We start from the raw sequence: 57671 nt of genomic DNA on the forward strand, positions 1-57671 counted from the left end.
CATGTCGGGGTGAATGTCGGTGAGCGATCGGCTCACGGTGGTCATGTGCGGTGAGCAGGGACTTTGCGATCAGTGCCGAATCGAGCTGTGTCATGAGTTCGAATACCTTCGTGTGGCTGGATCGGATTGCGGAGTCGACCACGTGTTGAGTTGTACCGCGGCCGCCGGTGCCACGATCGTCGCCGGACTGAAGGACGAGGACTACGGCTCGCGCGGATTCACCTGCCGCGACCCCGAGGGCGTGTTCTGGAGTTTCGGCACCTACGCCGGCGCCTAGATCCGCCCGATCACACGCCGTGCCCGGCCGGGACCTCCTCGCCGGGCTTCGGCGGAGGCGGCGGGGTGCCGTCCCCGAACGKCCTGCCGCCCAACCCTTCACGGCCGTGCGGCGTGAGCCAGCCGGACAGGTCGGGGCCCTTCGGCACGATCTGCGTGGGATTGATGTCGGTGTGCACGATGTAGTAGTGCTGCTTGATCTGGGTGAAGTCGATGGTGTCGCCGAACCCGGGCGTCTGGAAGAGGTCGCGCGCATAGCTCCACAGGACGGGCATCTCGTCGAGTTTGTTCCGGTTGCACTTGAAGTGCCCGTGATAGACCGCGTCGAACCGTGCCAGGGTGGTGAACAGCCGCACGTCGGCCTCGGTGATGGTGTCCCCGACGAGGTACCGGCGGTCGGTCAGCCGCTCCTCGAGCCAGTCGAGGCGGGCGAACAGGCGGTCGTAGGCGGACTCGTACGCCTCCTGGGATCCGGCGAATCCGCACCGGTACACACCGTTGTTCACGTCGCGGAACACGAGGTCGGCGACCTCGTCGATCTCGTCGCGCAGCGGCCCGGGGTAGAGGTCGGGCGCGCCGTCGCGGTGGTACCGCGTCCATTCCGACGACAGGTCCAGGGTGATCCGGGGGTAGTCGTTGGTGACCACCTGCCCGGTGGGGACGTCGACGATCGCCGGTACGGTGATGCCCCGCGGGTAGTCGGGGAAGCGCGCGAAGTACGCGTCCTGCAAGCGCGGGATCTTCAGCACGGGGTCGAGTCCGCCCGGGTCGAGATCGAAGGTCCAGCTGCGCTTGTCGTGGGTGGGGCCGCACAGCCCCATCGACAACACGTCTTCGAGCCCGAGCAGCCGCCGGACGATGATGGCGCGGTTGGCCCACGGGCAGGCGCGGGCGGCCACGAGTCGGTAGCGGCCGGGCTCGACGGGATAGCCGTCGCGGCCGTCGGCCGTGATGCGGGTGGGGATGTAGTGCGTGTCGCGCGTGAACTCGGCGCCGGATTCGACGTACGCGCCTTCCGTGCCGTGCGGTTCTGACGTTCGGTCTGTCATGGTCGACTCGTTCCCCGTCTTTCGATGTCGTCTCAAAGCGTACTTCGCGAGATCGTGACCTCGGCGTACGTTCCCAGCTCCCGGTACCCGGCGCGGGCGGCGAGCGCGCGCGAGGCCGGATTGCCGCGGGGCGAACGGCATTGGGCGATCAGGCCGGCGTCGAGTGCGTCGTCGGTGGCGATCCCKGCGACCGTGGCGCCCAGTCCCCGGCGCCGGAACTCCGGTGCCGTGAGCACCCCGACATCGGCGAGGAATCCCTGGAACTCGGTGTAACCGGCACACCCGACCGGTTGCTGCGCGTCGTCGAGGATCGTGAACCACCGCTCGCGGTCTGCCACCCGGGCCTCGGCGACGTCATCCGGGGGACATGCCGCCTCGACCTGCCGGACGTGGTCGCGTTCGTGGGAGACGAGGGGTGGCGGGCCGGTCACCGGATCCTGGTAGTCGGTGCCGTACGCGAGCGCCACCGGGCCGGCGCACCGTCCGGACCGATCCTGGGTGAGGGCGAGCAGCGTCGCGGATTCCGTCAGTTCCTCCGCCGTGTGCCCGTCGGCGCGCTCGATCGCCCACCGCGGTCCGACGAGCGCGGACGTCTCGCCGAGGCGCAGGAATCGGATCGTGTCGGTGTCGTCGTCCACCCGGACGGCGCGGTCGTCGGCGTCCGGCCGGGCGGCCAGTGCGTCGTCGGGCAATCCCAGTTCGCGTGACCAGGCGAGTCGAATGATGTCGAGGTGATGGGAGTCCACGGGGCCCACGGTAGCCGCTTGTTCGCGCCGACCCCGGACGGTATATTCCACGTGGAGTATTCGACTCGGAGTAGTGGAAAGGTGGTGACCGTGGCACTCACGCCGCTCGGCGTCACCATCCTCGGCCTGCTGTGTGAGCGCACGATGCACCCGTACGAGATGTATCAACTCGCCGACGCCCGCCGTGGACGCGTGGTGAAGATCCGGCCGGGGTCGCTCTACCACACCGTGAGCAGGCTCGAAGGTGAAGGACTGGTGCGCACCACCGGCACCGACCGGGCGGGAAACCGGCCCGAACGCACCATGTACGAGGTCACCGACGCGGGCCGGGAAGCGCTCGTCCACCGGGTGAGCGACATGCTCGCCACCCCGGTGCCCGAGTACCCGCAGTTCCCGCTCGCACTGGCCGAGGCGCACAACGTCGACGCGCACACCGTGGTGGAACTGCTCCGGGAACGGCTCGATCACCTCACCCGCGAGATCGACGAACTCGACACCGCCGCCGCGCTCGCCTGCTCCACCGAGATCCCCAGGATCTTCCTCCTCGGCAACGAATTCCTCGTCACCGTCGCCCGCGCGGAGCACGAATGGCTCCGCGCCCTGGTGGCCGACATCGACTCCGGCGCCCTGCCGTGGCTCTCGCCGGAACTCGTCGAACGACTGACACACTCACGCCGGATCCCGTCCGGTTCAGCAAAGGATTGATGATGGACACCGAGCGCACCGCACCACCCGAGCACCGAAATCCCTGGCCCGCGCTGTGGGCCCTCGTCATCGGCTTCTTCATGATCCTCGTCGACAGCACCATCGTGGCGGTGGCGAATCCGGCGATCATGAACGACCTGCACACCGACATCAACAAGGTCGTCTGGGTCACCAGCGCCTACCTGCTGGCGTACGCGGTGCCGCTGCTGGTCACCGGGCGGCTCGGTGACCGCTTCGGTCCCAAGAACATCTACCTGATCGGGCTCGTCCTGTTCACCGGGGCGTCGCTGTGGTGCGGCCTGTCCGGCACCATCAGCATGCTCATCGTCGCCCGGGTCTTCCAGGGACTCGGCGCCGCACTGATGACGCCGCAGACGATGGCCGTCATCACCCGCACGTTCCCGCCGGACCGCCGCGGCACCGCGATGGGTCTGTGGGGCGCCGTCGCCGGTGTCGCCACCCTGGTGGGACCGCTCGCCGGCGGCGTGCTCGTGGACAACCTCGGCTGGCAGTGGATCTTCATCGTCAACGTCCCCGTCGGCGTGATCGCATTCGTGCTCGCCTGGCGACTCGTGCCTTCTCTCCAGACCCACGCGCACAAGTTCGACATCCCCGGGGTCGTCCTCAGCGCGCTCGGCATGTTCTTCCTCGTGTTCGGAATCCAGGAAGGCAGTTCCTACGACTGGTCGGCGACCGTGCTTGCCTCGATCGGCGCAGGCCTCGTCCTGCTCGGCGTCTTCGTCTGGTACCAGTCCTGGAACAAGAACGAGCCGCTGCTGCCGCTGGGCTTGTTCACGGACCGCAACTTCTCGCTCGCCAACGTGGCGATCACCTCGATGGGATTCGCGATCACCGCGATGGTCCTGCCGCTGATGTTCTACACGCAGGCGGTGCGCGGTCTGTCGCCCACCCGGTCGGCCCTGCTGCTCGTGCCCATGGCCGTCCTCACCGGTGTGTTCGCCCCGTTCATCGGCAAACTCGTCGACCGCACCCACCCGCGGTACATCGCGGGCGCCGGGTTCCTGCTGTTCTCGATCGCGCTCGGCTGGCTGTCCATGGTGATGTCGCCCGACGTGGCGATCTGGGAACTGCTGCTGCCGATCGGGCTGATCGGTCTGGCCAACGCGTGTATCTGGTCGCCGCTTGCGGCCACGGCCACCCACAACCTTCCGCCCCATCAGGCGGGCGCCGGGGCCGGCGTCTACAACACGACCCGCCAGGTCGGCGCGGTCCTCGGCAGCGCCGCGATCGGCGCGCTCATCACGGCCCGCCTGTCCGCGCAGGGGCTGAACGCCGACAGCCAGGAGGCCGGAGTCGGGGAGATGCCCGAGTTCGTGAAGGAACCGTTCGCCACGGCGATGTCGCAGTCGATCTGGCTGCCCGCCGCCGTCCTGCTGGTCGGTTTCGTCGCCTCCGTCTGTTTCGCCCGACCGTTGCGGGAGAAGAAGCCCGGGGTCAGTGCGGACGACGCAGCCAGTCGGGAAACATCACTGCGGGGTTGAGGTAGTCGTCGGGGTCGAACGCCCGCTTGATCGTCCACATCGCGCCGATGTCCTCGCGGCTGAGCGCGAGGTCCAGGTAGTTGCGTTTGTGTGCGCCGACGCCGTGTTCGGAGGCGATGTTGCCGCCGTGGTCGCGGATCAGTTCCGTCACCGGCCGGTACAGCACGGACTCGTCGGGGCAGCGCAGCACGTTGAGGTGGACGTTTCCGTCGGCGACGTGCCCGAACAGTATCGGGACCGCGTCGGGTGCCCGGCTCGCCACCAGCGCGACGGCGTCGGCGACGAACGCGGCGAGTGCGTCCAGCGGGAGGGCGGCGTCGAATTTCAGCGGTGGCCCGAACAGCCCGACCACGTCCGCGAACGCGTCGCGCGCCGCCCACACCCGGGCGCGGCCTGCGGGATCGATCCCGACGGCGGGTTCGTCGTCGGGATCGCACCGTTCCAGCGCGTCGGCGAGTTCGCCGGTGAGGTCGCGGTGGCCGGCCAGTTCCACCAGGAGATACCACGGCAGTCCCGTGGGAACCGCGAAACCGAGCCGCGCCGAGGCCAGGTCGAGCCCGCGGCCGTCGAGCATCTCCACGGCGTCGACGCCCCCCAGCCGCCGGACGACGTGCGCCGCGTCGATCAGCCCGGACAGGTGCGCGAACCCGGCGAGGGCGGTTACACGGAATTCCGGAACCGGGTGCAGCGCCAGATCGACGGCCGTGACCACACCGAGGGTGCCCTCGCTGCCCACCCACAGCGCGGGCAGGTCGTATCCGCAGTTCTCGGCGCCCACCCGCATGCTGCGCCGCACGATCGCCCCGTCGGGGAGCACGACTTCCAGGCCCAGCACCTGCGCGGACATGTGGCCGTACCGCACGGTGTGCAGCCCGCCGGCGTTGGTCGACACCATGCCGCCGATCGTCGCGGAGTCGCGGGAGGCGAGGTCGACGCCGAACAACAGTCCGGCGTCGGACGCGACACGGCGTACCGCCGCGAGGGTAACCCCGGCGCCGACGGTGACGCGCAGATTCTCGCGGTCGACGGCGCCCACCGCGGTCAGCCGTTCCGTCGACAGCAGCACGTCGTCGTGCTCGGGAACCGTGCCCGCCTCGAGTCCGGTGCGGCCGCCCTGCACCGTGACCTTCATACCGGCCCGGCGGCAGATGCCCAGCACGGCCGAGACTTCCGCGGCGTCCGCGGGCCGGACCAATGCGCTCGCCTGCCCGCTGTAGCGCCCCGTGTGGTCGGTCGCGCGGGCGGCGAGCACGTCCGCGTCCACGGTCACGAATCGTTCCCCGACGACCTCGGCCAGCGCCGCACGCAGCGAGTCCACACCCTGATCGTAGGCGGAACAGGTGTGGCAGTCTGGCCGCATGACTGAGCCTGCCGCCGCGCATCCCACCCGACTCGAGCGTGTCCGCACCGACGCCGGCGCCGAGATCGCGATCCTGACGTTCGCCCACGGCCCACTGAACCTCTTCGATCAGGCGATGTTCGACGCCGTGCAGGCCGACGTCGCGGCGCTCGCCGAGGATCCGCCCCGGGCGGTGCTGCTGCGCGCCGACGGCAAGGTGGTCTCGGCGGGGGTGGACGTCCACGTGTTCGACGGGCTCACCGCGGAGCAGGGCGCGGACCTGTGGCAGGAGTTGTTCGCCGAGATCTGCCATCCGCTGGAGGCGCTGCCGTGCCCCGTCGTGTACGCGGCGCACGGACTGACGCTGACCGCCGCCTTCGAGATCGCCCTCGCCTGCGACATCATCCTCGCCGCGCCCAAGGCGAAGTTCGGACTGGTCGAGACGGTCGTGGGGCTGACCCCGTCGATGGGCGGTCCGCAGCGGCTGGCCGAGCGGGCAGGCTCCGGCCGCGCCCGGGAACTGGTGATGACCGGCGACCTGTACGACGCCGCGACGCTGCACGCGTGGGGTGTGGTCAACGCCGTCCACGAGGACGTCGACGCGCAGGCCCGCGCGCTCGCCGCACGCCTGGCGGACGGGCCGACGCGCGCACACGACGCCACGAAGCAGATCATCTCCGCGTGGCGATCGGGTGGAGTCGCCCACGCCGACTCGATCACGCCCGACGTGTCGGGTGCGCTGTTCGGGACCGAGGACCTCCGGGGTGCGGTACGCAGCTTCCTCGACGTGGGACCGGGCAAGGCGACGTACCGCGGGCGGTAGGCGTCGGCGATCCGCTCCCCGCAACTGTGACGGGCGTCATATAGTCGTGGCAAACGTCCCGGTCGCGCAGCGGAGGTGCAGATGTCGTCGTCCCTCGTCGAGTACCCGAGTAGGGGTCCGTTCTTCCGCGACGATCGCGTGGTCCGCGGTCGTGACGGCCTGCTCCGGTACGGCGGCCTCAACCCGTCGCTCACCGAACTGCTCGACATTTCCGTGCACCGCTACGCGGGCCGGGTCGCCGTCGAGGAGGACGGCGGCCGGTCACTCACGTTCTCGCAACTGTGGACGTCCGCGGCCCGGGTGGCGGGCGGGCTGAAGTCGAAGGGTGTCGAGATCGGCGACCGCGTCGCGGTCCGGCAGCCCATGGGGGTCCGCTGGGTGGAGGCGTTCCTCGGGGTGCTGCTCGCCGGCGGCGTGCCGGTCGGGGTGAGCCCGGCGCTCGACGACGCGCGGACCGGTCAGGTGCTCGCCGACAGCCAGTCGGTGCTGACCCTCGACGGCGAACTGCCGGAAGGTATCTCGTTCATCGACGACGGTGCGAGCCCGGACGAGCTGGTGCTGCTGTCGTACACGCCGGGCCCGTCGGAGTCCCCGAAGGGTGTGGAGCTGAGCAATGAGAACGTGCTCTCGACCATCGAATCCGTGCTCCACGCACGCGGGTTCAGCTCCGACGGACTGCGGAATCTCCTCGTCGAACCCGAACTGCACACCGTGGGATCGCTCGTCGAACTGCTCTCGACGCTGGTGGTGGGCGGAACGGTCCTGCTGACGGGGAGTACCGACGCGGCGTCGTGGCGAGGCACCGGAGCCGACGTGCTCACCGCGGCGCCCGCAGTTCTCCTGCGCGCCGTGGAGAGTTCGCGGGTGACGAGTTTCGGCCGGCGCGCGGTGCGCTGGATCGACTACAGCGGCTCGGGTCTGTCCCTCGACCAGTCGCAACTCCTCCGGCAAACATTTCCCGAGGCCAGACATTTCCTCGGGTGGGGCATGACCGAGACCTGCGGGGCCGGGCTGGCGTTGCCCGACGAGTGCGCTCTGACACACGCGGGCAGCGTCGGCGTCGCGTTCGGCGGGATGGAGGTGGCGCTCCTCGGGCCCGACGCCGGCCGCGGTGTCGGCGAATTGCTGTGTCGCGGTCCGGGAGTCAGCCGCGGCTACTGGAACCGCCCCGAGGTCACCGCGAAGACGTTCACCGGTGGCTGGTTTCACACCGGCGACACCGCGAATATCGACGGCGACGGCTTCGTCCGTATCGTCGACCGCGACACCGCTGCCTAGGTGGTGCGAAAGGCAGGTATCCACCCGTGAGCTCTCCCGTCGCCGAGCTGCACATGCACATCGAGGGTTCCCTCGAACCCGAGCTGATCTTCGCGCTGGCCGAACGGAATTCCGTGCAGCTGCCGTACGCGGACCTCGACGATCTCCGCTCGCGGTACCAGTTCACCGATTTGCAGTCGTTCCTCGACCTGTACTTCGCCAACATGCAGGTGCTGCGGACGGCCCAGGACTTCGCGGACCTCACCCGCGCCTACTTCGCGCGGGCGTCCGCGGGCGGCGTCGCGCACGTGGAGTTCTTCTTCAACCCGCAGGCCCACGTCAATCGTGGTGTCCCGCTGCACGACGTGCTCGACGGGATCATGGACGCGGTGAGCACCAGCGAGCGGGAGTTCGGTCTCAGCAGTGCCGCCATCGCCGCGATCCTGCGCGACCGTCCCGTGCACGAGGCGGAGGAAGTGTTCTCCGAGATCATCCGGTTGCAGACGCCGATCGTCGGGCTCGGACTGGACTCGGCCGAGGTGGGCAACCCGCCGTCGCTGTTCGAGGACGTCTTCGCCCGCGCCCGGTCGGAGGGGCTGCACGTGGTAGCCCACGCGGGCGAGGAGGGGCCGCCGGAGTACATCTGGCAGGCGCTCGATCTCCTCGGCGCCGAGCGAATCGACCACGGGGTGCGGGCGCTCGAGGATCCGGCTCTCGTGGCGCGCCTGGTGGACGAGGAAGTGCCGCTGACCGTGTGCCCGCTGTCGAACGTGCGGCTGTGCGTCGTCGATTCGCTGTCCGAGCACCCACTGCGGACCATGCTCGAGGCCGGCCTGCTCGTCACCGTCAATTCCGACGACCCCGCCTACTTCGGCGGGTACATCGACGACAACTTCGCGCAACTGCGGGACCAGCTCGGCCTCACCGACGCCGAGCGGGACACCCTGGCCCGCAACTCGATCAAGGCGTCGTTCGCGAGCGACGCACGCAAGGCGCAACTGCTCCGCGGCTGACGGCCCGGTCGTCAGTCCGTCAGCCCCGTGTCGCCGAGACTCGCGACGACGGCCAGGACGTCGCGGTCGCGGCCGTACGGCCCGACCAGGCACAGGCCCACGGGAACCCCGTCGTCGGTGCGCAACGGCACGGTCGCGTTGGGTAACCCCGAGATGCTCGCGAGGCACGTGAGCATGCCGGTGGCGCGCATCGTGTTCCGGAACCGTCCGCCGCTGGGGTCGCTCGCCCGCTCGGGGGCGACGGACGACGTGGCGGGCAGCAGGAGCAGGCGGTCACCCACATACGCGGTGACCGTCTGCGACGCCTCGGCGAGCATGGTCAGCTTCCGCCCGTACGTCGTCTCCCAGATGCGGCTGGCGTCGGCGAAATTGCGGCCGGGTTCGTCGCCGAGCGACGACATCGCCTGGCTCACCCACTCGCCGTGCAGCCGCCACGCCTCGTAGCCCTGCACATCGACGACGGCGTCGTACCAGTCGGGCAGCCGCCCGATGTCCGTGTCGGTCCACGTCAGCCGCGGAAGGGAACTCTTCTCCCACGCGGTGAGGGCGCGCCGCACCGCGCCGAGCGCCCCCGCCTCGGCGACGGCGTTGATGCCGTCCGAGGTGAGCGCGCCGCGGAACGGGGTCTCCGCGGTGAGGGGGAGAACGGCGCCGGACACCGCGACGAGGGTGTCGACGTCGCTGCACACCCACGCCGGGGTGTCGAACGTGGGGGACAGCGGGAACAGTCCGTCGGTGGAGACGGCGCCCCGGGACGGCGCGAAACCGTACAGGCCCTGATACGACGCGGGGATGCGGACGGAACCGGTGGTGTCGACGCCCAGTCCGATGTCGGCGGCGCCCTGCGCGACCGCACTCGCGGCCCCCGACGTCGCGCCGCCGGGCAGGCGGTCCTCGGCGCGGGGGTTGGGCGGCGTCCCGAACTGCTGGTTGACGCCGGAATGTCCGTAACCGAGGTCGTCGGTCTGCGTCAGACCGACGACGCGGGCGCCCTGCCCGAGGAGGCGTGCCACCACCGCGGCGGTACCGGTTTCGACGGGCGCCTCGGCGAGTTTTCGCCCGCTGCCCGCGCCGATCTGCTGTCCCGCAACGGCATACAGGTCCGTCACGGCCAGTCGCATACCGGCGAGGGGTCCGTCGCCGGTCGGGGCGACCAGCGGATCCCCCTGCACGCGCCACGTCGCCTTGTCGACGGGCGTGAACTCGGACACCGCTCCGCCACTCGGAACGGACAGGCCGTCGGGCAGCGGCGGAACCTCCGGATCGTGCAGGCGTTCCCCGCAGGCACCGAGTATCGCGGCACCGAACGCCGCCGCCCCGGAGGCACCCGCGACGCGAAGGAAGTTGCGACGGTCGAAAGATCGACTGGGGGCCACCTAGTCCACGTTAGCGACCGAGGACGGTCCGGAGGTACGCGTTGTCGAACATTCGCTCGGGATCGTACTTGTCGCGCACGGCGAGGAACTCGTCGAAGTTCGGGTATACGGGCCGCAGGTCCTCGGCGGTGCGGCCGTGCATCTTGCCCCAGTGCGGCCGCCCGTCCGCCTCCCGGGCGATGGCCTCGACGGCGGAGAAGTACGGCTCGTGGTCGCGGCGGTGATACTGGTGCACCGCGATGTACGCCGTGTCCCGCCCGTTCGCCGTCGACAGCCACACGTCGTCTCCCGCGGCGAAGCGGACCTCGACGGGGAACGCGACCGTGAAATCGGACCTCTCCACCCACGCGTCGATCGCCACGAGAGTGTCGGGCAGTGCCTCGGTGGGTACCGCGTACTCCATCTCGCGGAACTTCACCCGGCGCTCCGACGCGAACACGCGGTAGCTGCGGTCCGTGAACTCGCGCGCGCTCAGCATGCGGGAGGAGAGCCGGTTGATCTTCGGAATCGTCGACGGCGCAAGGCTCGCCACCCTGTTGATGCCCTCGAACAGGACGTTGGAGAGCAGTTCGTCGTCGACGTAGGCGCGGACCGGGTGGAGAGGAGACGTCGGGGTGTCGCCGGGTAGCCGGGTGTTGCGCTTCGTCAGGACGCGGCGCGTGTGCGGGAACCAGTAGAACTCGAAATGGTCGACCGTGGCGCGGTCGTGGTCGAGACGGTCGAGGGTGGCATCGAGCGACTCCGGCTTCTCGACGGCGTGCATCACGTAGTTCGGCACGCACTGGATCGTGACCTTCGAGATAATGCCGACCGCGCCGAGGCCCAGGCGTGCCGCCTCGAACAGTTCGGGATTCTCGGTGGGGGAGCAGTCGGCCACCGAGCCGTCCGCCAGCACCACCTGCAGGGCGCGGACCTGGGTCGCGAGACCTCCGAAACGCGCTCCGGTGCCGTGTGTTCCGGTGGACAGCGCACCCGCGACGGACTGCACGTCGATGTCGCCCAGGTTGATCATGGCCAGACCGCGGTGCCAGAGTTGCTCGCTCAGATCGTGCAGTCGCGTCCCGGCGAGGACGGTGACGAGGGCACCCGCCGGTTCGTCGAGGGTGACGGATTCGATGCCGGTGAGGGCGTCGAGGCTGACGAGGATGCCGTCGGTGACGGCGACCCCGGTGAAGGAGTGGCCCGACCCCACAGCCTTGACCCGCTGTCCCTGCCGCGCGGCACCGCAGACGAGTGCGCGGAGGTCCGCCACCGAGCGTGGGGTCGCGAAGCGCAGCGGGTTCGCCGTCTCGGTGCCCGCCCAGTTGCGCCATGTGTCCTGTGCCATTCGCCCATCATGAACCTGGACGCTCGTCCAGGCAAATGCCGGGTTGGTCGGGCGTCCGTGTTGGTCGCGGGGGAGGCCCCCTCAGGTTCTACGATCAGAGGATGCTGAACAGGCTTCCTGCGGATGAACGTCGTGCCCAACTCGTCGAGTCGGCGCTGGCCATCGCGGAGCAGCGCGGCGTCGCGTCGGTCACGGTGCGTGCCGTGGCGGAGGAGGCGGGTGTCTCTCTCGGTGTGGTGCACTACTGCTTCGAGAGCAAGGAGGAGCTCCTCGCCGCAATGGGCGAGAGCCTGGTTCTGCAGCTCAGCGCGTCGATGCGGCTGGCGTTCGGTCAGGTGCGGCACGCGCCGGACCTGCGCGGGATCGACGGTCTGCGTGAACTGCTCCACATCGGGATCAGCGGGATGTGGCCGATCATCGAGGCCACCCCGGACCGTCAGTTGCTGACGTACGAGATCACCGCGCAGGCGTTGCGGCACCGGGCGTCCGGGAGCGAGCGGGCAGGCGATATTGCCGGTCAGCAGTACCGGACGATGGACGAGGAGGCGATCGAGTTCCTCGCCGAGTGCGCCCGGATCGCCGGCGTCGGCTGGGGCACTCCGGTCGAGTCGATCGCGCGGTTCGGGCTGGCCATGCTGGACGGGCTCGTGCTGCGGTGGCTCGTCGACCGGGACAGCGAGGCGATGATCGCGGCGCTGGACGAGATGGTGCAGGTGATCACGGCCAAGGCGGTCGAGCAGGCCTGATCCGGTCCACGCGATCTGGACAATCGTCCAACTCGATGGTTGACTGGCGTCGCAGATCGATGCCCAACGATTGGACGAACTGTGACGCCCACGCTCGACCGTCTCATCGCCTCGACCACCGAGATCGACCCGCCGTTGGCCGCGCTCGACCTGCCCACGCTGCGTGCCAACGCCGCCGACCTGGTCCGGCGCGCCGCCGGCACCCCGGTCCGGGTCGCCAGCAAATCCGTCCGCTGCCGTGCGGTACTCCAGGTCGCGCTCGGTGAGAATCTCACCGCGGCCGGCGGCTTCCACGGGATCATGGCGTACTCCCTCCGCGAGGCGATCTGGCTCGCCCGGCACGGCGCGCAGGACATCCTCATGGGCTACCCGACCGCCGACCGCGGGGCCCTCGCCGAACTGGCGGCCGAACCCGAACTGCTGAACCGGATCACCCTCATGGTCGACGGCGACGGCCACCTCGACTTCGTGTCCGCTGCCGCCGGCGCCACGTCCCTCCGGGCCCGGCTGTGCATCGACGTGGACGCGTCGCTGCGACTCGGACCCGTCCACATCGGGGTCCGCCGTTCCCCGCTCCGCGAACCGTCCGCCGTCGCCGCGTTCGCGAAACGCGCCGCCGCGCGCGGGTTTGCGGTTGTCGGAGTCATGTTCTACGAAGCGCAGATCGCGGGACTGCCCGACTCCAGCCCGCCGATCGGCTGGATGAAGCGGGCGTCCGCCAGGGAACTCGCGACCCGTCGCGGCTCCGTGGTGAACGCCGTGCAGTCGGAAGTCGGGGTACTCGAGATCGTCAACAGCGGCGGCACCGGCTCGCTCGAGGTGAGTTCCGCCGACCCGGTCGTGACGGAGGTGACCGCCGGTTCCGGTCTGTACGTGCCCACGCTCTTCGACCGGTACCGCTCGTTCCGCCCGCACCCGTCTCTGTACTTCGCCCTCTCGACGGTCCGGCGGCCTGCACCCGGCATCGCGACGCTGTTCGGCGGCGGCTACATCGCCTCCGGACCCGCCGGGCGCAGCCGTGTGCCCGCACCGATGTGGCCGACGGGTCTGAAGCTACTGCGCAACGAGGGCGCCGGCGAGGTGCAGACCCCCGTGACCGGAAGAGCGGCAGCCGATCTCGGCATCGGCGACCGGGTGTGGTTCCGGCACGCAAAGGCCGGCGAGCTGTGCGAGCGGTTCACCGAGGTGCACCTCGTCGAGTCGGACGGATCCCGCACCGCCGCGCCCACCTACCGCGGCGAGGGTCAGTGCTTCGGCTGATCGGTGAGCCGCATGAAGGCACCCAGTTCGGTCAGTCCTTCCGGGGTGCTCGGCATGTACTGGGTCAGCGATTCCGATCGGACGATGATCGCCGCCCACTTGCCGCGTGAGACGGCCACGTTCATCCGGTTCCGCGACAGCAGGAACGACATGCCGCGCGGCACGTCCTCGATCGCGGACGCGGTCATCGACACGATGGCGACGGCCGCCTCCCGCCCCTGGAACTTGTCGACCGTGCCCACCTCGACCCTGTCGAGGCCGACGGCGGCCAGATCGCGTTCGATCAACCCGACCTGCGCGTTGTACGGCGCCACCACCAGGATGTCGGACTCGTCGAGTGGGCGGGTGCCCTCGAATTCGCTGGGGTCGGTCCAGCCGGATCCGAGCAGCTTCGTGATCCGGTTGACCACTTCCCGCGATTCCTCGGGGGATTGGGTAGCGTTGCCCTGGTGGTCGACGAAGACGGTGTGCACCCCGGCGTCCATGCCGTCGAGTCGTCTTGCGGCACTGGCCGATTCCTGCGAACGCAGCTTGCCGTCGTACGACAACGTCGAGACGGGAGCACACAGCTGCGGGTGCATCCGCCACGTGCGTTCGAGGAAGTAGCCCCGGCTCGCGGGCAGCGCCCCGTGACCCTCGGCGAGCCACCCCAGAGCCGACGCGTCCACCGGTTCCGGATGGGTGCCCTGGCTGACCTGGGGGAGCTGCTGGGGATCGCCGAGCAGCAGGAGATTGCGGGCCGCGCCGCCCACCGCGATGGTGTTGGCGAGAGCGAACTGCCCGGCCTCGTCGATGACCAGCAGGTCGAGGCTGCCGGGCAGAACGCGGTCGGTGTTGGCGAAATCCCAGGCGGTTCCGCCGATCACGCAGCCCGTCCCCTCCGCCTGGTCGATGAAGCCGGGGTAGTCGTTGGAACTGATGTCGGTCCATGTCGCGGCGCGATGCCGCCCGTCCTTCTTCGCGACGAGTTCGGCGGGGAGCCCGGCCTTCACGACGCCGCCGAGCATGTTCTCGATCACCGAATGCGATTGCGCGACCACACCGATCCGCCAGTGGTGCTGCTCGACGAGTGCCTTGATCACCCGGGCCCCGGTGTACGTCTTGCCGGTGCCGGGCGGACCCTGCACCGCGACGTACGAGTTCTCGAGGTCGAGCAGGGCCGCGGTGATCGCGCCCGCGTAGTCCGTGCCGTCGACGGGCGGGAGCGGATTCCCGCTCCGGGTGCGCGGATCGGACCGCCGCAGGATGTCCACGGACGCGCACAGCGGAAGCTCCGGCAGCGGTGAGCACATGCCGTCCGCGGCCACCGCGATCGCCGATTCGATGCGGTCGGTCGTGATCGGTGGCCCGGGGGTGATCGCCGTCGGAAGTTGCCCGTACTCCTCGCCGTTCAGAAGTTCCTCGACGATCACCACGTCGCGGCGGCGGCCGTCCTTCCCGACCTCGAGCACGTTGACGGTGCACGTACCCCGCTGCTGCGGGTTGTCGCCGGCAACCGACTCCGGTGCGGGAGTGTCGTACAGCGCGTACATCGTGGTCTTGGGTCCCACCGTGCTCCCGGTGCCGAACCGGCCGGTGAGCTCGAGACGCCGGCGCAGCTTGCGTTGCCGGGGGCTGCTCTTGTGCCAGTTCTCCTCGACGACCGCGGACGACACCACCAGGACGTCCCGGATGTCCGACAGTTCGTCGTGCGGCACGACCAGCCGATCGAAGTGCGCCCACCAGAACGGTTTCCGCTCACGCCGGTGATAGCCGACTGCCGCCGCCATGAGGGCGGCGGCCTGCTGGTCGTGGCCCCGGTGCTCGCTCGGACCGTGCCCGGCGAATTCGCGCAACGCCGCCTCTGCGGGCGTGCATTCCTCGGTCACCGGGGTGGGTCCGTCGCCCGGTGGCCGGAGGCCCACGCCGTGCGTCCGCGCCTGCCCGATCAGCCAGTCGCGCAGCCGCAATGTGGAATCGCAGTCGTACTGGTTGTAGTCGGCGATGCCCTGCAGCAGTGCACCGGCCTCCTCGTCGCGGCCGTTGTCCCGGTGATCGCAGTAGTCGGCGTACGCGACCACCGACGCGGCGGCATTGGTGACGTCGCCGTCGCGCGGCTGCTCCGGCATGTACAGCGGTTCGAGTTTCTTGATGCTGTAGGACCGTTCGCCGATCCGCAGGCACCCGCGCACCACCGGGTACAGGTCGACGAGGACGTTGTCGCGCAGCAGGGTGTCGACGGTCTCCTCGCCGACGCCGTGCCGCCCCGCCAGCCGCAGCAGCGCGGACTTCTCGTACGCGGCGTAGTGGTAGACGTGCATGTTCGGGTACCGCTGACGACGCGCCGTCACGTAGTCGAGGAAGTCGACGAGCGCCTGCCGCTCCTCCGCGCGGTCGTGCGCCCAGAACGGCCGGAACACGGCGGCGCCGGCGGGACCCTCGACCACGCCGAAGAGGTATTCGAGACCCCAGTCGGTGGAACCGTTCTCGGCCCACAGCGGGTCTCCCTCGAAGTCGAAGAAGATGTCGCCGTCATCCGGTTCCGGCAGCCCACCCAGGGCCTGCGGGGCGTACAGCTGGAACTCGGGGGTGCCCGAGGACTCCTGCCGCAGCTGCAGGGCAGCCTGGGCGCGCAACGATTCGAGGGTGCGCTCGGGCAGCCCCTCGACGCTGCCCGCATGCGCGGCGAGCGCGTCGAGAGTGCCGATCCCGGCCGCGATCAGCCTGCTCCGCTGCGTCGAGCGCATTCCGGCCACCAGCAGGAGGTCGCGGTGCTGCTCGACCTCCGGAGTGCACGTGTCGCAGCGGCCGCACGCCGTGTACCGGGGGTCGCCCCACTCCGCGACCGACTGCTCGTCGCGGTGCTCGTCGAGAATCCGTTCGAGCGAGGAGCGTCGCGCGGAGTACACCGGGACGATGTCGCCGAGCGGGTGCGCGGAGTCGCTGTCGTCGCCGAGCCGCAGGTGGACGTCCGGGGACGTCGGAATGCCGTTGCCGGCGAGGGCTTCCGCGTAGGCGGCGAGCTGGAGGAGAGCCGGCACCTTCGCGTGCCGCGACAGCTTGGTGTCGTAGACGGCGTACGTGTCGCCGTCGCGGACGAGGAAGTCGCAGAAACCCAGGAAGCGGCCGTCGAAGAACGTGCCCTGGTACACGACGTCGGCGCCGCCGCGGATCGCCTCCACGGTGGCCAGGTTCGCGTCGAACAGGCCCACGGTGGTGTACTCGGGCCGGTCCATCGTGACCACCCCGTCGCCGTACTCGGTGCGGAACCGCTCGAGCCGGCGATGTTCGTGGGCGTCGCCCAGGCTCGACGTCCGTCGCAGCATCGGATCGTTGTCGACGGACGTGGAGGTGGTGCCGGCGCCGCCGAGCCCGAGCGTGGCATCCAATCGACGCAGCAACGCGAACTCGCAGGTGGCGGCCGCGGCGAGGTCGCTGGCGCTGTAGACGATGGTGTCGTCGAGGAGGAACACAGCTACGTCCCCAGTTCTGCCGGTGAGTTCACCCGGCCGATTGTGCCATCGGGGTGCGACACGTCCAGAATGGCAGCCATGCCCTTCTTCGACGGCCACTCCGGACGAGTCCACTACCGGCACTGGAGCGCGGTGGGAGGACCCGTCGTCCAGCTGGTGTTTCTGCACGGGATGGGGCAGCACACGGGGCATTACCACCGGTTCGCGCGCGGGCTGACGCCGGCGGGAATCGGGGTGTGGGGAATCGACCAGGCAGGTCACGGCCTGTCCGAGGGCGACCACCCCGGCACCGTCGCGGAGCTGGCGGAGGACGCCGCGCTCGTCAACCGCCTCGCGGAGCAGCACGCGCCGGACGTCCCGCGCGTGCTGATGGGGCACTCCCTCGGGGCCGCCGTCTCGATGGAACTTCTCCTGCGCGGCGACTCCGGATTCCGGCGCGCGATTCTCTGCGGGACCCCGAAGACCGCCGCCGTGCAGCAGACGGCGGACGCGCTGGGTTCGCTGGAAATCCCGTTGCTCGCGGTGCACGGCGTGGACGACCGCATGGCCCCGATCGATCCCGTCCGGGACTGGGCGGCGGGCATCGCGGGCCTCGAACTACGGGAGTTCGACGACGCCGGACACGACCTGCTGCACGAGAAGGTCCACGCCGCCGTCACCGCGGTGGTCCGCGATTTCGTGCTGGGCGCTGCGCGCCCGTGAGCGGCTGAGGAGTGCAGGGACTCCGTAACCACTCACGGGCGGCGGAGCCGCTTACGCGTAGATGGCCTCGATGGCCGCGCCGTGCTCCTTGTGGATGACGTTGCGCTTGAGCTTCAGCGTGGGCGTGAGCTCACCGGTCTCCTGCGTGAAGTCGACCTCGAGGATGCGGTACTTCTTGATCCGCTCCGGGTTGGACACCTTCTTGTTGCCCTCGGCGACGGCCTCGTCGATCTCGGCGACCAGGTCGGGGTTCTTCACCAGTTCGGACACCGGGGTGTCGGCGGCCAGCCCGTGGCGTTCCTTCCAGCCCGGGAGGGTCTCGGAGTCGAGGGTGATGAGCGCGCCGATGAACGGCTTGCCGTCGCCGACCACGAGGCACTGGCTGATCAGCGGGTGCGCGCGGAGGGCGTCCTCGAGGACCGCGGGCGCGACGTTCTTGCCGCCCGCGGTGACGATGATTTCCTTCTTGCGGCCGGTGATCGAGATGTAGCCCTCTTCGTCGATCGAGCCGAGGTCGCCGGTGTGGAACCAGCCGTCCCGGATCGAATCCGCGGTGGCCTGATCGTTGTGCCAGTACCCGCCGAACACGACGGGACCCTTCAGGAGCAGTTCGCCGTCCTCGCCGATCTTGGCGGCGTGGCCGTCGATCGGCTTGCCGACGGTGCCGACCTTCTGTGCGCGGGTGGTGTTCACCGAGATGGCGGCGCTGGTCTCGGTGAGACCGTAGCCCTCGTACACCGGGACGCCGATGCCGCGGAAGAAGTGACCGAGGCGTGCACCGAGCGCGGCGCCGCCGGAGACGGCGCGGTCGCACTCGCCGCCGAGCGCGGTGCGCAGCTTCGAGTAGACGAGCTTGTCGAACAGGGCGTGCTTGAGCTTGAGGCCCAGCCCGGCGCCGCCGGTGTCCTGCGCCTCGCTGTACGCGATCGCCGTGGCCGACGCCTTCTCGAAGATACTGCCCTTGCCGCCGTCGTACGCCTTCTGCTTGGCGGAGTTGTAGACCTTTTCGAACACGCGCGGCACCGACAGGATGAAGTGCGGCTTGAACGCGGCGAACTGGTCGAGCAGCGTCGTGAGGTCGGCGGTGTGCGCGACCGTGACCTTGGCGTCGAACGCCCCGAACGAGATGGCGCGGGCGAAGACGTGCGCGAGGGGCAGGAACATCAGGGTGCGCCTGCCCGCGTACATCGCGTCGCTGAGCGCCAGCTTCACGGCCGCGGACTCCGCGTAGAAGTTGGAGTGCGTCAACTGCACGCCCTTGGGGCGGCCCGTGGTGCCCGACGTGTAGATCAGGGTCGCGGGGGACGACGCGCGCACCTGGTGGCGACGCTCGTGCAGCTGCTCGTCGGTGACGCTCTCGCCGCGCTTCGACAGTTCCTCGATCGCGCCCGCGCCCTCGATCTGCAGGACCTCGCGCAGGTCGGGGGCGCCGTCGGTGACGACCTTCAGCGCGTCGGCCTGCTTCGCGTTCTCGACGACCAGCAGCGACGTGCCGGAGTCCTCGAGGATCCACTTGGCCTGATCGGGTGCGGACGTTTCGTAGATGGCGACGGTGCACCCGCCCGCCGTCCAGATCGCGTAGTCGATGACGACCCACTCGTACCGGGTCGCGGAGAGGATCGCGACGCGGTCACCGAGTTCGACGCCCGAAGCGATGAGGCCCTTCGCGACGGCGGAGACCTGCTGCGCGAACTCGGCTGCGGTGACGTCTACCCACCCACCGTTGCCCGGGCGCTTGAACGGAACGAACTTCGGATCTTCCTCGGCATGACGGAAGACCGTGTCCGCCATGGAGGCGTCCTCCGGAATTGAGAACGACTGCGGTACCGAGAATTCACGCACTATGACCCCTCCACTGAAACGACATGACGGATGTGCATTCGATCACATTTGTCCTAGTTTCGCACCAGGACCGATGTCCGTTATGTGTATTTCTGTTCTGACCAGCGGAGATTAGTGTAACTCGGCGTAAACTGATAACTCAGGCGGCCTCTTCGAGGCGGCGCGAGTTGGCGGACAGCCAGCGCCGGATCGCGTAGTTCAACTGGTCCGGATCGACGCCGAGCTCCGTCGCGGTCGCCTCGAGAATCTCCTCGGCCAGGCCGTCGTCGGTGGCTTCCGAGATGCCGAGCGCGCCGCTGATGAAGACGTCCGCCACCCGGTTCGGCCGCACCCCGGGGATCCCGGCGAGCATCAGGAAGTGCGCCCACGTGACGTCGCTGCTCTCCCCGCACACCTCGATCCACGCATCGTGGATTTGCTCCAGGGCGGCTTCGTCCCGGGCGGCCTCGAGGAGGTCGTCGATGCTGTTGATCCGGAGCTGGTGGAGTCGCTCCGCCGCCAGCTGGATGTGGCGCGCCTCGATCGGCACGCCGGTGGCGGTGTACCGCCGCTTGTACGAGCCGACCTTGCCCGCCCACTGATCCGAGCTGCCTGCCTCCTCGAACGTGCGGAGCAGGTCGCGGGCGCCGTCGGTGAGGGGCTGATCGGGGTGTGCCCGCCGGTACGCCAGGTAGCGGTCGACGACGGCGACCTCGCTGTGCCCGGCGCTCGACTGCACCGATTCGATGATGCAGAGCGCGAGGCTGTGCCGGTAGGCATCGGAGGTGACCCAGCCGGACGGGTCGCCCAATCGGTCGCGGCACGCGGAAACGACGGTTTCGACGGTATCGGCAGAGACGGTCACGAGATCCTCCAAAGGCAGTCTGTTCTGTGCTCTGTCCGGTGTATCGACAGGGCCTCCGGGAACGTTGCACTGGAGCTGAAGATTCCTCGAGAACGACCGTCAGCGGGGCGTCAAAAGGTCTGTGACCTCGCTGTCCGAGAGTTGATGGAAATCGGCGTACGCGTTGCCGACGCCGCCGAGATCGGCTGGGGTGTAGGGGCAGACCACCTCGTCGGCGGTTACGCGCAGCCGGCCGACGGCCTCGGGAGCGGCCACCGGGACCGCGACGATCACCCGCGCCGCGCCCAGCTTCTTCACCGACTGGCAGGCCACCGCTGCGGTCGCGCCTGTGGCCATGCCGTCGTCGACGAGAACGGCGATGCGGCCCCTCAGCGACGCCCGCGGCCTGCCGCCGCGCAGCACCCGTGCCCGCCGCTCGAGTTCGTGGCGCTCCTTCGCCTCCACCATGGCGAGCGACGTCTTGCTGACCCGGGCGATGCGGAGAACGTCGTCGTTGATCACCCGGGACTCGCCCTCGCCGATCGCGCCCATCGCGAGTTCCGGCTGCCACGGGACGCCCAGTTTGCGGACGAGCACGACGTCGAGGGGTGCCGACAGGGCCGCGGCGATCTCGAATGCGACGGGGACGCCGCCGCGTGGCAGTCCGAGCACCACCAGGTCGGTTCCGCGCAGGTGGTCCAGTGCGGCGGCCAGTCGGCGACCGGCGTCGGCGCGACTGGTGTACAACATCGAACGCTCCGTGATCGTGGAGAACGGCTCGTCTCCGACGCTACTCCCGATCGGGGCGCTCAGATCTCGCTGACGGTGAATCGGCGCAGGGCGAGGGCGGGATTCTTCTCCCGCACCTCGGTGATCCGCTCCGCATCGACCGCCGCGACCGCGGTTCCCACCCGCTCACCGAGCGAAACGAGGGTCACACCCATCGGGTCGACGATCATGCTGTTCCCGGCCCCGGTGCGCGCGCTCTGATCGGCGGCCGCCACGTACACGGTGTTCTCGATCGCGCGCGCCCGGATCAGGGTCGACCAGTGATCCTCCTTGAGCGGCCCGGGCACCCACTGCGCCGGCAGCAGCAGCACGTCGGCGCCCGCGTCGACGATCCGCCGGGTGACCTCGGGGAACCGGAGGTCGTAGCAGGTCTGCATTCCGAACGTGAGGCCGTCGACGGCGAACGTCTCCGGGGCGCCGATCTCCCCGGCGCGGATGACGTCGGATTCCTTGTAGCCGAATGCGTCGTACAGGTGGAGTTTGCGGTACGTGGCGACGATGTCGCCGCCGGGCCCGAGCGCGACGAGGGTGTTGGAGATGCGGTCGTCCCCGGGCAGCGCCTCGTTGACTCCCGCCACCAGATGGACGTCGAGTTCCTTTGCGGTCGAGGCCAGCCCGCCGACGAACTCGCCGTCCAGGGCCTCTGCCGATTCGACGATCCGCTCGTCCGTTCTGGGCGCCGTGAACATCGCGTACTCCGGCGCCACCACCACCTTCGCGCCGCGGCCCGCGGCCTCGGCGGCGAGCGTCCGGACCGTGCGCAGGTTCTCCTGCTTGTCCTGACCGGGAGCGAACTGAATGACAGCGACATCGACCATGCCGTCCACGCTAGGCGACGACCGCGCGGCGGGTGTCTCCCGTCCCGGTCGCCGCCGATTTCCGCGGCGTGGCGTTGCAGTGTGGACTCGTGCACTAAACTGCTGGTCAATGAGTGATATCGAGCGTGACCCCGAACCCCCCACTTTTGCCGACCTCGACATCGACGATCGGGTCTTGAAGGCACTGTCCGATGTGGGCTACGAGTCGCCCTCGCCGATCCAGGCCGCCACCATTCCGCCGCTCCTCGCAGGCAACGACGTCGTCGGCCTCGCGCAGACCGGCACCGGCAAGACCGCTGCGTTCGCGGTACCGATCCTCTCGAAGATCGACCTGACGCAGAAGTCGCCGCAGGCGTTGGTCCTCGCGCCGACCCGCGAACTGGCCCTGCAGGTCGCGGAGGCGTTCGGCAAGTACTCCGCCCACATCCCGGGCCTGCACGTCCTGCCGATCTACGGCGGCCAGAGCTACGGCGTCCAGCTGTCGGGGCTCCGGCGCGGGGCGCACGTCGTGGTGGGCACGCCCGGCCGGGTGATCGACCACCTGGAGAAGGGCACCCTCGACCTGTCCAAGCTCTCCTACCTCGTCCTGGACGAGGCCGACGAGATGCTGAAGATGGGGTTCCAGGAGGACGTCGAGCGCATCCTCTCCGACACCCCCGAATACAAGCAGGTCGCGCTGTTCTCGGCCACCATGCCGGGCGCCATCCGCAAGATCTCGAAGCAGTACCTGCACGATCCGGTCGAGATCACGGTGAAGTCGAAGACGTCGACGGCGTCCAACATCTCGCAGCGGTACGTCCAGGTGGCGCACCAGCGCAAACTCGACGCCCTGACGCGTGTCCTCGAGGTCGAGGACTTCGAGGCCATGATCATCTTCGTGCGCACCAAGCAGGCCACCGAGGACCTCGCGGAACGACTGCGTTCGCGGGGCTTCTCCGCCGCGGCCATCAACGGTGACATCGTGCAGGCCCAGCGTGAGCGGACCATCGGCCAGCTCAAGAGCGGCGCCCTCGACATCCTCGTGGCCACCGACGTGGCCGCGCGTGGCCTCGACGTCGACCGCATCTCCCACGTCGTCAACTACGACATCCCGCATGACACGGAGTCGTACGTCCACCGGATCGGCCGCACCGGTCGCGCCGGGCGCGCGGGCGAGGCGCTGCTGTTCGTGGCGCCGCGCGAACGGCACCTGCTCAAGGCCATCGAGAAGGCGACCCGTCAGCCGCTCGCCGAGATGCAGCTGCCCAGCGTCGACGACGTCAACGCGCAGCGTGTGTCCAAGTTCGGCGACTCGATCACCGAGAGCCTGACCTCCGACAACCTGGCGTTGTTCCGCAAGATGATCGAGGACTACGAGCAGGAGCACGACGTTCCGCTCGCCGATATCGCTGCCGCGCTCGCGGTGCAGTCGCGTGACGGTGAGGCGTTCCTCATGGCGCCCGAACCGCCGCCCGCGCCCCGCCGTGAACGTGAACCCCGTGAACCCCGCCCGCCGCGCCGTTTCGACGACGGCCCTCCGACCCGCTCGCGCGGACCGGAAGGCCAGGAGCTCGCGACGTACCGCATCGCGGTCGGCAAGCGGCACCGGGTGGTGCCGGGGGCGATCGTCGGTGCCATCGCGAACGAGGGCGGGCTACGGCGCAGCGACTTCGGGCACATCAGCATCCGCCCGGACCACAGCCTGGTGGAATTGCCCGCCGACCTGTCCAGCGAAACCCTCGAGGCTTTGCGCCGCACCCGGATCTCCGGTGTGCTGATCCAGCTGCAGCCCGACTCGGGGCCGCCGTCGGGTCGTCCGGGCCGTGGTGGCCGCGACGACCGGGCCGGCGGAAAGTTCCAGCGCGACCGGGACGACAGGAAAAGGCCGCGCGAGTAGTCCTCGCGCGGCCCTGACCGGGGTCCCCGGCGGTTACGCCGGGGGAGCGGGAGCCGGGGCGGGCTGCGCAGCCTCGGCAGGCAGCGGGCCCTCCTCGGGAACGAAGAACGAACCGACGGTCGGCAGCACGTAGCAGGTCGCGCTGGTGTAGTCGACGGTGCCGAAGATCGATGCCACGACGGTGCCCGCGCCCGTTGCCACCACCTTGTTCAGCGCGGGGTAGCCGTCTTCCGTGAGCCCGTCGAGGGGCAGGATGCCGCTGCCGCCGGTGCTCGTGTTGATCCAGGCGACGTTCAGTCCCGACGACTTCACGACACCGGGATAGGCGGAGAGGGCCTGGAAGCTGATCTCGTGCGCCTTCACCTCGGCGGTGGGCCCGGTGGTGCCCGACGCCAGCGTCAGCGTGACCGGTGCGAGGGTGCCGCATCCCACGGTCGGTGCGGTGTAGAAGAACGGTGTGTTCTCACCCGCGACGTCACGCAGCACGGTCGACGTGGCCAGCGCCTCGACCGCGGCCTTCTCCTCGGGCTTGTCGGCCTGGGTGCGGAGTTCGGCGAGTCCGGGGACGTCGGGGGTGGCCGGGTCCGCCGCTGCCGTGCCCGCGAGGCCGAAAGCCGCGATACCGACCGTTGCCGTCGCGATCGTGCGTCGCATCACGCTCATACCGTCCACCTGAACTCCTCATTGTCTCGTTCGGGCAGCTCTGCAGCGCCGCCCGAGCGGAGAATTTACCCGAGAGCGGGGAAACAGTCAGGACCAGCTGCCGCCGCCGGCCAGCGTATCGGCCCGCGCGCCGTCGAGAGACTGCCGAATGACGTCGGCGTGACCGGCGTGCCGGGCGAGTTCCTCGATCTGGTGCAGCAACATGTAACGCACTGTGAACACGACTCCCGACGTCATCCACTGCGCCACGTCGGCGGGCAGGTCGACGTCGCGGTCCAGGTCGGTTTCGGCGGCGACCGCGGCCTCGGTGGCGCGCTGCGCGGCGTCGAAGCGGGCGAGAAGGACGTCGACGGTCTCGTCCTCGGCGACGTTCCATGCCGCCATCCACGCAGCCACCGGATCGTCGCCGGCACCGCGCGGGGTGCCGGTGATGCGGGCGGTCATCGCCTCCTCGCCGTCGATCACGTGTTTGAGGACGGACGCCAGGCTCATCTCGCTCGCGCTGGGCGCGCTGCGGACCTGCTCCTCCGTCAGGCCGGACACCGCATTGCGGAACGCGGTGCGCTGGTTGTCCAGCATGAGGAGAAGGAGTCCGCGCTCGTCGGAAATGGGGGCTGGGGTGCTGGGTGTCTCGTTCATGCATTCAGTGTTGCGCGGATAGCGGACACCTACTGTCCTCGATTGGAAGTCTGCGCGCGTTCCCAGCGGTCCTGGCAGGACCGACCTACGATCGAGGCACGTGTCCGGGGAACATCCCTGTTCCTGTGATCGAGTCGCGAACCGAGGTGCTTATGCCCCTGGAAGATTCGTCGTCGGCCTTCGCCGACCCGTCCCGGGAGGGCGCGGCCCCACCGGAGCACGACCTCGAAGGCCACATCATCGAGGCCCGTTCCGAGGACTTCTTCCACGCCAGGGAACTGCAGGTCGACAACGAGTGGTTCAAGACCGCGGTGTTCTACGAGGTTCTGGTCCGCGCGTTCTTCGATTCCTCGGGAGACGGAACGGGCGATCTCCGGGGGCTGACGTCCAAACTCGACTACCTGTCCTGGCTCGGCGTCGACTGTCTGTGGCTGCCACCGTTCTACGACTCACCGCTGCGCGACGGCGGATACGACATCCGCGACTTCCGTGCCGTGCTGCCGGAATTCGGGACGGTCGAGGATTTCGTGCAGCTCTTCGATCAGGCGCACCGCCGCGGGATCAGGGTCATCACGGACCTGGTCATGAACCACACGTCCGACACCCACGCCTGGTTCCAGGAGTCGCGCAACGACCCCGACGGCCCGTACGGCGACTTCTACGTCTGGTCCGACCGCGACGCAGGGTATCCGGACGCGCGGATCATCTTCGTCGACACGGAGACCTCCAACTGGACGTGGGATCCGGTGCGCAAGCAGTACTACTGGCACCGCTTCTTCTCCCACCAGCCGGACCTGAACTACGACAATCCCGACGTTCAGGACGCGATGATCGACGTGCTGCGGTTCTGGCTGGACCTCGGAATCGACGGCTTCCGGCTGGACGCGGTGCCCTACCTGTTCGAGCGGGAGGGCACCAACTGCGAGAACCTGCCCGAGACCCACGCGTTCCTCAAGAAGTGCAGAGCCGTCATGGACGCCGAGTACCCGGGGCGGGCGCTGCTCGCCGAAGCGAACCAGTGGCCGTCGGACGTCGTGGAGTACTTCGGGGAGCCCAATGTCGGCGACGAGTGCCACATGGCGTTCCACTTCCCGCTGATGCCGCGCATCTTCATGGCGGTGCGGCGGCAGAACCGTTTTCCGATCTCCGAGATCCTCGCGCAGACCCCGCCGATTCCGAGTTCGTGCCAATGGGGAATCTTCCTCCGGAACCACGACGAGTTGACGCTCGAAATGGTGTCGGACGAGGAGCGTGACTACATGTATTCCGAGTACGCGCAGGACCCGCGGATGAAGGCGAACATCGGCATCCGGCGGCGCCTCGCGCCGCTGCTCGAGAACGACCGCAACCAGCTCGAGCTGTTCACCGCGCTGCTGCTGAGCCTGCCGGGTTCGCCCGTCCTCTACTACGGTGACGAGATCGGCATGGGCGACAACATCTGGCTCGGCGACCGGGACTCGGTGCGGACGCCGATGCAGTGGACGCCCGACCGCAACGCCGGATTCTCCCGCGCCGACCCGGCGCGAATGTATCTGCCGGTCATCATGGACCCCACGTACGGCTATCAGTCGGTGAACGTCGAGTCGCAGATGAACTCGACCAACTCGTTGCTGCACTGGACCCGCCGGCTGATCCAGGTTCGCAAGCAGCACCCGGCGTTCGGAACGGCCTCGTTCACAGAACTCGGCAGTGCGAACCCGGCCGTGTTGTCGTATGTGCGGGAGACCCCGCCGAGCGAGGACCGCGCGTACAGCGACGTCATCCTGTGCGTCAACAACCTGTCCCGGTTCCCGCAGGCGGTGATCCTGGATCTCACCCAGTTCACCGGCCGAATCCCCGTGGAGCTCACCGGCTCCGTTCCCTTTCCCACGATCGGGGACGACGGGTACATGATCACGCTGCCCGGTCACGGCTTCTTCTGGTTCGCGCTGCAACCGGATCCCAAATCCGACGGCGCGGTGAGCGGACACCCGGTCAGCAGCGAAGCGGAACAGGCGGTGCAGCAGTGAACGAACCCACCAGCGGACGCATTCCCGACGAGACCCTCGAACGGCAACTCGTCCGGTGGTTGCCGGACCGGAGGTGGTTCGCCGCGAAGGGCAACACCATCTCGGCGGTGCGGATCCTGCTCCGCCACGAGCTGACGTCGGTCTTCGGGTTCTCCGCCGAGCACCTGCTGGTGTCGGTGGAATTCGAGGCGGGCCCGGCGCAGGTGTACCAGGTGCCGCTGGGGTTCCGCAGTCATCTGCCCGAGGACCTCGAACCGTGGGCGTTGCCGGACGGCGACGGCAACGGCATGATCGCGTACGACGGACTGCACGACGCCGAGGTCATAACCCTGTACGCGGACCTGCTGGCCGAGGCGCAGGGTTCCGGACCGGTGCAGTTGAAGACCGTGCCGGGCACGGTGATCGAACCGGGACTGCGTGGGCGAACCCTGGGCGCGGAGCAGTCGAACACGTCGGTGGTGCTGGGGGAGAAGTTGCTGATGAAGATCTTCCGCCTGGTCACCCCCGGGGTGAATCCCGACGTGGAACTCCATCTGGCGCTCGCCGGCGCGGGCAGTGAATACGTCGCCACGCTGCGGGCATGGATGGAAACGGATGTCGCCGGAATTCTCACCACGCTCGCGATGGTGCAGGATTTCGAGGCCAACTCGGCGGACGGGTGGAGCATGGCGCTGGGCAGCGTCCGCGACCTCCTCATCGAGGCGGATCTCCACGCCGCGGAGTTGGGGACGGACTTCGCCGGTGAGTCCCATCGCATGGGCGCCGCCGTCGCCGAGGTGCACTCGACGCTGGCGCGTGCGCTGGGTGCGGAGGAGCGGCAGGTGGCGTCGACGACGGTGGAGGCGATGAACCGCAGGCTGGACGCCGCCACCGCAATCGTTCCCGAACTGGGGGAGGTGGCCGCCGCGGTGCGGGACAAGTTCGCCGAGGCGGAAGCGCTGGGCGCCACCGCCGTCCAGCGGATTCACGGGGACCTGCACCTCGGTCAGGTGCTGCGGACACCGGAGCGGTGGCTGCTCATCGACTTCGAAGGCGAGCCAGCCAAGACGCTCGACGAGCGCCGGGAACGGGACAGTCCGTTGCGGGACGTCGCGGGAATGCTGCGGTCCTTCGACTACGCCGCCCACCACCTGCTGGCCGATTCGGTGCCGATGGGGGCGATGGGAGCGGCGTCGCAACGGGACTTCCGCGCGAGGGAATGGGCCCAGCGCAACGCCGACGCCTTCTGCGAGGGCTATGCCTCGGTGTCGGGCACCGATCCGCGAGAGGCGGCGGCGTTGCTCCGGGCCTACGAACTCGACAAGGCGGTGTACGAGACGGTGTACGAGGCGAGGAACCGCCCGCAGTGGATCGGCTTGCCCCTCTCCGCCATTCGCAGACTCACCGCAGCACCTCGGTGAGGGCCGGGGACGAGACCGTGCCCGTGTCGAACTGGGTGCGGTACAGCTCTTCGTACCGGCCGCCCGCGGCGAGCAGTTCGGAGTGGGTGCCGCGTTCGACGATGCGCCCGGCCTCGACCACGAGGATCAGATCCGCCGCGCGGACGGTCGACAACCGGTGCGCGATCACGACCGCGGTTCGCCCGGCGAGGGCCTCGCCCAGCGCTTCCTGGACGGCGGCCTCGGACGTGGAGTCGAGGTGCGCCGTCGCCTCGTCGAGGATGACCACCCGAGGATGCGCGAGCAGCAGGCGCGCGATGGTCAGCCGCTGGCGTTCGCCGCCGGACAGTCGGTAGCCGCGTTCGCCGACCACCGTGTCGAGGCCGTCGGGAAGGGCGGCGACGAGGTCGGTGAGTCGGGCGCGTTCCAGGACCTCCGCGAGTTCGGCCGGCGTGGCGCCGGGGCGGGCGAGCAAGAGGTTGGCCCGAACGGTGTCGTGGAAAAGGTGCCCGTCCTGGGTCACCATTCCGACGGTGGCCCGCACCGAGTCGGCGGTCAGGTCCCGCACGTCGACCCCGCCGAGTTTCACCGAGCCCGCGTCCGCGTCGTAGAGCCGGGGAACCAGTTGGGCGATGGTGGACTTGCCGGCCCCGGACGATCCCACCAGGGCGACCATCTGCCCGGGTTCGGCGCGGAACGACAGTCGGTGCAGCACGTCGACGCCGCCGCGGGTGTCGAGGGTCGCGACCTCTTCGAGCGACGCCAGCGACACCTTGTCGGCCGAGGGATACGCGAACTCCACCGAGTCGAACTCGACGGATACGGGTCCCTCGGGCACCGCGACCGCGTCGGGCTTCTCGGCGATCAGCGGCGTCAGGTCGAGGACCTCGAAGACGCGCTCGAAGCTCACCAGCGCGCTCATCACGTCCATGCGTGCGCTGGCCAGCGCGGTGAGGGGCGAGTAGAGGCGGGTGAGCAGCATCGCCATCGCGACCACCGCTCCCGCGTCGAGTTGTCCGCGCAGTGCGTAGAACCCGCCCAGTCCGTAGACGAGGGCCAGCGCGAGCGCCGAGACGAGGGTGAGCGCGGTGACGAACACCGACTGCAGCATGGCCGTGCGGACGCCGATGTTGCGCACTCGCCGCGCGCGGACCGCGAATTCGGCGGACTCTTCCGACGGACGGCCGAACAGCTTGACGAGCGTGGCGCCCGGCGCCGAGAACCGCTCCGTCATCTGCGTGCTCATCACCGAATTGTGGTTGGCCGCCTCACGATTGAGTTGTGCGAGCCGCGCGCCCATCGTGCGCGCGGGCAGGACGAAGATCGGCAGCAGCAGCAGTGCGCACAGCGTGATCTGCCAGGAGATCCCGATCATCACGATCAGCGTGATGCCCAGCGTGACCAGGTTGGACACCACACCCGACAGGGTGTCGCTGAATGCGCGCTGCGCACCGATCACATCGTTGTTGAGGCGGCTGACCAGCGCGCCGGTGCGGGTGCGGGTGAAGAAGGCGATCGGCATCCGCTGCACGTGGTCGAACACGGCGGTGCGCAGGTCGAGGATCAGGTCCTCGCCGATGCTCGCCGACAACCACCGCGTCCACAGCGCGAGTGCGGATTCGAGGACGGCGATGACCGCGATGAGCGCCGCGAGACGCACGATCACGGACACCGCGTCGCTGCCGACGATGGCGTTCACGACGCGGCCCGCCAGCACCGGGGTGGCCACGGCCAGCGCGGCCGTGACGACGCTGAGCAGCAGGTACCACGCGAGGTTGCGGCGGTGCGGCCGGGCGAAACGGGCGATCCGCCGCAACGTCGTCCGGGAGAAGGGGCGTCGATCTTCCTGGGCGTGCATCGCGTTGTACATCGCGTTCCACGCAGTGACTTCCATGCTCATGCCGGCGGCCTCCTGTCGCTGTCCCCCCACGGTAGAGCCGGGGTATGACATGACCGTAGAACCTCAACTTAACTCGAGGTCAAGCAGCGGGCGCGGGAAGCGTCACTTCGCGACGTCGACGACCACCCGCGTCGGATCGGACAGGGTGGACACCGTGAACGGACGGCCGGGCGCGCTCACGCCGATGAACGACTGGGTGACGCCTTCGAACACGAGCGCACCGTTGACCTCGGTCACCGTGCCGCCGGGAACACCGGGCACCGGATTGGGGCCCGAGTAGCCCTCCACGTCGCTGTCGAACGGGTACGCCGAGCCGTCGATCTGCACCTGCAGGATGCCGTTGCCCGACACCGGGATCGTCTTGCCGCTGCCGTCCTGCACGGCCTGGTCCACGTATTCGACCCGCCAGCCCGGGGTGCCCTTGCCGCCGAGTTCGTACACCACGCGGTCGAATCCCTCGTGCCCGCCGACGCGGACGTCGGTGACGGTGAGCTTCGCGGACTCGGACGCCGCGGACGACTTCGGCGACGCGTCGGTCGGGATCGGTGCCGACTCGGATTCGAGTGCGCTGCCGGTGGTGGCCGCGGCGGCAGGCGACGTCGCCGCCACACTGCTGGCGGAGTTCGACTCCGAGCATCCGGTGAGCGTCAGGGCCAGCGTGCAGGCGGCGAACGCGGCGAAGGGACCGATCCGGTGGTTGATCATGATCCGATCGTAGGCCGGGGCCGATCACAGACGCGGGAGCCCCGGGCGTGGCGTCGCGATCGCGTCCAGGTACAGCCAGTTGCCGTCCTCACGGACGAATCGGCTGTTCTCGTGCAGCGATTCGCGGTGGCCGTCCAGCACGAAGTGCGCACGGAACTCGACGGTGCCGGTGGTGTCGAGCAGACCGCCGCCGGTCGTGCCCAGGATGTCGAGGCGGGTCCAGCGCTGCGCCGGATCGAGGTCCAGGCCCGCGGGCCGCGTGCTCGGATGCCACGTCGCGAGGAGATAATCGGCGTCCAGCACCGCGAACGCGCTGAACCGGGATCGCATCAGGCGCTCGGCCGTGGGCGCCTTCGCCTCGCCGCGGTGATACCTCCCGCAGCACTCGTCATACGGTTCACCGAGCAGGCAGGGGCATCGAACGGTCACGGTCCCAGTATGGACGGCGGTCACACGAGCTTGTGAGTGCGGTCCTTCCAGTACGGCGCGCGCAGTTCCCGCTTCAGGATCTTGCCGGTGGGGTTGCGCGGCAGCAGGTCGACGACGTCGACCGTCGTCGGGCACTTGAACTTCGCCAGGCGCTGACGGGTGTAGTGGATCAGTTCGTCCGGTTCGATGCTGCTTCCGGTCACCGGCACCACGACGGCCTTGACCGTCTCACCCCAGTGGTCGTCGGGAACGCCGATCACCGCGACCTCCGCCACCGCCGGGTGTTCGACGAGGACCCGTTCGATCTCGGGGGAGTACACGTTCTCGCCGCCGGTGATGATCATGTCCTTCAGCCGATCCTCGATGAACACGAAACCGTCGGCGTCCGCGCGGCCCATGTCGCCGCTGCGCAACCACCCGTCCGCGGTGATCGCCTCCGCCGTCGCCTCGGGTTTGCCGAGATAGCCGGGCGTGCGCTGGTCCGATCGCCACCACAACTCCCCGGTCTCACCGGTGGCGACGTCCTCGGCGGTGGCCGGGTCCACGATGCGCATCTCCACACCGGGAATGGGCTGTCCCGCCGACGCCATCCTCGCCTCCTGCGACTCGTCGCGATGCACGTCCGGCAGGAGTGCGGTGACCACACCCGCGCATTCGGTCATTCCGTACACCTGGACGAACTCCGCCTCCGGCCAGGCGGCGAGCGCGCTGCGCAGCAACGGCAGCGGCATCGGGGCGGCGCCGTACGTGATGCGGTGCAGCGCGCCGAACGCGGCCACGGCCTGCTCGCCCCCGGCGAGCACCCCGGCGATCACCGGCGGAACGAGGAACGCGATGTTCGCACCGGCCGCGAGCGCACCGAACAGCGACGGCGCGTCGGCCTCCCTCGTGAAATGGCAGCGGGCGCCGGCGTGCACACCCATGATCGCGTAGCAACTCCCACCGACGTGGAACAGCGGCATGGCGACGAGCAGACAGTCGTCGTGCCGTGCGGGCAGGATGTCGAGCACCGCAATGCTGTGCGCGATCAGGTTGCGGTGCGTCAGCTGAACGCCCTTGGGCCTGCCCGTGGTTCCCGAGCTGTAGAGGATCAGCGCGGTGGCCTCCGCGGCCACGTCCGGCCTCGACGACAGGACGGACGCCTCGGCGAGCCACGGCTCGAACTCGTCGTGCTCCCCGCCGACGGTGATGATCTGCTCGATGCCGGTCAGCCGGTCCCGCAAGGCCATGACTTGCTGGAGAAACTCGTTGCCCACGAACAGGATTCGCGCCTTGCAGTCGTTGATCACGTAGTCGAGTTCCTCGCCGGCCAGTCGCCAGTTGGGCACTGCGGCCGCCGCGCCGAGGAGGGAGGCGGCGTAGGTGACCTCGAGGCAGGACAGGTGGTTCTTGTCGACGAACGCGACCGTGTCGCCTGCCCCGATTCCGCCTTCTGCCAAGGCTCCCGCGACGTGCAGGATCCGGTCGTGCCACCCGGACCACGTGTAGTCGGCGCCCTGGAACTGCACGGCGACGTCGTCCGGTCGAACCTGCGCCCAGTGCGCGAGTCGGTCGAAGATGATCTCGTTCTCGGCGTCCGACATGCGCCCACCTCTCGTCTGTGACGTCAGTCACATCAGGCTAGTAGCCGGTGCTCCGATCAGTGACGTTTTGCCTCATGCGGTCGAACTGCTTCGGCTCTGCGTGCCCGCGCGTCGCAACGCGGCGCTGCCGAGGGCGCCCACCACGATCAGGGTGATGCCCAGCCAGTCGGGGTCGTTGTCGGTGACGAGCATCGCGATCCCCACGCCGATCACGTACGGCGGCAGGAAGTCGAACAGCTTGACGAGCGGCGGCGCCACCTCTTCCGGTTCCCCGGGTTCCCGCGGCGCCTGCGCGCTCGCCACGTCCGGATACCACTCGGTGAAGGACAGCGCGAACAGCAACGCCCCGATCGGAATGATCCACCCCGTCCAGAAATTGTCCGGCTGGTCGAGGACGAGGTCGCCGTACAGTCCGGATGCCGCCGACACTGTGAAGGACAGCGCCCACACCAGGGTGATGAGCTGATTCACCTTCAGGAACAGCGGCGAGGTCCAATACTCCTCGGGTGTAGTCTCTTTGGCGTACGGCAGGGTGAACGGATTGCGCAGCAACAGCGAGCCGAACGCGAACGCGACGAGCGCCAGACCCGACATCTCGCCCGACCACTTCTCCAGCCAGGTGATCAGGCTGTCGGAGGCGAACAGTCCGATCACGGCGAGGCAGCCGAAATAGACGATGTCGAACACTTCCATGGGTTTGAGGCTTCCGCCGCGGCGGTGGCTGAGGAACAGGAACAGGATCGACAACCCGAGGGCGGTGGCGACGGATTCCTCGAACCGCCCGGGGCCGGACAGCAGCGACATCACGATCCACGGCGCCAGGCCGGCGAACGGTGATTGGAGGAACGCGTCGAGGAAACGCGATCCCGTCCGGGGTGTGGGGGGTTCGATGGCCATGAGGGCTCTCCTTCGCACCGGCGATACCGGAATTCTCCCAGGTCGGCACATCCGTTGTGGGCTTTTCCGGCCGGGTCGCCGTGTCAGGGATCACGTCCCGACTTACCGAAGATCAGGGTGGTCCCTGATGGCGGGCCGCCGCGGGTGTCGACAAGATGGAGGAGTGCGCCGCGCGTGCACCGTCCCGGCCCGTCACCACGGGGCCGGACCCGCCACGAGAGAATGACGAAAGGCGATCATGAGCACGCATGCCCCCGCTGTCGCTGCCCGTGCTGTCGAGCTGTCCAAGACGTACGGCACCGGCGACACCCAGGTCCACGCGCTCAGCGCGGTATCCGCGGAGTTCGCCCGTGGTGAGTTCACCGCGATCATGGGACCGTCCGGTTCCGGCAAGTCGACGCTGATGCACTGCCTGGCCGGCCTCGACGCCGCCAGTTCGGGTTCCGTCCTCATCGGCGACACCGAGTTGACGACGCTGACCGACAAGCAGATGACCCAGCTGCGACGCGACCGCATCGGCTTCGTGTTCCAGGCGTTCAACCTGGTGCCGACGCTGACGGCGCTGGAGAATATCACCCTTCCGCTGGACATCGCGGGCCGCAAGCCGGACGCCGCGTGGCTCGAGAACGTGCTCACCAAACTCGGGCTGCAGGATCGTCTCGAGCACCGCCCGGGGGAGTTGTCCGGAGGTCAGCAGCAGCGGGTCGCGTGTGCCCGGGCCCTGGCAGGGCAGCCGGAGATCATCTTCGGCGACGAGCCCACCGGCAACCTCGACTCGAAGTCCTCGGGCGAGGTGCTGTCGATCCTGAGGGCCGCGGTGGACGAATTCCACCAGACCGTGGTCATCGTCACCCACGACCCCCGCGCGGCCGCCTACGCCGACCGGGTGGTGTTCCTCGCCGACGGCAAGATCGTCGACGAACTGCATGAGCCGACGGCCGATTCGGTCCTCGACACGATGAAGCGACTCGACGAGCCTGCCCACGCCCTCACGTCCGACGCGGCGGTCTGACCGCATGGCGTCCACATCCGGTGCGCCGATGCGCAAGGTGTCGCTGCGCAACCTGGCGGCACACAAGGTCCGGCTGGCACTGACGGTGCTGTCCGTGGTGCTCGGCACCGCGTTCGTCGCCGGTTCCTTCGTCTTCACCGACACCCTCCAGAAGACGTTCGATTCGATCTTCGAGAACACCGCGCAAGGGGTCGACGTCCGAGTGTCGAGCGAGGAGCGCAACTCCAGTGGAGTGCCCCTCGCCGACCTCGACACCATCACCGCGCTGGACGGGGTGCGCGCGGTCGCACCTGCCGTCAGCGGGCAGATCGTCCTCATCGATTCCGACGGCGCCGCCGTCCAGACCGGTGGTGCGCCGAGCATCGGCGAGTCCTACCTGCCGCCGGGCCAAGCGCTCGGCGAACCCGACGAGTACGTCCAGGGCACGCCGCCGGCCCAGGTCGGCCAGATGGCCGTCAACGCCAGTGCCGCCGAACGCGCGAAACTCGCCGTCGGCGACACGACGAAGGTTCTCGTGCCCGCTCGCGGCATGGTCGACGTCACCGTCTCCGGCATCTACGACACCGGCAACGAGACCGGTGGATTCATCGGCGCGACGTTCGTCGACTCGCAGGCCCGCGAACTGTTCACCGACGGCAAGCACGTCGAGTACATCGACGTCGCCGGGACCGGTCTGTCCCAGACCGAACTGCGCGACGAGATCGCCGCCGCCCTTCCCGACGCAAAGGTCCAGACCGGCGACGAGGTCCGCGAGGAAACCAAGGCGCAGGTGACGGAGGCGCTGAGCTTCATCAACTACTTCCTCCTCGCATTCGGTGCGATCGCTCTGCTCGTCGGCACGTTCATCATCTACAACACGTTCTCGATGATCGTGGCCCAGCGGTTGCGCGAACTGGCGCTGCTCCGCGCGATCGGTGCCAGCCGCACGCAGGTGGGCCGGTCCGTGGTCTTCGAGGCCCTCGTGGTCGGCGTGATCGGCAGTGCGATCGGGATCGCCGCCGGCGTCGGCCTGGCCTACGGATTGCGCGCACTGCTGAACGCGTTCGACGTCGGTCTGCCCGAAGGTCCCCTGCAGGTGGGGCCGCGCACGATTCTCATCGCCCTCGTGGTCGGGGTGCTCGTGACGACGGTCAGCGCGTACGCACCCGCCCGGCGCGCCTCCAAGGTGCCGCCCGTCGCGGCGATGCGCGAGGAATTCGCGTCCACCGGTGACTCACTGCACGTGCGCACCATCGCCGGTGCGGTCCTCGGTGTCCTCGGCGTCGTGGGACTCGTGATCGGTTCGCGGGGTACCGGTGGCGGTGCGGCGGCGGTCGTCGGCGCGGGCGCGCTCGGTCTGATCCTGGCCGTGCTGTTCGCCGCCCCCGCGTTGTCCCGGCCGATCGTCGGGGCGCTCGGAGCGGTGCTGGCCAAGCCGTTCGGCCCGGTCGGGCGCCTGGCCCGCACCAACGCCGTGCGCAATCCCCGCCGCACCGCCGCCACCGCGTTCGCGCTGACACTCGGACTGATGCTCGTATCCGTCATCGGGGTGTTCGGCGCATCCGCGAAGGCCAGCGTCAACCAGCTGGTCGACTCGGGGGTGTCCGCCGACTACGTGCTCACCGGACCCAATCAGATCGGTGTGCCCAGCGGCGCGGCGAGAGCCGTGCGGAACCTCGACGACGTCCAGAGCGCCGCCGCCCTGCACCCGGTGTCCGTGAAGGTCGACGACGAGCGGCAACAGGGCGCGTCGCTGGACGGCCCACTCGAGGGCGTCCTCGACTACACGCTCGTCGAGGGCGGCGCCGACCTGACGGGTAACCACCTCATCGTGTCCCAGACGACAGCGGCGCAGAAGGGCTGGACGCTGGGCACGACCGTCCCGATGACGAGCGCCGACGGGAAGGTCGTCGACGCCGAGGTCACCGGTGTCTTCGAAGACAACCAGCTGGTCGGCGACTGGCTCGTCTCGGACGACGTCTACCGGCAGGTCATGCCCGCCGCGACCATCCCCGATCTGGCGGTGCTCATCGACGCGAAGCCGGGTGCGGACCTGACGCAGCTGCGCGCCGACCTCGAATCCGCGACCAAGCAGTTCGTCGTGGTGCAGGTGCAGGACCGCGAACAGTTCAAGGGAACGCAGGGCCAGCAGATCGACACGCTCCTCGCGATCCTCTACGGGTTGCTCGCACTCGCCGTCGTGATCGCGATCCTCGGCATCATCAACACGCTCGCGCTCTCGGTGGTCGAGCGCAGGCGGGAGATCGGCATGCTCCGCGCGGTCGGGATGCAGAGGTCCCAGATGCGCCGCACGATCTACCTGGAGTCGATGCTGATCGCGGTGTTCGGTGCGGCCGTCGGCGTGCTGCTCGGCATCGCGTTCGGCTGGGGCTTCGTGAGCACCCTGAAGGACCAGGGGCTCGGCCAGGTGACGGTGCCGTGGGGGCAGGTGGTCGCGATGCTCCTCGGATCCGGTGTGGTCGGTGTGTTCGCGGCACTGTGGCCGGCGAGCCGCGCCGCCCGCACCCGCCCGCTGGAGGCCATCGCCGACCTCTGACCCTCACGGGCGCAAAGCGCCTAATGTGTTGGCGTGCAGAAAATTGTGATCGTCGGGGCGGGCTTGTCGGGCCTGCGCACCGCGGAGGAACTTCGGCGGGCCGGATACGAGGGTGATCTGATTCTTCTCGGAGGTGAACCGCACCTTCCCTACGACCGCCCACCGCTGTCGAAGGAAGTGATGCGCGGGGAGAAGAGCGACACCACGCTCAAGCCGCGTGAGTTCTTCGACGAGAAGAACATCGAACTGCGGCTGGGGGTCGAGGCCGCCTCGGTGGACACCGGATCCCGCATCCTGAGACTCGCTGACGGCAGCGAACTCGGCTACGACGAACTCGTGATCGCCACGGGCCTCGTGCCGCGGCGGATCCCGGGGCTACCCGCCCTCGCGGGTGTCCACGTTCTCCGTTCCATCGACGAGAGCCTGGCGTTGCGCGCGGACCTTGCCGAGGGCAAGCGCGCACTGATCGTCGGGGCAGGCTTCATCGGCTGCGAGCTGGCGGCGAGCATGCGGGCCGGTGGTCTCGACGTGGTGCTGGTGGAGCCGCAGCCGACGCCGCTCGCGTCCGTGCTCGGCGAGAAGATCGGCGGACTCGTCGCCCGGCTGCACACCGCCGAGGGGGTCGATCTGCGGGCCGGTGTCGGGCTCACGTCGCTGGTGGGCACCGACCGGGTCACCGGAGCCGTCCTCGGCGACGGAAGCGAGGTCGACGTCGACGTGGTGGCGATCGGAGTCGGCTCGGTGCCGGTCACTGCGTGGCTCGACGGCTCGGGTGTCGAACTGGACAACGGTGTGGTGTGCGACGGCGTCGGACGCACGGCGGTCCCGCACGTGTGGGCGGTCGGCGACGTGGCCGCGTGGCAGCTGCAGGTGGGTGGCCGCAAGCGCGTCGAGCACTGGAGCAACGCCGGGGAGCAGGCGAAGATCCTCGCCGCGGCGTTGACCGGCACCGGCGACGAGAACACCGCAGCTCAGGTGCCGTACTTCTGGAGCGACCAGTACGACATCAAGATCCAGGCCCTGGGCACGGTGGCGGCCACCGACGAGGTGCACGTGATCAAGGACGACGGCCGCAAGTTCCTCGCCTACTACGAACGGGACGGCATCCTGGCCGGCGTCGTCGGCGGCGGGATGGCGGGTGGTGTCATGAAGATGCGGGCGAAGATCGCGGCGGGAACTCCGATCGGTGAGGTCCTCGAGGCCGCGTCGGCGTAAGAGCCGGGACGGGGGCGCGATAGATTCTCCGGGTGATTGTTGCGCTCATCGACTCGGGTCTCGGCATGCTGCCGACGGCGGCGTGGTTGCGGAAGTTGCGACCCGAACTGGATCTGATTCTCGCGCTGGATCCGGACGGGGCCCCGTGGGGTCCCAAACCGGAGCAGTGGGTGATCGATCGTGTTCTCGCGACCGCGCAGCGTAGCCTCGACCGCGGCGCCGAGGTGATCGTGCTGCCGTGCAACACGGCGAGCGTCACCGCGCTCGACCACGTCCGGGAGCTCGTCGGACCGCAGGTTCCGGTCGTCGGGACGGTGCCGGCGATCAAACCGGCCGCCGCGGCGTTCGGGTCCGTCGCCGTCTGGGCGACCGCCGCGACGACGGCGAGCCGGTATCAGGCCGATCTGATCGAGAAGTTCGGGAACGGCAGTTCGGTGGTGGGGGTCGCGTGCCACGGTCTCGCGGAGGCCATCGACCGGGGGGAGCGGGACGCTGCGATCGCCGCCATCGCGTCCGCCGCGGAGCGGACGCCCGGCGACGTCGGCGGGGTGGTGCTGGGCTGCACCCACTACCCGTTGATGGCCGACGAGATCGCGGCGCAGCTGCCGGCCGGGGTGCGGTTGTTCGACAGCGCCGAGGCGGTGGCGGCGCAGACCCTGCGCCGCATCGACGCGCTGTACCGGCCGAGCGCGGGGGAGGGCACCGTGGAGGTGTTCCTCAGCGGCAGGCCCGGGCGGCTGCCCGCGAGCGCGGAGGCGTTCCCCGCCGGTCAGCTGCTGGCCGCGGGAACATCTCAGCCCAGCTGAACCATCCCGGCCGCCACCACCCGTGCGACGTTGCCGAGTTCCTCGCCGTGTTGTCGCGGCAGGTCGTCGAGGTCGTGCAAGCGGTCGTTGCCCGCGACGGAGAACATCGCGGCCACCCACGCCGTCGCGCAGGCCCGGAGCGTCCCGGGTTGCACGGGGTACGGCGAACTGGCCTGCAGCAGTCGCTCGGTGATGTCGCTGAGGTAGTCGCGGAACCGCCTCAGGTGGGCGCGGACGTCCGGGTGGGTCTCGGCCTCGCGCCAGATGATCACCCGCATCACCGACGAGTGGTGATCGTGCAGATTCAGTGCGGTGTCGAGGTTGACGAGGCTGGCGGCGGGGTCACCCGGAGTCACCAGGGCGCCCACGTCGCCGAAGGGTTCGGTCGGCAGTCTCTCGGACAGCAGGGCCAGGAGGATGTCGGTCTTGGAGGGGAAGTAGTAGAACACCAGTCCTTTCGGGACGTGCGCGGCAGAGGCGATCGATGCGGTGGACGTGGCATCGAATCCGTGTACGGCGATGAGGGATTCGGCGGCGTCGAGGATCAGTTCGCGCGCGTCGCCGTCGATCTTCGCGCTGCGCCGCCGACGGCCTTTCCGCGGTTGGGGGTTACCGGGCTTTCCGAGATGGGGTGCTGGCATGGGCCTTTCCCGACGTGAACGGCGGGGCGCAGGCCGTAAGCCTGCGCCCCGCCCCAATCGATGTTCTCGGTGCTGTGGTTCACAGATCAGTGATGTGTCGCCAGCCCTCCGTGTCCGTGCATCCGGGAACTCATCATCGGCAACCCCGTGACAGCCACGACGACTGCCAGGACACCGACGACCCATGCGGTCCACGCCGCGCCCGTGAATGCGTCGAAGTTCATCACCCACGGGGCGAGGAACAACAGCACTCCGAAGACGGCCATCGCGTACTCGGCCACAGTCATCTCCGGGCGGCTCATATGGACGAGACCGGAGAGGGCCACGAGTACACCGAGGACGATGAGTGACCACATCGCGGCGTTGTTGGTGTCGAGCCACAACGGCGAGAGCGCCGCGAAGACTCCGATCACGATCGCCACCACATCTTGCATACGACTCCACGATCTCATGTCCGGCCTCCTCGAAATGGATTGTGTCCACTTCGAGTACACGCCTGATTGACCGCCCGATCAATACCTCACCCGTTGCATTCGGATAACGCGAACCGCAGGTCGGAGCATGTTTCGTGATCTCCGCTCGGGCTGTCGGTGACGTGTGGGACAGTGCCTTCGTGACTTCCACCGCAGACGACGTGAAGCGTGCTCTCGCCGAGGTGTCGGACGAGGCCGACGCCGTCAATCTGGCACGGTTCTTCAAGACCGGTCCGGGGGAATACGGGGAGGGTGACGTCTTCATCGGCGTGCGGGTTCCCGGGACGCGCAGCGTGGTTCGCGCTCACGCCGATCTGGACCTGCCGGAGGTGACCGTGCTGCTCGACAGTCCGGTGCACGAGCACCGACTGGCGGGGCTGCTGGTACTCGTTACGCAGTTCGACCGGGCGGCGAAGGCGGGCGACGACGCCTTGCGCGAGAAGATCGTGTCCTTCTACCTCGACCTGGTGATGCGGGGACGGGTGAACAACTGGGATCTGGTGGACTCGTCCGCCGACCGGATCCTGGGCGCGTGGCTGTTCGACCGGCCGCGGGACCCGGTCTTCGAGCTGGCCGCGGACGACGACCTCTGGCGGCGCCGCGTCGCGCTGCTCAGTACGTTCGGGTTCATCCGCCGGGGTGATGCGTCCACGACGCTCGAGGTCGCGGAGTCCGTCCTCGGTGATCGCCGCGACCTCACCCAGAAGGCGACGGGATGGATGCTGCGCGAGGTCGGCAAGCGGGTCGACCGCGCCCTGCTGACCGGCTTCCTCGACCGGAACGCCGCGGCGATGGGGCGCACGGCCCTGACATACGCGTGTGAGCACCTCACCGCCGAGGAGCGTGCGGGCTACCGCGCGATGCGCTGACCGGATTCCCGCTACATTCGGTGGCATGACTGCTCCCGCGCCCACTCGCCGTCGCCGTGCCGGGCTGATCCTCGGCGCGGTCGTCGCGGTGATGGCCGTCGTGGCGGGCGGGGTGCTGTGGCTGGCCCCGGACCGCTACCTGCCGTGGGACACCGCCGAATTCCCGGCCGTCGACACGACCGCGCTGTCGCCGCAGCAGGCGCGGATCGTCGGGCTACTGGAGGCCGAGCACGGCACGCAGCGGCCGGGGACGTTCTACTCCGAAGGGGTCGAGGAGCCCTGGTGCGCGGACTTCGTCAGCTGGATCATGCGGGAAGCGGGCCTGCCGCTGTCGAATCCGAATTCCGGGCACTGGCGGATCCCGGGTGTCTACACATTGCAGGAGTACTACCAGTCGCAGTCGCGGTTCCAGGAGGTCGGCGACGGGTACCGCCCGGCCGTCGGGGACGTGGTGCTCTACGACAACAGCAGCTGGGTCGGCCAGCACACCAACATCGTCGTCGCCGTCGACGGTGACACCGCTACGACGGTCGGCGGCAACGAGTTCGGCCGGATCCGCGTGCACACGGTGGACTGGGCGAGCGACTCCGCCGTCGTCGGTTTCGGCCGGCTCGGGTGAGCGGCCTTCAGAATTCGATCTTGAGGTGGTCGGTGACCGGACGGGCCTGGCAGCCCAGGATGTAGCCGCTCTCGATGTCCTCGGGGTCGAGAATTTCGCTGTTCTCCATCTCGACCTTGCCTTCGAGCACGGTGCACGCGCACGACCCGCACTCGCCCTCCTGGCAGGAGTAGGGCACGTCGATTCCCTTGGCCAGCATGATGTCGACGAGGGTCTGCTTGCGGGGCCAGCTCAGGGTGTGGATCTCGCCGTCGAGTTCCACCTCCACGGTGGCGGCGTCGGCGGCCTCGGACTCGGTGACCTCGACGACGTCGGAGTCACGGAACGGGTCGCCGGCCAGCGAGTTGAACACTTCGGCGTGCACCTGGGTGCGCGGCATGCCGGCGTCGGCGAGGGCCTTGTGGATGGTGTCCATGAACGGCGCCGGTCCGCACATGAATGCCTCGTGCCCGAGGTAGGGGGCGACGGCGGAGGCGAGCTGGTCGACGCCGGGCAGTCCCTGGACCGTCTCCAGCCAGTGGATGGACACGAGCCGGGACGGGTACCGGCTCGCGAGGGTGCGCAGTTCCTCCGCGAAGATGACCGACTTCTCGTCGCGGTTCGCGTAGAAGAGGACGACCTTGCCGGACCCCTCGGTGAGGGCGGACTTGAGGATCGAGATCACCGGCGTGATGCCGCTGCCCGCCGCGAACAGCAGGAAGTCGTGGTCCAGCGACTTGGGGGTGAACACTCCCGACGGGGGAAGGACTTCGAGGGTGTCGCCGACGGCGACGTTGTCGCAGAGCCAGTTGGACCCGTACCCGTCGGCCGTCCGCTTGACGGTCACCTTGGGTGCGTCGTCGGTGAACGGCGAGCTGGCCAGCGAGTAGCACCGGGCGACCGATCCCGTGCGGTCGCTGGGGATGCGCAGGGTGAGGAACTGGCCCGGCTTGTAGGCGAACTTGCCTGCGAGGTCGGCCGGGACGTCGAAGACCAGTGACCGGGAATCGGCGGTTTCCTCGACCACGCCCGACACGGTGAGCACCACCGATCGTGAGCTGTGCGGCACCTCGACAGTCGTCATCGTGTGTGCAGTCCTTCCGTACTTCGCAGCGCCGGAACGCTCGCTTACCTGCCCCAAGAATAGAACAGGTTCTAGTTTTTGCCTAGCTGTCCACTCCGTGCGGAGTGGACAGCCTACCGAGTGTCCACCTCTCCGGCTCGGCCCGGCCGCACCTGCCCGATCGGGCAGTTTGTCCGCCGCGGTCGGACGGTTCGGGCTCGCAGGTCTGTAACCCGGGCCCGAACTAGGTCACAGTGGATTCCAGGTGAGACGCCGATCACATCTACTGCGTCCCCTTCCCCAACGCTTCAGATCCGACATCGACTAATCGAGGAGACGGCCATGGCCATCGAGCTCAACCAGATCTGGGACTTCCCCATCAAGGAATTCCACCCGTTCCCGCGGGCACTGATGGGAGTGGGCGCCCACGACATCATCGGCGTCGAGGCGAAGAACCTCGGTTTCAAGAGGACCCTGCTCATGACGACCGGCCTGCGCGGCTCGGGCATCATCGAGGAACTGGTCGGCAAGATCGAGTACCAGGGCGTCGAGGTCGTGCTCTACGACAAGGTCGAGTCCAACCCCAAGGACTACAACGTCATGGAGGCGGCCGCGCTCTACCAGAAGGAGAAGTGCGACTCGATCATCTCCGTCGGCGGCGGCTCGAGTCACGACGCCGCCAAGGGCGCCCGTGTCGTGGTCGCGCACGACGGCCGCAACATCAACGAGTTCGAGGGATTCGCGAAGTCCACCAACAAGGAGAACCCGCCCCACATCGCCGTATCCACCACGGCCGGTACGGGTTCGGAGACCTCGTGGGCGTACGTCATCACCGACACGTCGGACATGAACAACCCGCACAAGTGGGTGGGATTCGACGAGGCGACCATCGTGACCCTCGCGATCGACGACCCGCTGCTGTACTACACCTGCCCCCAGCACTTCACCGCGTACTGCGGATTCGACGTCCTCGCGCACGGCAGTGAGCCGTACGTGTCGCGTCTCGACTTTGCGCCTTCGCTCGGCAATGCGCTGTACTCGGTGGAACTCGTCGCGAAGAACCTGCGGGAGGCCGTGTTCGAGCCGCGCAACCTGAAGGCCCGTGAGGGAATGATGAACGCGCAGTACATCGCCGGGCAGGCGTTCAACTCCGGCGGCCTCGGCATCGTGCACTCCATCTCGCACGCGGTCAGCGCGTTCTTCGACAGCCACCACGGACTGAACAACGCGATCGCCCTGCCTCGCGTCTGGGAGTACAACCTGCCGTCGCGGTACGAGCGCTACGCCCAGCTGGCCGGCGCGCTGGGGGTCGACACCCGCAACCTCACCACGGTGCAGGCCGCGGACGCGGCGGTCGAGGCCGCCATCCGCCTGGCGAAGGACGTCGGCATTCCCGACAACTTTGGTCAGGTGCGCACCGACTCGTACGAGAAGAACCAGATGAACACGAAGAAGTACGAGGGTCGCGGCGACACCATCCGCGGTGACGAGAAGACCGTTCGCGCCATCTCCGAGCACATTCAGGGCGACTGGTGCACACCGGGCAACCCGCGCGAGGTGACGGTCGAGTCGATGATCCCCGTGGTCGATCACGCGATCAACAGCGCGTACTGACCGACCTGAAAACTCGCGTCCGGGGCGGGCGCCACACCCCAGCCCGGCCCCGCCCCGGATGCGTTCCCACCACCACCTGCTGACGAAGGACGGATGCCCCGATCATGACTGCACCGCACACAGCCCCGGAACCGGAGGACGTCCGCTTCGCCGACGGCGCGGAACTGAAGGAGGCGTTGCGCGAGGTCGACTACATCGCCGACGACGAGTTCGCGGTGGTCGTCCACCTGGCGACCGCGCTCGAACGCCCGCTGTTGCTGGAGGGGCCTGCCGGTGTAGGCAAGACGGAGCTGGCGAAGTCGCTGGCCGAGGCGGCGGGGCGCAAACTCGTCCGGCTGCAGTGCTACGAAGGTCTCGACGACAACCGGGCGCTGTACGAGTGGGACTACGCGAAACAGCTTCTGCACGTGCAGATGCTGCGTGACCGCATCGGGGAGAAGCTGGCCGCGTTCGACGACATCGCCGACGCGTCGAAGTTCCTGGCAGCCCAGGATTTCGGGCTGTACTCGGAGCACTTCCTGTCGGTGCGCCCCCTGCTCGAGGCGATCCTGTCGCCGGAACCGGTGGTGCTGCTCGTCGACGAGGTGGACCGCACCGAAGAGTCGATGGAGGCGTTGCTCCTCGAGGTTCTTGCGGAGGGGCAGATCACGATTCCCGAAGTGGGGACGTTCGCCGCCCGGTCGGCGCCGTGGGTGATCCTGACGTCCAACGACACTCGTGAACTGTCGCCCGCGCTGAAGCGTCGCTGCCTGCACTACCACCTCGGCTATCCGACGCCGCAGCGCGAGCGGGACATCGTGACGGCCAGGGCGCCCGAGGTCGAGGACGCCGTGGCGGCGGACGTGGTGGATCTTGCGCGCACGCTGCGGGAGTTGCCGCTCCGCAAGAGTCCGTCTATCGCGGAAGTCATCGACGCGGCCCGTGCGGCGGTGGTCCTGAAGTCGACGGGGGTGGCCGTGAGTGCGCAGGCCGCGGTCCGGGACATCCTCCTCACCGCCCTGCTCAAGTACACCAGCGACGTCGAACTGGCCCGCACTCGGCTGTCCGGCGAACAGCCGCTCTCCTCGGACGACGAGGACACCACTCCGGCCGGGCCCGCGGAGCGGGTGACGGTCGCATCGCGGCCGGCCAACACGACCACCGCCGTGTTCCGCGGACGCGGTGGCCGGGACCGCGGCGGCATCGGCGCGGGCCGCCAGGGCAGGCGCTGACGATGCTCCACCCGGCCCCCGATCCGTCCCCGTCCCTTCCCTCGCAACTCCTCGACGTGCTGGCGGCGTCGTTCGGAAAGATGTTGCGCCGCTACGGCGTCGCCGCGTCCCCCGCCGAGGTCATCGAGGTTCGCCGGGTCTTCGGGCTGGTCGAGGGCCGGGACACGGCCACCCTGCGGGCGTCGCTGCGCGCGGTGTGCGCGAAGTACACGTACGAACAGCAGGGTTTCGACCGTGCCTTCGACGTGTTCTTCGGGTCGGTCGCCGACGCTGCCTCCGGCGGCGCGCGGCCGCCGTCCCGGGCCGAGTTCGCGGAGGGCCTGCCGTCCGCGCTGGAGGTGGCGGACAACGCGGAGACCGCCCGGTACGCGGAGTACAACGAGCGCGCCGCCGAGGTCGGCGACCACTTCGACACCCCCGAGGCGCAGAAGGGGTTCAACCCCCACAAGGACGACGACGACGTCAGCATGACGTCGAGCGACGCAGATTTGTCCGTCGATTCGGAAGCCGAGTCCGGACGCCGCGGCGTCACGTACACGGTCGAGGTCGAGCGGGCGGCGAGTACCGCCGTCGGTGACCTGGCGTCGTCGACGAGCGGCGCCGTCGTCGGATCGCTGTCCTGGGACGATCCGGAGTCGATTCTCGCGTGGCTCGACGCCTACGACCCGAGCAAGGTCTACGCCGATTCCGGCGGGGCGGAACCCCTCACCGCGGCCCAGCTGAACCGGCTGGCGGAGGCGGTGGAGGCGTTCGTCGGTGCGCTGGCGGACGCCCGGGACCTGACCGCCGGGCCCGCAGACGCACCGGGGACCGCGAGCGGTCCGGTGGCGGCCACGTCGCGAGCCGAGGTGAATCAGGCGTGCTACGAGGTGCTTCGGCGGATGCGCGGGCCGTCACGTCCCCGCCCGCGCGAACTGGCCCGGGGCCGCCTCGACATGCGCCGCACCGTGCGCGCCAGCCTGCGGACCGAAGGCGTCCCGTTCCACCTCATGGTGAAGGCGCGGCGTCCGGACCGGGTGCGGGTGCTGATCCTCGCGGACGTGTCGCTGTCGGTACGACCCGTCACCGCCTTCACTCTCCGGCTGGCACAGGCGATGCACCGCCGGGCGAGCCGCTGTCAGGTCCTGGCGTTCGTCGACCGGCCCGTCGACGTCACGGACACCCTCCTCGCCGGGACCGACGACGACGCGCTGGCCTCGGTGCTCGCCGACCCACGCATCGATCTGGAGGCGAGCAGCGACTACGGCCGGGTCTTCTCCGACGTGCTGACAGAGTTCGGCACCGAAGTGAACACCCGCACCTCGGTGATCGTCGTCGGCGACGGGCGGTGCAACGGCCTGCCGCCGGGCGTCGACGAGTTCGCCGAACTGCGACGCAAGGTGCACCGGCTGGCCTGGATCACGCCGGAACCCGAGCGGTACTGGAACCAGGCGTCGTGCGCGATGCCGGAGTACGCGGACATCTGCGACCGTGTCGTGGTCGCCCGGGATGCCGCGCAGCTGATGTCCCGCGCCGCCGAGCTGGGACACGCGCTGCGGTGAGTACCTACCCGATCGGGTAGGTGCCGTGCCTGTCCTTCGGTGGGTGTGAAGCCCTCTCCCGGGCCGTAGGGTCGAGGCCAAGGTCTTGTAATCTGGATCACATGTACGCAGGTGTCGGGAGGAGTGTCGACTTGTCCGTGTCCTATCCGTCCACCCGCACCACCGCCCCCGGCAGGCTGGTGAAATTCCACGCACCCGAGATCGTGTTCGGTATCGGGTCGATGGTCGAGGCCGCGCATGCGGTCCTCCGCCTCGGCGGGGCGCGGCCGATGCTGGTCACCGATCCGGGTCTGATCGAAGCAGGCTGGGCGTCGGAACTCGAGGATCAGCTCCGCGAACAGGGCCTCACCCCCGTCGTGTGGAGTGCGTTGACACCCAACCCCAAGGACCACGAGATCGCGGCCGGACACGACGCGTACCGCGAGGGCGAATGCGACGTTCTCATCGCCCTGGGCGGCGGCTCGGTCATCGACGCGACGAAGGGCATCGCGGTGCTCGCCGCGAACGGGGGCAACATCCTCGACTACGAGGGAGTGGACCAGGCGACCAGTCCGATCCCGCCGCTGGTGATGGTGCCGTCCACGTCGGGCACCGGAGCCGACGTGTCGCAGTTCTGCATCGTGACCGACACGAGGCGGGGCACCAAGATCACCATCATCGGCCGCGCGCTCGTCCCGGACGTGACCGTGATCGACCCCCGGCTGCTCACCACCATGCCGGAATGGCTCAACGCCGCGACCGGACTCGACGCCCTCACCCACGGCATCGAGGCGTTCGTGTCGCTGGCCCACAACCCGCTCACCGACCACCATGCGCTCCGCGCGGTCGGGCTGGTCACCGACACTCTCGTCCGCACCATCGAGGAGCCGATGGAGATGGAGTCCCGGGCCGTCATGGCGCAGGCGAGCCTCGAGGCCGGCCTCGCGTTCACCAACGCCATCCTCGGTGCCGCGCACGCGATGAGCCATCAGGTCGGGGGCCTGCTCGACCTGCCGCACGGAGTCATCAACGGCATCCTTCTCCCGCACGTCATCCGGTTCAACGCCACCGACGACGCCACCCCGTTCGTCGCCATCGCCGCTGCTCTCGGTCTCGAGGAGCGCCGGGGAACACCCGAGGAGGCCGCTCTCGCCGTCGCGGACCGGGTGGATCGCCTCGCCCGCGAGGTGGGAGTGCCGAAAGGTCTGGGGCAGTTGGGAGTTCGCGAAGCCGATCTGTCACGCCTGGCCGAGTTCGCGCTCCGCGACGCCTGCATGTCCACCAATCCGCGCACGGCCACCCACGAGCAGATGGTGGCGCTGTTCCGGACTGCGCTGTGAGCGCATGAACGCCCCGGACCTGTCGACGCTTACCGGACTGCGGTCCGGCAAGCCGACGTTCTACCCCCAATATCGCGGCGCCGCGGAACGTCTCGAACGTGTCGTCCACGCACTGGAACTCATCTCGCGTGCCCTCGTCCGCACGGTGGAGGGCCCCGAGACGCTCATCTGCGCGGTCGCCGAGGCGGCCCGGGCGCACCTGGACGCGCAATGGGTCGCGTTTGCCCTCGCCGACGGCATGCTGCCCGACGCAGGCCCGCGCCGGCTGGTACTGGGGCCGGACGCGACGCCGTTCCTCGTCGACAACGTCGAGGGCCCACCGCTGCCGGACGAGGTGGTGACGTGTCTGGCCGACATCCGGTCCGCGCGCACCGGGGGCGCTCCCGTCATCGACACGCACCATGCCTTCGTGCCGATCGTCCTCGAGGGCGGCGTCGTGGGAGCCTTCGCGGCCTGGACGGCCGAGCACCGCACACTCGACACCACCGACGGCGCAGTTCTCAGCATCCTGGCGAGCCAGACCGCCGTGGCACTGCAGAATTCGGCGCTGTACCAACGCGGCCAGCTGCTGCTCGAACGGGCCGAGCACGCGTACTCGGAGGCGCGTCGAAACGCGTCCGATCTCGCGGTGCGCAACGCCGAACTCGAATCCACCCAGCGTCAACTCGGAGCGGCCCACCGGCACCAGGTGCTCGACGAGGAACGGCACCGGATCGCCCGCGAACTCCACGACAGCGTCACCCAGGCGGTGCTGTCGGCGGGCATGCAGATCGAGGTGTGCCGGAGCGGTGTCCCGGACGAGGAGCGCAGTGAGAGGCTCGATCTCGCAAAGGAATTGACGCGCCGCGCGGTGGAGCAGTTGCGTTCGGCCATCTACGCGCTCAACCACTCCGGCGGTTCCGACCGGACGTCGCTGCCCGAGATGCTCGAACAACTCGGGGTGGTGCACATGCCCGACGAACTCGCGGTCACCGTCCGCGTCGGCGGCACACCCGCGGAGCTGTCCAGCGAACGGGAACACGCGCTGCTGAGGATCGCCGGTGAGGCGCTGTTCAACGCGGCCGTCCATGCCAACGCGACGCGCGCCGTCCTGCGGCTCACGTATTCGGCCGACTCGGTGCTGCTCTCCGTGGCCGACGACGGGAACGGAGACCCGAAGCGGATGCGCCTGATGCTGCGGATGGCGGCGAACAACGACCTCGACGGGCACCACCGCGGGTTGGCGAACATGCAGGCCCGGGCAGCGGAGCTGGGCGGCACTCTCGAGGTGGCGCGGGCCAGGATCGGCGGAGTCCGGGTGGCTGCCCGCATTCCGTTACATTCCGACAGTGAGGTGGACCGATGACCATACGAACCTCGGTGCGTGACCAGACCGGGTCCGCCCGCCCCACGTCGGTGGTGAAGCTCGTGCTCGTCGACGACCACGCGATACTCCGACAGGGTTTGCGCTCCGTCCTCGAACGGGAACCGGATCTCGAGGTGGTCGGCGAGGCATCGTCCAGTCAGGAGGCGCTGGCCGTCGTCGGTGACGTCGCGCCGGACGTCGTGCTGATGGACCTGAAACTGTCGGCGGCCTCCGACTACGAGGGGCTGGCACTGTGCGCCCAACTGTCCGCCGCGGACGGCACGATGGGGTTGCTCGTGCTCACCACGTTCCTCGACGAACAACTCGTCGTCCGCGCCATCCACGCCGGCGCCCGCGGATACGTCGTCAAGGACGTCGACACCACCGAACTGGTGCGCGCCATCCGTGCCGTGTCCCGCGGCGAGAGCGCCTTCGACTCCCGCAGCGCCTCCGCGGTGATCCGCTCGCTCAACGGTCAGACGACCCCACGTGAAGGGCTTACCGAGCGCGAACTCGAGGTCCTGCAACTCCTCGCCAAGGGGTTGTCGAACGCGAAAATCGGGGAGCGGCTGTTCATCTCGGCCACGACGGTGAAATTCCACGTCAGCAACATCATGCGCAAACTCGACGTCGGCCGGCGCGCCGAGGCCGTCTACGAGGCGGGCAAGCTCGGCCTGATCTGATCCGGCACCGCCGCGGCCGCGACCGCGGAAACCTGTCGTGACCACCCGCGAACCGGCGTAGCGTCCCCACCATGGCTGCGATCTCGGTGGAGAATCTCGTCAAGACGTTCGGTCCGACCCGCGCACTCGACGGCCTCGACCTCGAGGTGGGAACGGGGGAGGTGCACGGATTCCTCGGGCCCAACGGGTCCGGCAAGTCGACGACAATCCGGGTACTGCTCGGCCTGCTGCGCGCGGACTCGGGCACCGCCACCCTCCTGGGCGGCGACCCGTGGCACGACTCGGTGTCGCTGCACCGGCGGCTCGCCTACGTACCCGGTGATGTGAACCTGTGGCCCAACCTCACCGGCGGCGAGGCCATCGACCTCCTGGCCGGATTGCGCGGTGGGCTCGACGAGCCCCGGCGCGCGGAACTGCTCGAGCGGTTCGAACTCGATCCGACGAAGAAGGCGCGCACGTACTCGAAGGGCAACCGGCAGAAGGTCGCACTGGTGGCCGCGTTCGCGTCGGACGTCGAACTGTACGTGCTCGACGAACCGACGTCGGGGCTGGATCCGTTGATGGAGTCGGTGTTCCAGGATTGCGTCGAGGAGATGTCGGACGCGGGGAAGACCGTCCTGTTGTCGAGTCACATCCTCGCGGAGGTCGAGGCGCTGTGCGACCGGGTGAGCATCATCCGCGAGGGCCGCACCGTGGAGACCGGCACGCTCGCGGAACTGCGGCACCTCACGCGCACGTCGATCACCGTCGAGACACAGCAGCCGGTGACCGGACTGGACGCCGTCGAGGGCGTGCACGACGTGCGGGTCGACAGCCTGCACACCCGATGCGAGGTGGACACCAGTGCGATCGAGGGCGTGCTGCGCCACCTGCTGTCGTTCGGGGTTGCGTCGCTCACGTCGACGCCACCGACACTGGAGGAGTTGTTCCTCCGGCACTACGGCGACGAACTGGCCCGGGAGGGTGAGAACCACCGGCGCGCCGAATCCGGGACACGGACGCGATGAGCACGGTGACGACGCCGGAGACCACCGGGCGCGGCCAGTACGCGGGAACCCCACGGCTCGTGCGGCTCGCCCTGCGCCGCGACCGCATCCAACTGCCGGTATGGTTGCTCGCTCTCGCCGCACTGCAAGCATTCTCGGCGTCCAGTGTGCTCGGCCTGTATCCCACGGAACCCGACCTGCGCAGTTTCGCGATGGCTACCGCGGCGTCGCCGGTCGCGCTCGCCACCAACGGTCTCGTGTCGGGGTACAGCGCCGGCGCCGTGCTCGCCTGCCAGATCGTCATGCCGATGTCGCTGGCCGCCGGCCTGATGACCACCCTGCTGGTCGTGCGGCACACCCGTCAGAACGAGGAGACCGGCCGCGCCGAACTCGTCGAGGCGGCCGTCGTGGGCCGGAAAGCACTGCTCACCGCGGCCCTGGTGGTCGCGGTCGGTGCCAACCTGACCCTCGGACTGCTCAACGTGGTGGTGCTGGTCGCGGCGGGTCTGCCACTGGACGGGTCGGTGGCTCTCGGCGCGGCCGTCGCCGGTGTCGGCATCGCGTTCGCGGCGATCGCCGCGGTGACCGCCCAGGTGACGGACAGTGCCCGCACCGCCAACGGACTGGCCGGGGCCGCCCTGGGCATCGCATTCCTGTTGCGCGCCGTCGGCGACATGACGGGCACGGTGACGGAAGACGGCACCCGGGTCGTCAGTGGCTGGCTGACGTGGCTGTCGCCGATCGGCTGGGCCGAACAGGTCCGCTCCTACGACGACAACGCGTGGTGGGTGCTGGCGTTCCCCGCCGTTTTCGCGCTGGTCGTCGGTTCCGTCGGCTTCGCACTCACCGAACGCAGGGACGTCGGCTCCGGCCTCGTGCCGACCCGCCCCGGCCCTGCCCGCGCGTCCCGTTCACTGCCGACGGCCGTCGGATCGGCGTGGCGGATACAACGGACGATCCTGTTCTGGTGGGCATTCGGGATCGCCGTCCTCGCCGTGGTGTACGGCGCGATCGCAGACCAGATCGACGACTTCCTCGGGGAGGGTCAGCAGGTCGCCGACATGATGGAACAACTCGGTGGCGGCACCACCGACATGGTCGACGCCTACTTCGCCGCCATCTTCGGCATGATGGCGATCGCGGTGGCCGGCTACGCGGTGCAGGCGCTGCTCCGAATGCGCGGTGAGGAGGCGGCGGGGCGACTCGAACCCGTTCTGGCGACGGCGGTCTCGCGTCCGCGGTGGATGCTGGCGCACGTCGGCCTGGTCACGGTGGGCATCGTCGTCCTGCAGGCACTGACCGGGGCGGCGACCGGCCTCGCGTACGGTCTCGTGACCGAAGACGTGCCGGGAAAGGTCGTGAGCCTCACGGGGGCCGCCCTCGTCTTCGTGCCGGCGATCGGGGTGGTCGCGGCATTGGCGGTGCTGGCGTTCGGCGGCGTGCCCGCCTGGTCGGCCGGGCTATCCTGGGGCGTGCTCGCGATCTGCCTGATCTTCGGATTCCTCGGATCGCTGCTCGGGCTCCCGCAGACGGTCCGCGACCTGTCGCCGTTCACACACGTCCCCGCCCTTCCCGCCGCGGAAGTGACGGCCGCTCCACTCGTCTGGCTCGCGGTGATCGCCGTCGTGGTGGGTGCGGTCGGAGTGGCGCTGTTCCGGCGGCGAGACCTCACGAATTCTTAGCGGAACCGGGAGGCTGGGTCGACGGTCGGCGACGAAGGTCGGTGTCCAGCATGCGGATCAACTCACCGACCCGTCCACCGCCCCCGGTGCTAGATAAGCGGCGCCTGCCGCTGCCCACGCTGCCTCCCGAGCCGCCCCAGTGTTCGTGCCCTTGGCAGCCGCGAGGTCCGCCCACGCGGTGTCGCGCAGAGAATTCCCACGCTCATCACCCAGCGCGAACTCCCACGCAGCAGTGATCGCGTCTCGGGGCCGCGAGTCGTGCGGCTGATCGGCCTCGAATATCTCGAGCACCACCTCCGCGCACCCCGCAGCAAACATGGTCACCTCAGGAAGATCCTGCTTGCTCAGAACGATCTCGCTCGCTTCCCTGCCATGATTCCATTTTCGACCATCGGGGCTGTTCCGTACCGCGCGTTCAGGCTGTGCCTTCCCCGAACAGGGGTCGCACGTCGGCGACGTCGTACTCGGCTACCGACGCCGAGAGGATGTCCGCGCCTTGTTCGTCGCTGAGGCCGCTGCCTCGGAAAGTGTTGACCGCCGCTTGCGGCTCCCAGCGTTCGAAGACGTTGATGCGCGCGCCCGCGCCGCCGTCGGGGTCGCGGACGGTGGCGACTCTGGCAATTGGTGACGATCACTCCGGCTCAGCGGGATCAGGCTCCACTGGCGATCACCTTCACCTTATTTCCCAGCCTGTACCTGCGTGCGGGAGCGTGGCACGACTTCGCGCTCCCGGCGTGTGGCTGCGACGCGTGCGACGAGGACGCGGAGTACGTTCTTCGCGAGCTGGCGGAGAATACGGAGGCGCTCACCGCCGGGCGGCTGTCCGAACGGATCACCGGCCGGCCCCGCGCTGTTCTCGAGTTCTCCTGGGAGGGCGACGATTGGAGCAGGCGCGGAATGAGGAGGCTGTCGGTGGCGGATGTGAACCAATTGCGCGCCCGGCCAGTCCAACCGCCGGCCGATGGCAACTGGCGGCCGCGACGGCGTGCGCCAGCCCAGTCGCGGTCAGCCTCTGGCCGCCGGCCATTGCGGCCCGGCCGGTGGCTGAGGACGAACAGCGGTGCTGCAGGGTGCGGGGTCCCGTCGTCGCCGAACCGGTCGGAATTCTCATTCGGTTGCGGCCGGCGATGTCGACGACCTTCCCGGGCCCGGCGCTGCCGCGTGATCAACACGTGGTTCCGGTCGAAGGGAGATAAGTCGAACGCGCACCTATTTGACCGGCACGTCGGAACCCATTGCTCGGGTCGCGTTTGGTTGCTAGAATCGAACAAAGTTTCGAATGGCTTTGGGGGAGGTCGGTTGTGGGGGCAATGCTTCTCGAGGAATTACGCGCATTCACGGCGCGGTTGCAATGTGCCGAGGCGGCGAGTGGCGACGCGGGATTGGGCATCGATCTGCTCGATGCGATCGAGACGTTGAAGTCGGTCGGGTGTGCGGTGCAGGCGGTGATCACCGACGATGTCGCGACGAGTATCCGTGCCGACCGTAGGGCTCGGCGACTTCCGCAGTCCGAGTGGGGTCGGGGTATTGCGTCGCAGATTGCGTTGGCGCGCAGGGAGTCCCCGAACCGTGGCGGTAGGCATCTGGGTTTCGCGCAGGCTCTGGTGCACGAAATGCCGCACACCCTTGCCATGTTGCAGACCGGCCGGCTGAATGAATGGCGTGCGACGTTGTTGGTGCGGGAGACGGCATGCTTGTCGGCGGCCGATCGGGCGATCGTGGATCGCCAGTTATGTTCGAACCCAGCTACTCTCGACGGCATCGGCGACCGCGGTCTGATCGCGCGGGCCAAAGCCCTTGCGGTGGAACTCGACGCCGCCTCGGTCGTGGCCCGGCACCGCAAGGCCGTGTCCGAACGACGGGTTACGACACGTCCGGCCCCGGATTCGATGGCCTATCTGAGTGTACTGATGCCGGTCGAACAAGCCGTGTGCCTGCAGGCCACGCTGGGTCGGGATGCGGACAGCCTGATCGCGACCGGGAAGGGTGGTGGGCGCACCCGCAATCAAGTGATGGTGGACTTGTTGTTCACGCGTGGCACCGGAGCCGACGTGGCGTCGGGTGTTCCGGTGGCTGTGAACCTTGTGCTCTCGGACGAAACACTCCTCGCCGGCGGTCACGAGGCTGCGCAGCTGCATGGGTTCGGGTCGGTGCCGGCGGGGATCGCTCGGCAGCTGGTGGCCGATGCGGTGGATTCGGACACCGAGGTGTCGTTGCGGCGAGTGTATGCGTGCCCGCAGTCGGGGGCGCTGACGGCGATGGAATCCCAATCCCGCATGTTCCCGAAGAGTCTGAGAAAGCTGATCGACCTGCGGGATCAAACGTGCCGCACGCCCTGGTGTGATGCCCCGATCCGCCATCACGATCACATCCGCTCACACGGCAAGTCGGGTGCCACCAGCGCGGACAACGGGTCCGGACTGTGCGAGGCCTGCAACTACGCGAAGGAAGGCGACGCCTGGACCGCCCGCCCGGTACGCAACCCCGGCCGCACCCACCTCATCGACCTCGGCACCCCGACCGGGCACCACTACCGCTCGGCAGCGCCACGGCTGCCGGCGCCCGCGCACCTCCGAGCGTCATGAGGAGGTCAGCAGTCGATGACGAGCCAGCCGCCGTGGTGCTCGAACACCTCGAATGGGCGTCCCGTCGATTCGCCGAGTTCGGTGAGCGACGTGGTGTCGAAGGTGCGGATGTGTCCGTGGCAGGCCGTTGCCTCGTCCTCGTAGGGGACGGCGACGACAACCCGTTCGCGGGCAACGCGGAGGGCCTCGGATATCACTGCGGCACCGATGTTTTCGCCGACGTGCTCGAGGAGGTGGATGGCGGTGACGGTGTCTGCGCTGTCGTCGGGGACCGGCACGTGCGCGGCGTCGCACACGAGGGTGCGCAGATCGAGTCCGAGTTCCGGTGCCACGGCGTCGAGGAGGGTCATGGTGCCGGGGAGGATGTCGGTTGCCGTGACGGACCGCCCGGCGCGGGCGAGTCGCAACGGGAGGAAGCCGAAGCACGACCCGAGGTCGAGGACGGAACCGCGGACCAGTTGTTCCGCCTTCTCGTGGATCGGTGCGAAGTCGGCGGTGCCGTCGAGCAGCTCGCCGAGAGAGTTGCGGTAGTAGACGGTCCACGCGTCGAGTGCGCCGTCGACGGTGGAGCGCACCAGTCCGACCATGGTCGATTCGAACTCGCCCTGACCGAAGTCGGCGTCCTCGATGGACGCGGTGACCGAGGCGACGAGTCGCTCGCTCAGATCCTCGGGTGTGAGGGCGTGCGTGACCCGCAACCGGTCGCCGTCGCGGGTGAGGGTGAGCGGCCCGTCCGTGACCCGCTCGACCGTGACGTGACCGTGTGACCACAGTCCGGGTTCGCACGGAGCGAGAGAGTCGAACGCGGGCGTGTCGAGAGTGGAAGTCATTCGAAGCAACCTTGCCGAGAGGTGATGGCGGGCGTGGGTCAGGTCCGGGTGTCGGGCTCGCCGAGGGAACTCAGCCCATCGTAGAGCGATTGCATGCCGCTGGCGAGTAGTTCGTTCAGTTCGAGCGAATCKTCGTCGAGCCACTGCTCGTACGCCGACATCGCAACGCCGAGTAGAAGATAGCCGACGGTCCGTGGAACGTGGTCGGTCGGTGAGACTCCGAGCCGGCTCGCGACGTACTCGGCGATGACGTTGCGCCACCCTTCGTACATCACCACCGAATACGCCTGCAGCGCGGGCACGCGCAGGATCAGCCCCATGCGTTTGCGGTGGTTGACTTCCTCGCTCTCGGGAAACGCGTTGAACTGCAGGAGTGCTGCGGTGAGTCCGTCGACGATCGGGATGTCGCCGGGTTGCGCGGCGAGTTGGGCGCGCATTTCGGCGAGGTGGGCGTCGAAGTCGCCCCACGGGATCGCGTTCTTGGACGGGAAGTAGCGGAACAGGGTGCGGCGGGCGATGCCGGACGCTTCGGCGACTTCGTCGACGCTGGTGGCGTCGAAGCCCTGTTCCGTGAACAACTCGATCCCGACGGTGCTGATCCGATCCTGCGTCGTGGACGGGCGTCGCCCTATCCGACTGGATGGTTTTCGCCGACTTCTCAACTTTCGTACCCTCCCGAGCTGTCATTCTGCACTCGATGCCATTACAGTGGTGAGGCGAGTCACAGGAATGGTCAC

At 68.8% G+C, this 57671-nt stretch carries 49 protein-coding genes and 4 pseudogenes (1 of these 53 only partly in view); 28 read left to right on the forward strand and 25 right to left on the reverse strand.

From position 1 onward, the window contains the following. A pseudogene (locus tag AC1DWT_RS07760) lies at window positions 1-45 on the reverse strand (2-keto-4-pentenoate hydratase) (it extends 715 nt beyond the left edge of the window). A 115-nt stretch (window positions 46-160) separates the two neighbouring features. Here AC1DWT_RS07760 and AC1DWT_RS07765 point away from each other — a divergent pair. Then, window positions 161-277 (forward strand): annotated as a pseudogene (locus AC1DWT_RS07765) (VOC family protein); the annotation flags it as partial. Window positions 278-287: 10 nt separating this feature from the next. Here AC1DWT_RS07765 and AC1DWT_RS07770 read toward each other — a convergent pair. Together AC1DWT_RS07770 and AC1DWT_RS07775 are read right to left on the reverse strand one after the other, a co-directional pair. Further along, on the reverse strand, window positions 288-1325 hold the full coding sequence (locus tag AC1DWT_RS07770; protein ID WP_477920141.1) for a glutathione S-transferase family protein: 1038 nt from the start codon (window positions 1323-1325) through the stop codon (window positions 288-290). A 32-nt stretch (window positions 1326-1357) separates the two neighbouring features. After that, a complete protein-coding gene (locus AC1DWT_RS07775) occupies window positions 1358-2080 on the reverse strand; it encodes a GNAT family N-acetyltransferase (protein WP_072948332.1) in 723 nt (240 codons plus the stop codon). Window positions 2081-2152: 72 nt separating this feature from the next. On the opposite strand from AC1DWT_RS07775, the gene AC1DWT_RS07780 reads away from it, so the two are divergent. Beyond that, a complete protein-coding gene (locus AC1DWT_RS07780; protein WP_477920142.1) occupies window positions 2153-2776 on the forward strand; it encodes a PadR family transcriptional regulator in 624 nt (207 codons plus the stop codon). A gap of 2 nt (window positions 2777-2778) precedes the next feature. Continuing rightward, window positions 2779-4278, forward strand: a complete 1500-nt coding sequence (locus tag AC1DWT_RS07785; RefSeq protein WP_206016239.1) for an MFS transporter — start codon at window positions 2779-2781, stop codon at window positions 4276-4278. Here AC1DWT_RS07785 and AC1DWT_RS07790 read toward each other — a convergent pair. After that, window positions 4232-5596, reverse strand: a complete 1365-nt coding sequence (locus AC1DWT_RS07790; protein ID WP_477920143.1) for an FAD-binding oxidoreductase — start codon at window positions 5594-5596, stop codon at window positions 4232-4234. The two genes, AC1DWT_RS07785 and AC1DWT_RS07790, sit on opposite strands and share 47 nt — an antisense overlap. Before the next feature lie 40 nt (window positions 5597-5636). Here AC1DWT_RS07790 and AC1DWT_RS07795 point away from each other — a divergent pair, with 40 nt between their 5' ends. The 3 genes from AC1DWT_RS07795 to AC1DWT_RS07805 all read left to right on the forward strand — a co-directional run bounded on the left by AC1DWT_RS07795 (window position 5637) and on the right by AC1DWT_RS07805 (window position 8710). Next, entirely contained in the window at window positions 5637-6440 is an 804-nt protein-coding gene (locus AC1DWT_RS07795; RefSeq protein WP_477920145.1) for an enoyl-CoA hydratase/isomerase family protein, read from the forward strand. 81 nt (window positions 6441-6521) lie between these two features. Then, window positions 6522-7718, forward strand: coding sequence for a class I adenylate-forming enzyme family protein (locus AC1DWT_RS07800; protein WP_072948337.1), 1197 nt, complete (start codon window positions 6522-6524; stop codon window positions 7716-7718). Window positions 7719-7744: 26 nt separating this feature from the next. Beyond that, window positions 7745-8710, forward strand: coding sequence for an adenosine deaminase (locus AC1DWT_RS07805; protein WP_206015148.1), 966 nt, complete (start codon window positions 7745-7747; stop codon window positions 8708-8710). A gap of 11 nt (window positions 8711-8721) precedes the next feature. On the opposite strand, the gene AC1DWT_RS07810 is transcribed toward AC1DWT_RS07805, so the two are convergent. Both AC1DWT_RS07810 and AC1DWT_RS07815 read right to left on the reverse strand, forming a co-directional pair. Next, window positions 8722-10086 carry an amidase family protein gene (locus AC1DWT_RS07810; protein WP_477920147.1) on the reverse strand — a complete coding sequence of 455 codons (1365 nt, stop codon included), beginning with the start codon at window positions 10084-10086 and terminating at the stop codon, window positions 8722-8724. 10 nt (window positions 10087-10096) lie between these two features. Continuing rightward, the gene (locus AC1DWT_RS07815) at window positions 10097-11413 is read right to left on the reverse strand and encodes a D-arabinono-1,4-lactone oxidase (protein WP_477920148.1); all 1317 of its coding nucleotides are present in this window, start codon (window positions 11411-11413) and stop codon (window positions 10097-10099) included. 101 nt (window positions 11414-11514) lie between these two features. Between AC1DWT_RS07815 and AC1DWT_RS07820 the strand changes: the two genes are divergently transcribed. Both AC1DWT_RS07820 and AC1DWT_RS07825 read left to right on the forward strand, forming a co-directional pair. Then, complete coding sequence (locus AC1DWT_RS07820) at window positions 11515-12159, forward strand: TetR/AcrR family transcriptional regulator (RefSeq protein WP_072948343.1); 645 nt, start codon at window positions 11515-11517, stop codon at window positions 12157-12159. Window positions 12160-12240: 81 nt separating this feature from the next. Continuing rightward, window positions 12241-13419 carry an amino acid deaminase/aldolase gene (locus AC1DWT_RS07825; protein ID WP_477920151.1) on the forward strand — a complete coding sequence of 393 codons (1179 nt, stop codon included), beginning with the start codon at window positions 12241-12243 and terminating at the stop codon, window positions 13417-13419. Here the strand turns inward: AC1DWT_RS07825 and AC1DWT_RS07830 are convergent. Next, complete coding sequence (locus AC1DWT_RS07830) at window positions 13404-16871, reverse strand: TM0106 family RecB-like putative nuclease (protein ID WP_477920153.1); 3468 nt, start codon at window positions 16869-16871, stop codon at window positions 13404-13406. The two genes, AC1DWT_RS07825 and AC1DWT_RS07830, sit on opposite strands and share 16 nt — an antisense overlap. Window positions 16872-16949: 78 nt before the next feature. Here AC1DWT_RS07830 and AC1DWT_RS07835 point away from each other — a divergent pair, with 78 nt between their 5' ends. Next, complete coding sequence (locus tag AC1DWT_RS07835; protein WP_477920154.1) at window positions 16950-17573, forward strand: alpha/beta hydrolase; 624 nt, start codon at window positions 16950-16952, stop codon at window positions 17571-17573. 51 nt (window positions 17574-17624) lie between these two features. Here the strand turns inward: AC1DWT_RS07835 and AC1DWT_RS07840 are convergent, their stop codons facing one another. The 4 genes from AC1DWT_RS07840 to AC1DWT_RS07855 all read right to left on the reverse strand — a co-directional run bounded on the left by AC1DWT_RS07840 (window position 17625) and on the right by AC1DWT_RS07855 (window position 21845). Then, on the reverse strand, window positions 17625-19415 hold the full coding sequence (locus AC1DWT_RS07840) for an AMP-dependent synthetase/ligase (RefSeq protein WP_072948349.1): 1791 nt from the start codon (window positions 19413-19415) through the stop codon (window positions 17625-17627). A 139-nt stretch (window positions 19416-19554) separates the two neighbouring features. Further along, window positions 19555-20259, reverse strand: a complete 705-nt coding sequence (locus tag AC1DWT_RS07845) for a heme peroxidase (RefSeq protein ID WP_072948405.1) — start codon at window positions 20257-20259, stop codon at window positions 19555-19557. Between the two features lie 99 nt (window positions 20260-20358). After that, on the reverse strand, window positions 20359-20988 hold the full coding sequence (locus tag AC1DWT_RS07850; protein WP_072948351.1) for a phosphoribosyltransferase: 630 nt from the start codon (window positions 20986-20988) through the stop codon (window positions 20359-20361). A gap of 59 nt (window positions 20989-21047) precedes the next feature. Next, window positions 21048-21845: a carbon-nitrogen hydrolase family protein gene (locus tag AC1DWT_RS07855; RefSeq protein WP_072948353.1), complete on the reverse strand. Its 798-nt coding sequence runs from the start codon at window positions 21843-21845 to the stop codon at window positions 21048-21050. 109 nt (window positions 21846-21954) lie between these two features. Between AC1DWT_RS07855 and AC1DWT_RS07860 the strand changes: the two genes are divergently transcribed. Further along, the gene (locus AC1DWT_RS07860; protein WP_072948355.1) at window positions 21955-23721 is read left to right on the forward strand and encodes a DEAD/DEAH box helicase; all 1767 of its coding nucleotides are present in this window, start codon (window positions 21955-21957) and stop codon (window positions 23719-23721) included. Window positions 23722-23754: 33 nt separating this feature from the next. Here AC1DWT_RS07860 and AC1DWT_RS07865 read toward each other — a convergent pair whose 3' ends face one another. Then, a complete protein-coding gene (locus tag AC1DWT_RS07865) occupies window positions 23755-24384 on the reverse strand; it encodes a hypothetical protein (protein WP_072948357.1) in 630 nt (209 codons plus the stop codon). An 87-nt stretch (window positions 24385-24471) separates the two neighbouring features. Beyond that, window positions 24472-25023, reverse strand: a complete 552-nt coding sequence (locus AC1DWT_RS07870; RefSeq protein ID WP_477920159.1) for a DinB family protein — start codon at window positions 25021-25023, stop codon at window positions 24472-24474. A gap of 152 nt (window positions 25024-25175) precedes the next feature. Here AC1DWT_RS07870 and treS point away from each other — a divergent pair, with 152 nt between their 5' ends. Together treS and AC1DWT_RS07880 are read left to right on the forward strand one after the other, a co-directional pair. Next, entirely contained in the window at window positions 25176-27032 is a 1857-nt protein-coding gene (gene treS / locus AC1DWT_RS07875; protein ID WP_477920161.1) for a maltose alpha-D-glucosyltransferase, read from the forward strand. After that, complete coding sequence (locus AC1DWT_RS07880; RefSeq protein WP_072948361.1) at window positions 27029-28432, forward strand: maltokinase N-terminal cap-like domain-containing protein; 1404 nt, start codon at window positions 27029-27031, stop codon at window positions 28430-28432. The genes treS and AC1DWT_RS07880 overlap by 4 nt, the downstream gene beginning before the upstream one ends. Here AC1DWT_RS07880 and AC1DWT_RS07885 read toward each other — a convergent pair. The 5 genes and pseudogenes from AC1DWT_RS07885 to AC1DWT_RS07905 all read right to left on the reverse strand — a co-directional run bounded on the left by AC1DWT_RS07885 (window position 28413) and on the right by AC1DWT_RS07905 (window position 34019). After that, window positions 28413-30311, reverse strand: coding sequence for an ABC transporter ATP-binding protein (locus tag AC1DWT_RS07885; protein WP_477920162.1), 1899 nt, complete (start codon window positions 30309-30311; stop codon window positions 28413-28415). The two genes, AC1DWT_RS07880 and AC1DWT_RS07885, sit on opposite strands and share 20 nt — an antisense overlap. Window positions 30312-30413: 102 nt before the next feature. After that, complete coding sequence (locus AC1DWT_RS07890; RefSeq protein ID WP_477920164.1) at window positions 30414-31016, reverse strand: AMIN-like domain-containing (lipo)protein; 603 nt, start codon at window positions 31014-31016, stop codon at window positions 30414-30416. Window positions 31017-31040: 24 nt separating this feature from the next. Continuing rightward, window positions 31041-31469 carry a YchJ family protein gene (locus AC1DWT_RS07895; RefSeq protein WP_072948367.1) on the reverse strand — a complete coding sequence of 143 codons (429 nt, stop codon included), beginning with the start codon at window positions 31467-31469 and terminating at the stop codon, window positions 31041-31043. Next, window positions 31466-33028 (reverse strand): long-chain-fatty-acid--CoA ligase, encoded by a 1563-nt coding sequence (locus tag AC1DWT_RS07900; RefSeq protein WP_072948369.1) that lies wholly within the window; start codon window positions 33026-33028, stop codon window positions 31466-31468. Before AC1DWT_RS07900 ends, AC1DWT_RS07895 begins: the two co-directional genes overlap by 4 nt. A gap of 72 nt (window positions 33029-33100) precedes the next feature. After that, window positions 33101-34019: pseudogene (locus tag AC1DWT_RS07905) on the reverse strand (DUF3159 domain-containing protein). Window positions 34020-34163: 144 nt separating this feature from the next. Here AC1DWT_RS07905 and AC1DWT_RS07910 point away from each other — a divergent pair. Genes AC1DWT_RS07910 through AC1DWT_RS07925 form a run of 4 tightly spaced genes read left to right on the forward strand, consistent with a single transcriptional unit; the run spans window position 34164 to window position 39494 of the window. Then, window positions 34164-34937, forward strand: a complete 774-nt coding sequence (locus tag AC1DWT_RS07910) for an ABC transporter ATP-binding protein (RefSeq protein ID WP_477920166.1) — start codon at window positions 34164-34166, stop codon at window positions 34935-34937. Between the two features lie 4 nt (window positions 34938-34941). Beyond that, window positions 34942-37473, forward strand: coding sequence for an ABC transporter permease (locus AC1DWT_RS07915; RefSeq protein WP_477920168.1), 2532 nt, complete (start codon window positions 34942-34944; stop codon window positions 37471-37473). 33 nt (window positions 37474-37506) lie between these two features. Further along, window positions 37507-38688, forward strand: coding sequence for an NAD(P)/FAD-dependent oxidoreductase (locus AC1DWT_RS07920; protein WP_244163594.1), 1182 nt, complete (start codon window positions 37507-37509; stop codon window positions 38686-38688). A gap of 32 nt (window positions 38689-38720) precedes the next feature. Beyond that, entirely contained in the window at window positions 38721-39494 is a 774-nt protein-coding gene (locus AC1DWT_RS07925; RefSeq protein WP_477920171.1) for a glutamate racemase, read from the forward strand. Here AC1DWT_RS07925 and AC1DWT_RS07930 read toward each other — a convergent pair. Both AC1DWT_RS07930 and AC1DWT_RS07935 read right to left on the reverse strand, forming a co-directional pair. Further along, window positions 39482-40135 (reverse strand): TetR/AcrR family transcriptional regulator, encoded by a 654-nt coding sequence (locus AC1DWT_RS07930; RefSeq protein ID WP_477920173.1) that lies wholly within the window; start codon window positions 40133-40135, stop codon window positions 39482-39484. The genes AC1DWT_RS07925 and AC1DWT_RS07930 overlap by 13 nt on opposite strands. A gap of 86 nt (window positions 40136-40221) precedes the next feature. Continuing rightward, window positions 40222-40587 (reverse strand): SPW repeat domain-containing protein, encoded by a 366-nt coding sequence (locus AC1DWT_RS07935; protein ID WP_072948378.1) that lies wholly within the window; start codon window positions 40585-40587, stop codon window positions 40222-40224. A 161-nt stretch (window positions 40588-40748) separates the two neighbouring features. Here AC1DWT_RS07935 and AC1DWT_RS07940 point away from each other — a divergent pair, with 161 nt between their 5' ends. Further along, window positions 40749-41477 carry a DNA alkylation repair protein gene (locus AC1DWT_RS07940; RefSeq protein ID WP_477920175.1) on the forward strand — a complete coding sequence of 243 codons (729 nt, stop codon included), beginning with the start codon at window positions 40749-40751 and terminating at the stop codon, window positions 41475-41477. Between the two features lie 25 nt (window positions 41478-41502). Beyond that, on the forward strand, window positions 41503-42096 hold the full coding sequence (locus AC1DWT_RS07945) for a CHAP domain-containing protein (RefSeq protein ID WP_378680049.1): 594 nt from the start codon (window positions 41503-41505) through the stop codon (window positions 42094-42096). 7 nt (window positions 42097-42103) lie between these two features. Here AC1DWT_RS07945 and AC1DWT_RS07950 read toward each other — a convergent pair whose 3' ends face one another. After that, on the reverse strand, window positions 42104-43159 hold the full coding sequence (locus AC1DWT_RS07950) for a ferredoxin--NADP reductase (RefSeq protein ID WP_206015160.1): 1056 nt from the start codon (window positions 43157-43159) through the stop codon (window positions 42104-42106). A 321-nt stretch (window positions 43160-43480) separates the two neighbouring features. Between AC1DWT_RS07950 and mdo the strand changes: the two genes are divergently transcribed. From mdo to AC1DWT_RS07990, 8 genes are all read left to right on the forward strand, one after another. Beyond that, window positions 43481-44752 (forward strand): NDMA-dependent methanol dehydrogenase, encoded by a 1272-nt coding sequence (gene mdo / locus AC1DWT_RS07955; RefSeq protein ID WP_072948386.1) that lies wholly within the window; start codon window positions 43481-43483, stop codon window positions 44750-44752. 104 nt (window positions 44753-44856) lie between these two features. After that, window positions 44857-45963: a MadB family AAA-type ATPase gene (locus tag AC1DWT_RS07960; RefSeq protein WP_072948388.1), complete on the forward strand. Its 1107-nt coding sequence runs from the start codon at window positions 44857-44859 to the stop codon at window positions 45961-45963. Between the two features lie 2 nt (window positions 45964-45965). Continuing rightward, on the forward strand, window positions 45966-47504 hold the full coding sequence (gene madC, locus AC1DWT_RS07965) for a MadC family VWA domain-containing protein (RefSeq protein ID WP_095860958.1): 1539 nt from the start codon (window positions 45966-45968) through the stop codon (window positions 47502-47504). 131 nt (window positions 47505-47635) lie between these two features. Next, window positions 47636-48823 (forward strand): iron-containing alcohol dehydrogenase, encoded by a 1188-nt coding sequence (locus tag AC1DWT_RS07970; RefSeq protein ID WP_072948410.1) that lies wholly within the window; start codon window positions 47636-47638, stop codon window positions 48821-48823. A 4-nt stretch (window positions 48824-48827) separates the two neighbouring features. Continuing rightward, window positions 48828-50168, forward strand: coding sequence for a MadS family sensor histidine kinase (locus AC1DWT_RS07975; RefSeq protein ID WP_072948392.1), 1341 nt, complete (start codon window positions 48828-48830; stop codon window positions 50166-50168). Continuing rightward, window positions 50165-50851, forward strand: coding sequence for a MadR family response regulator transcription factor (locus tag AC1DWT_RS07980; RefSeq protein ID WP_072948394.1), 687 nt, complete (start codon window positions 50165-50167; stop codon window positions 50849-50851). Before AC1DWT_RS07975 ends, AC1DWT_RS07980 begins: the two co-directional genes overlap by 4 nt. Before the next feature lie 71 nt (window positions 50852-50922). Further along, window positions 50923-51858, forward strand: coding sequence for an ABC transporter ATP-binding protein (locus AC1DWT_RS07985; protein ID WP_477920180.1), 936 nt, complete (start codon window positions 50923-50925; stop codon window positions 51856-51858). Continuing rightward, the gene (locus AC1DWT_RS07990) at window positions 51855-53519 is read left to right on the forward strand and encodes an ABC transporter permease (RefSeq protein WP_477920182.1); all 1665 of its coding nucleotides are present in this window, start codon (window positions 51855-51857) and stop codon (window positions 53517-53519) included. The genes AC1DWT_RS07985 and AC1DWT_RS07990 overlap by 4 nt, the downstream gene beginning before the upstream one ends. A 57-nt stretch (window positions 53520-53576) precedes the next feature. Here AC1DWT_RS07990 and AC1DWT_RS07995 read toward each other — a convergent pair whose 3' ends face one another. After that, entirely contained in the window at window positions 53577-53837 is a 261-nt protein-coding gene (locus AC1DWT_RS07995) for a putative immunity protein (RefSeq protein WP_477920202.1), read from the reverse strand. Between the two features lie 97 nt (window positions 53838-53934). Then, window positions 53935-54093 (reverse strand): annotated as a pseudogene (locus AC1DWT_RS08000) (antibiotic biosynthesis monooxygenase); the annotation flags it as partial. 50 nt (window positions 54094-54143) lie between these two features. On the opposite strand from AC1DWT_RS08000, the gene AC1DWT_RS08005 reads away from it, so the two are divergent. Together AC1DWT_RS08005 and AC1DWT_RS08010 are read left to right on the forward strand one after the other, a co-directional pair. Then, a complete protein-coding gene (locus AC1DWT_RS08005; RefSeq protein ID WP_477920184.1) occupies window positions 54144-54938 on the forward strand; it encodes a DUF6226 family protein in 795 nt (264 codons plus the stop codon). Beyond that, a complete protein-coding gene (locus AC1DWT_RS08010; protein ID WP_477920204.1) occupies window positions 54830-56104 on the forward strand; it encodes an HNH endonuclease in 1275 nt (424 codons plus the stop codon). The genes AC1DWT_RS08005 and AC1DWT_RS08010 overlap by 109 nt, the downstream gene beginning before the upstream one ends. A gap of 5 nt (window positions 56105-56109) precedes the next feature. On the opposite strand, the gene mftM is transcribed toward AC1DWT_RS08010, so the two are convergent. Next, window positions 56110-56934: a mycofactocin oligosaccharide methyltransferase MftM gene (mftM, locus tag AC1DWT_RS08015; protein ID WP_095860955.1), complete on the reverse strand. Its 825-nt coding sequence runs from the start codon at window positions 56932-56934 to the stop codon at window positions 56110-56112. Window positions 56935-56972: 38 nt separating this feature from the next. Beyond that, entirely contained in the window at window positions 56973-57596 is a 624-nt protein-coding gene (mftR, locus tag AC1DWT_RS08020) for a mycofactocin system transcriptional regulator (RefSeq protein ID WP_477920185.1), read from the reverse strand. Window positions 57597-57671 lie beyond the last annotated feature (75 nt).

It is taken from the genome of Rhodococcus sp. P4_B6, from assembly GCF_056402215.1.

Bases quoted from the DNA above. Each gene is read 5' to 3' on its own strand.
- AC1DWT_RS07795 (WP_477920145.1), top strand. From the start codon at position 5,637: ATGACTGAGCCTGCCGCCGCGCATCCCACCCGACTCGAGCGTGTCCGC.
- mftM (WP_095860955.1), bottom strand. From the start codon at position 56,934: ATGACTTCCACTCTCGACACGCCCGCGTTCGACTCTCTCGCTCCGTGC.
- AC1DWT_RS07935 (WP_072948378.1), bottom strand. From the start codon at position 40,587: ATGAGATCGTGGAGTCGTATGCAAGATGTGGTGGCGATCGTGATCGGA.
- treS (WP_477920161.1), top strand. From the start codon at position 25,176: ATGCCCCTGGAAGATTCGTCGTCGGCCTTCGCCGACCCGTCCCGGGAG.
- AC1DWT_RS07945 (WP_378680049.1), top strand. From the start codon at position 41,503: ATGACTGCTCCCGCGCCCACTCGCCGTCGCCGTGCCGGGCTGATCCTC.
- AC1DWT_RS07990 (WP_477920182.1), top strand. From the start codon at position 51,855: ATGAGCACGGTGACGACGCCGGAGACCACCGGGCGCGGCCAGTACGCG.
- AC1DWT_RS07995 (WP_477920202.1), bottom strand. From the start codon at position 53,837: ATGTTTGCTGCGGGGTGCGCGGAGGTGGTGCTCGAGATATTCGAGGCC.
- mdo (WP_072948386.1), top strand. From the start codon at position 43,481: ATGGCCATCGAGCTCAACCAGATCTGGGACTTCCCCATCAAGGAATTC.
- AC1DWT_RS07835 (WP_477920154.1), top strand. From the start codon at position 16,950: ATGCCCTTCTTCGACGGCCACTCCGGACGAGTCCACTACCGGCACTGG.
- AC1DWT_RS07785 (WP_206016239.1), top strand. From the start codon at position 2,779: ATGGACACCGAGCGCACCGCACCACCCGAGCACCGAAATCCCTGGCCC.
- AC1DWT_RS07950 (WP_206015160.1), bottom strand. From the start codon at position 43,159: ATGACGACTGTCGAGGTGCCGCACAGCTCACGATCGGTGGTGCTCACC.
- AC1DWT_RS07960 (WP_072948388.1), top strand. From the start codon at position 44,857: ATGACTGCACCGCACACAGCCCCGGAACCGGAGGACGTCCGCTTCGCC.
- AC1DWT_RS07815 (WP_477920148.1), bottom strand. From the start codon at position 11,413: ATGGCACAGGACACATGGCGCAACTGGGCGGGCACCGAGACGGCGAAC.
- AC1DWT_RS07915 (WP_477920168.1), top strand. From the start codon at position 34,942: ATGGCGTCCACATCCGGTGCGCCGATGCGCAAGGTGTCGCTGCGCAAC.
- madC (WP_095860958.1), top strand. From the start codon at position 45,966: ATGCTCCACCCGGCCCCCGATCCGTCCCCGTCCCTTCCCTCGCAACTC.
- AC1DWT_RS07885 (WP_477920162.1), bottom strand. From the start codon at position 30,311: ATGAGCATGGAAGTCACTGCGTGGAACGCGATGTACAACGCGATGCAC.
- AC1DWT_RS07855 (WP_072948353.1), bottom strand. From the start codon at position 21,845: ATGGTCGATGTCGCTGTCATTCAGTTCGCTCCCGGTCAGGACAAGCAG.
- AC1DWT_RS07890 (WP_477920164.1), bottom strand. From the start codon at position 31,016: ATGATCAACCACCGGATCGGTCCCTTCGCCGCGTTCGCCGCCTGCACG.
- AC1DWT_RS07910 (WP_477920166.1), top strand. From the start codon at position 34,164: ATGAGCACGCATGCCCCCGCTGTCGCTGCCCGTGCTGTCGAGCTGTCC.
- AC1DWT_RS07865 (WP_072948357.1), bottom strand. From the start codon at position 24,384: ATGAGCGTGATGCGACGCACGATCGCGACGGCAACGGTCGGTATCGCG.
- AC1DWT_RS07930 (WP_477920173.1), bottom strand. From the start codon at position 40,135: ATGCCAGCACCCCATCTCGGAAAGCCCGGTAACCCCCAACCGCGGAAA.
- AC1DWT_RS07975 (WP_072948392.1), top strand. From the start codon at position 48,828: ATGAACGCCCCGGACCTGTCGACGCTTACCGGACTGCGGTCCGGCAAG.
- AC1DWT_RS07860 (WP_072948355.1), top strand. From the start codon at position 21,955: ATGAGTGATATCGAGCGTGACCCCGAACCCCCCACTTTTGCCGACCTC.
- AC1DWT_RS07900 (WP_072948369.1), bottom strand. From the start codon at position 33,028: ATGTCGGACGCCGAGAACGAGATCATCTTCGACCGACTCGCGCACTGG.
- AC1DWT_RS07850 (WP_072948351.1), bottom strand. From the start codon at position 20,988: ATGTTGTACACCAGTCGCGCCGACGCCGGTCGCCGACTGGCCGCCGCA.
- AC1DWT_RS07870 (WP_477920159.1), bottom strand. From the start codon at position 25,023: ATGAACGAGACACCCAGCACCCCAGCCCCCATTTCCGACGAGCGCGGA.
- AC1DWT_RS07985 (WP_477920180.1), top strand. From the start codon at position 50,923: ATGGCTGCGATCTCGGTGGAGAATCTCGTCAAGACGTTCGGTCCGACC.
- AC1DWT_RS07980 (WP_072948394.1), top strand. From the start codon at position 50,165: ATGACCATACGAACCTCGGTGCGTGACCAGACCGGGTCCGCCCGCCCC.
- AC1DWT_RS07800 (WP_072948337.1), top strand. From the start codon at position 6,522: ATGTCGTCGTCCCTCGTCGAGTACCCGAGTAGGGGTCCGTTCTTCCGC.
- AC1DWT_RS08010 (WP_477920204.1), top strand. From the start codon at position 54,830: ATGCTTCTCGAGGAATTACGCGCATTCACGGCGCGGTTGCAATGTGCC.
- AC1DWT_RS07820 (WP_072948343.1), top strand. From the start codon at position 11,515: ATGCTGAACAGGCTTCCTGCGGATGAACGTCGTGCCCAACTCGTCGAG.